This is a genomic window from Streptomyces sp. NPDC035033, from assembly GCF_040636735.1.
GTDB lineage: Bacteria > Actinomycetota > Actinomycetes > Streptomycetales > Streptomycetaceae > Streptomyces.
Map to the genome: position 1 here is coordinate 55,577 of NZ_JBEZUZ010000017.1, position 43,668 is coordinate 99,244.

Genomic DNA, 43,668 nt, shown 5'->3' on the forward strand with positions numbered 1-43,668 from the left:
GGCGTCGTGCTCGCGCAGCGCCCGCAGCATGCCGTCGGCGAAGGCGCGGACGGCGTCGTCGGCGAGGAGCGGCAGGACGGAACCGGCCGCCATGTCCTCGTGCTCGACGAGGGCGCGGCCCCGGCGGCGGGCCACCGAGAGGGCCTGCTCGGCCTGCTTGTACGCGGCCGCGGCGGTGGCCGGCCCGGCGGAGGCGGAGAGCCCGACGACGACGCCGGCGTCCTCGGCCTCGCGCTCGGCGTACCCGGCGCAGGCGGAGACGACCGCGCCACCGTCGCCGGCGAGGACGACGAGCCGGCCGTCGTCCTCGGGGACGGTGAGCACGGCCTCGCCGGCCCGGGCGGCGGCGGCCTCCAGGGCCTCGGCGAGCACGGGCAGCGGGGGTTCGGCGGGCGCCTTCTCGCCGCCGGCGGGCTCGGCGACGAGGAGGCGGAAGGGGGCGTCGAGGAGGCCGCCGTAGACGTCGCCGGCGACGGCGCGGGCGTGCTCGGACTGGCCGGCGAGCATCATGCGCAGCACGGCGGCGCCGAGCCGCTGCTCGGCGGCCTGGAGGGAGCGGGAGCGCTCGGTGGTGAGGGTGAGCAGGGCGATCGCGGAGTGGACGGCGTACCGCTCGGCGGTGCCGAGGGGCGCGCCGGTGCCGACGGCGAGGGCGCCGCGGACCCGGCGGCCGGTCCCGAGGGACTGGAGCTCGACCCGGTCGTCGGTGCCGCCGACCACGGCGCTGGCGGGGGCGGGCCGCTCGCGCAGCCGCTCGACGTCCGGGGTGAGGCGGGCCGCGCGGCGGGCCGCCCAGTCGGGCGAGACGGCGACGACGGCCCCCGAGGTGTCGTAGAGGGCGGCCCAGCCGTCGACGTGCGCGGCGAGCCGGGCGACGACGGCGTCCGGCCCTTCGGCGAGCGCGGCCCGGGTGAGTTCGCGCTGCACCTCGAAGCCGGCGGTCACGGCCCGGTACTGATCGGCCGCGATGGCCGCCGACACGGCCTTGCTGATGGCGAGGAACGGCGTGCGGCGCGGCACCTCCAGGAGCGGCAGGTGCTCGGCCCGGGCGGCGTCGAGCAGCGCGCCCGGGATCTCGTCGTAGTTCACCCCGACGGCGAACCCGAGCCCCACCACCCCGGCGCCGAGCAGCCGCCGCACGTACCGCCGCATCGCCTCGCCGTCCTCGGCGTCGAGGGTGAGGGCGGTGGTGAGCAGCAGCTCCCCGCCCTCCATGTACGGCACGGGGTCGGTCAGCTCGCTGACGTGCGCCCAGCGGACGGGCGTGTCGAGACGGTCCTCGCCGGCCCGGACGACGAGCCGGAGCGAGGAGTGCTGGACGAGCGAGGCGAGGGTGGGCGGCATCGGAAACCGGCGGACCTTTGAGCGGAGGCCGAGCACGGAGAGCCGCGCCGGCGGCGGAACGCCGCTGGGGAGGGCGGCGCACCCGATTGTGCCAGTCCCCCCGCGGGGACGCCTCAGCCGCGCAGGTCGACCAGGAGGGGCGGCGTGTGCTCGCCCCGCACGTGGGTGAGGGAGAGCACCGCGTGCCCGGGCGGCACGGCGTGCGCCAGGTCGGAGGCGGACCAGCGCTCCCGCTCGACCTCCCGGACGGTCACGGCGTCGGTGGTGACGGGCCGGCCGGTGACCAGCTTGCGCACCGCGTGCGCCAGCCGGGTGAGGGGCTCGTCGGAGCGGACGGTCCGGCTGGTGACGTCCCGGGCCTCCACCCATTCGGTGCCCCAGGTCTCCGCGAACCGCTTGCCGTCCCAGGTGGTGACCCCGGCGAGGGCGAACCGGCAGCCGACCGCGCCGAACAGCGGGGTGCGCAGGTGCTCGGGGACGTCGTCGACGGAGCGGAGCCCGAGGACGACCCCGGCGTGGGCGGAGCGCAGCCGCTGGAGGCCGCGCACGGTCGCGGCGGTCAGGGTGTGCGAGGCGTCGTCCAGGACCAGGCAGACGAAACGGGAGCGGTCGGGCCGGCCGGCGGCGCGGCCGAGGAACTGGGCGAGCACGAGGCGGGCGAGGAGCCGCGAGGCCTCGGCGTGGCCGGATTCCGGCAGGTCGATCCGGACGCGCACGGGGTGCTCCAGGGCGCGCATGGTGAACGGGGCGTTCGCCCCGGAGGTGTCGAAGAAGCCGGCGAAGGCGGGGCGGTCGAGGAGGGCGATCCGGTCGGCGAGGTGGGGGGCGGGGTCGCCCTCGGCGCGCTGCTGCCGGGCGCGGGCGTCGAGTTCCCGGACGAGGGACGCGTGGCCGGCCCGTTCGAGGGCCTCGCGCAGGGACTGCAGCGGAGCGGGGGCGCCGTCGAGGAGCTCGCGGAGTTCGGGGACCGAGGGGAAGCGGCCGTGGACGGCGTGGAAGGGGCCCAGGAGCTGGGCGAGGGCGGTGGTGGCGCGCCGGGTGTCGGTGACGTCGGTGGCCAGGACGTCGGCGAGCAGCGCGGCCGCCTGGTCCGGATCGGTGGTGCCGCCGTACAGGTCGAGGTCGTGCGGTGAGGCCGGGTCGCCGACGCGGATGACGACGTCGTACGCCTCCTCCGGCCCGAGGGGCGCGGTGTCGGAGCCGACCACGACGACGGCGGCCTGCCCGGCGAGCGCCTGGAGCGACAGGGACTCGACGAGGGGGCGGAGGAGGCGGGTCGTCTTGCCGCTGCCCGAGGGGCCGACGACGAGCATGCTGGTGCCGAGCACGTCGGGGTCGAGGGCGAGGCCGGTCGTCCTGCGCGGGTACGGGTTGCGCGCGGTGTCCGCGACGGTGCCGAGGCGCACCTGCCGGAGGGCGAGGTCGTGCGTGGCCGTCCGGCCGGGCAGGGAGCGGGCCCCGGAGGGGTGGAGGAAGGCCGCCGCGCCGCGCGCGTGGACCTCGCGCACGAAGGCCGCCTGCCGCTCGGGGGCGGCGCCGGTCGCTTCCCACGCGGCCCTGATCCGGGCGTAGTCGACGTCGTTCATGGCCCCGGAGGCCGCCTCGGCGGCGAGCCGGTCGGCCGCCTCGACGAGCCCGGCGGCCCTCAGCTCGGGCCAGGAGGCGGGGTCGGGAGCGGCGGGGTCCGTGACCGGTGCCGGTGTTCCGCCGGCGGGCGACGGGACACGGCGCAGGGCGAGCCACGCGAAGGGCAGGGCGGTGGCGAGGGCCAGGGACCAGTCGGCGGTGTTCTGCAGCCGGATGTTGGCCTGCACGGCGCCGGGGCCGGGTTCCAGGGGCAGCAGGGAGTAGACGATGTCGCCGACCGGCACCCAGCCGTTGTGGACGAGGGCGATGGCGAGGGCCCCGGTGAGGGCGGCCAGGCCCGCCCGGACCTTCTTGCCGTGGGCCAGGGTGAGCCTGTCCCAGGCGTACAGCCAGCGGCCGAAACGGCCGATCCCGTAGAAGACGGCGGTGAAGAGAACCGTGCGGTAGACCGCCAGGGCGACCTCCCCGCCGGTGTCCGGCCTCGGGACGACGCTCAGGGGCTCCCACCAGTCCCCGGGGGTGAAGAGCTTGAGCGGCACGCTCCAGTACGGGACGTAGTTGTTGCGCAGCAACGACCACAGCAGGACGGCGACCAAAAAGGAGATGACCGCGCCGGAGAGCACCGTCCGCAGCGGGGTCTCGTCGGGTTCGCGATCCGGGCGGGGCACGTGCCCGTACCGCCAGACCCCGGGGGCGGCCTCGGGGCGGGGGGCCCGCAGCCAGGCGACGAGCGCGGCGCCGCCCCGGGCGGCGCCGGGCGCGGCCGTCGGCTTCGGGGGCGTCGACGGCGGCGCGGCGGGCATCGAGGGCGCTCCGGCCGGCCGGGGGATGTCGGCGTGCGGCAGCCCGTCCCGGGTGCTCCGCGAGCCGTGCGTACCCTCGAATTCCATGTCCCCTGCCCCCTGGCCCTTCGACTCCGCGACGCTGCCGTCCGGGCCCAATCTAGAGCCTCGGTCCCGGATCATGCCCCGGATCAGGGCGATGCCGCGGAGTCGTCCCCGACAACGGCGCGTATGGCCGATACGGACAAGGACACGCCGGGACCACTCCCATCCGTAGCATGCGCCGAGGGCGAGGCCCCGCCTAGCCTGCGGAGGAAACCCGCAAGAGCGTCCAGAACACCCCAGGAGCCCCGCATGAACGCTGTCCCGCAGGAGCGGCGCGTCGTCACCGCCATCCCCGGCCCGAAGTCGCAGGAGCTTCAGGCCCGTCGGCTCGACACCGTCGCCGGTGGCGTGGGCTCCACGCTGCCGGTGTTCACCAAGCGCGCGGGCGGCGGCATCATCGAGGACGTCGACGGGAACCTGCTGATCGACTTCGGTTCCGGCATCGCCGTGACCTCCGTGGGCGCCTCCGCCGAGGCCGTCGTGCGCCGCGCCTCCGCGCAGCTCCAGGACTTCACCCACACCTGCTTCATGGTGACGCCGTACGAGGGCTACGTGGAGGTCTGCGAGGCGCTGGCCGAGCTGACCCCGGGCGACCACGCCAAGAAGTCCGCGCTCTTCAACTCGGGCGCCGAGGCCGTCGAGAACGCCGTCAAGATCGCGCGTTCGTACACCAAGCGCCAGGCCGTCGTCGTCTTCGACCACGGCTACCACGGCCGGACCAACCTCACCATGGCGCTCACCGCCAAGAACATGCCGTACAAGCAGGGCTTCGGTCCGTTCGCGCCCGAGGTGTACCGCGTGCCGGTCGCCTACGGCTACCGCTGGCCGACCGGTGCCGAGAACGCCGGTCCGGAGGCCGCCGCCCAGGCGATCGACCAGATCACCAAGCAGATCGGCGCCGACAACGTCGCCGCGATCATCATCGAGCCGGTCCTCGGCGAGGGCGGCTTCATCGAGCCGGCCAAGGGCTTCCTGCCGGCGATCGTGAAGTTCGCCAACGACAACGGCATCGTCTTCGTCGCCGACGAGATCCAGGCCGGCTTCTGCCGCACCGGCCAGTGGTTCGCCTGTGAGGACGAGGGCATCGTCCCGGACCTCATCACCACCGCCAAGGGCATCGCGGGCGGTCTGCCGCTCGCCGCCGTCACCGGCCGCGCCGAGATCATGGACTCCGTCCACGGCGGCGGTCTGGGCGGCACCTACGGCGGCAACCCGGTGGCCTGCGCCGGTGCGCTCGGCGCCATCGAGACGATGAAGGAGCTGGACCTCAACGGGAAGGCCAAGCGCATCGAGGAGGTCATGAAGGGCCGCCTCACCGCGATGCAGGAGAAGTTCCCGGTCATCGGCGACATCCGCGGCCGCGGCGCCATGATCGCCATCGAGCTCGTCAAGGACCCGGAGACGAAGGAGCCGGCCGCCGAGGCCGCCGCCGCGCTCGCCAAGTACTGCCACAACGAGGGCGTCCTCGTCCTCACCTGCGGCACCTACGGCAACGTGCTGCGCTTCCTCCCGCCGCTGGTCATCGGCGAGGACCTGCTCAACGAGGGCCTGGACGTCATCGAGGCGGCGCTCGCCGCCCTCTGAGCGCCGACCGGGATCCACACGGTGTGAAGACTCTGTGGGGGGCCGATGGCGGGACGCGTTTCCCGCTGTCGGTCCCCCTCTCCGTGCCGTACGGTCTTCTCCAGATGAGAGAAACACCCAGGGCGGAGCCTCCCCAGCCCCGCCCGCACCGTGCCGACGCGCACAGCACCGGGGCCTCGTGCTCCGGTACTCCTCACCGATCGGATGGCCGCCCGCCCCACACCCCCCGGGGCGCGCGGCAGCCCGATCCCCCCGGCCGCCCCGGAACCACCCCCCCTGTTCCAGGGCGGCCGGCTCTCTTCTCGGCGCTCGTCGCCCTCGCCGTCGTGACCTGGCAGGTGCTCGTCCACGGCCCCTTGGCCAGGCTCGACGAGCGGGTGTCCCGCTCCCTGGTGGACACCGTCCCCCGGTGGCTGAGCGAACTCGCCTCCGACCTCGGCAATCTGACGGTCGCCCTGCCCGTGCTCGCCGCCGCGATGGCGTACGCCTTCTTCCGCGGGCGCCGGTGGCAGGCCCTCTTCGCCGGTCTCGCCATGGCCGCCGTGCCGCTCCTGGTCGTACCGCTGAAGGAGTGGACGGCCCGGCCCGGTCCTCTGGAGCCCTGGGCCCAGGGCTACTACCCCTCCGGCCACACCGCCACCGCGATGGTCGCCTACTTCGGCGCCGCCTTCCTCGTCTCGAACCGCCTGATCCCCGTCGCCGCCGTGCTGACGGCGGTGACAGGGACGGGCCTGGTCCTGCGGGGCTTCCACTGGCCGCTGGACGTGCTGGCCTCCGTCGCCCTCTGTCTCCCGCTGCTGTGCTGGCCGGTCCTCGCGGCGCGGTACGGTCGGGGCCGGATCCGGGGAGGGGACGCATGGCGGACGGGAAGCGGCGGTACGCCGTCACGATCGACGGACGGGCCTACGAGCTGAACCCGTCGCCGGGGGAGGTCATCCTCCCGGCCCACGGGTTCAAGATCCATCACTCGCCGGGCTGCGGACACCTGACGGACCCCGACGGCCTCCCGCGCCGCCCCGACCCGGACGGGCTCCTCTGGCGGCGGCTGCTCGACGCCGAGGACCCGGCCGTGTTCGCCGCCTCCGCCGGGCTGGTCAACGGCCGCGGCCGGCCCGTCACCGGCGTCTGCTCCTGCGCGCTGCGCCCGGTCACCGACGGCCACGCCGAGACCCTGCCGTACTGGCCGGTCGACGAGGCCCTGCGGGTCTTCGACGCGGAGCGGTACCGCGCGGCCGTCGAGGCGGCGGACGAGGAGGCCGAGCGGATCCGCACGGAGTTCCCGTGGGAGCGGTGGCCGGACCGCCCGCCCGGACCTGCTGGTCTCCGGCTGCGGCCGGCGGCTCCCGGTGGACGTCAAGTACAAGGCGTACGGGGAGAAGAAGATCGCGCCGCAGGACCTGTACCAGGGGTCCTTCTACGCGCACGCGCTCGGGCTGCGGGCGGACGGGGGGCCGCCCGAGTGCGTCCTGGTCCATCCCGCGCCGGCGGGGGCGGACGGCGCCCGGGTGGCGGTGCGGACGCTGGAGCGGGCGGTCACGGCCCGGATCCGGGCCGTGCCCCTCGACCTGCGCACGGCGCTGGCGGAGCTGGGCGGGCCGGACCCCCGTGCCGTTCCGGCCCGCCTGTTCCGCGAGGTGACGGGGTGACCCGCCGCCTCGCGGCGGTTCGGGTCAGCTCCAGTCGTACGCGTCGAAGTTCCGGCTGAACTCCCAGTTGTTGAAGCGGTCCCAGTTGATCGACCAGGTCATCAGGCCGCGCAGGGACGACCAGGTGCCGTGGGTCTGGTAGGTGCCGCAGTTCTGCTTCTTCGTGAGGCAGTCCAGGGCCTTGTTCACCTCGGTGGGGGTGGTGTGGCCGTTGCCCGCCTGGGTGGAGGCCGGCAGGCCGATGGCGACCTGGTCGGGGCGGAGGCCGGGGAAGAAGCGCTCGGCGTTGCCGGCGACCGGGAAGCCGGTGAGCAGCATGTCGGTCATGGCGATGTGGAAGTCGGCGCCGCCCATGGAGTGGTACTGGTTGTCCAGGCCCATGATCGGGCCGGAGTTGTAGTCCTGGACGTGGAGCAGGGTGAGGTCGTCGCGCAGGGCGTGGATGACCGGGAGGTACGCGCCGGCGCGCGGGTCCTGGCCGCCCCAGGGGCCGGAGCCGTAGAACTGGTAGCCGAGCTGGACGAAGAAGGTCTCGGGGGCCATGGTCAGGACGAACTTCGCGCCGTACTTGGCCTTGAGGGTCTTGACCGCCTGGATCAGGTTGACGATCACCGGTGACGTCGGGCTGCGGAAGTCGGTGTCGCCGTTCTGGAGCGAGAGCGAGTGGCCCTCGAAGTCGATGTCGAGGCCGTCGAGGCCGTACTCGTCGATGATCTTCGAGACGGAGGAGACGAAGGCGTCGCGGGCGGCCGTGGTGGCGAGCTGGACCTGCCCGTTCTGGCCGCCGATGGAGATGAGGACCTTCTTGCCGGCGGCCTGCTTGGCCTTGATGGCGGCCTTGAAGTCGGCCTCGGACTCGACGTTCGGGCACTCGGTCTGCGGGCAGAGCCTGAAGCGGATGTCGCCGGAGGTCACCGAGGTCGGCTCGCCGAAGGCGAGGTTGATGACGTCCCAGGAGTCGGGGACGTCGGCCATCCGGGTGTAGCCGGAGCCGTTGGCGAAGCTGGCGTGGAGGTAGCCGACGAGGGCCCGGGCGGGCAGTTCGCCGCCTCCCCCGCCGCCCCCGGAGGTCGTGGTGGCGGTGACGGCCGCGGACTTCGCGGACTCGCCGGCGCTGTTCACGGCCGAGACCTGGAAGCTGTAGGCGGTGCTCGGGGTCAGGCCGGTGGCGGTGTAGGAGGTGCCCGTGGCCGTGCCGACGGCGGTGCCGCCGCGGTAGATCCGGTACGAGGTGGCTCCCGCGACCGCGGGCCAGCTGAGCGGCACCGAGGTGGAGGTGGGGCTGCCGGCGGTGAGGCCCGTCGGGACGGCGGGGATCTGGACCGGGTCGCCGCCGGGGCCGTACAGCGAGAGGTCGTCGGCCTGATAGGCGGGGGTGCCGTACCAGCCGTGGGTGTAGACCGTGACGGAGGTGGTGTTCGCGCCGGTGGTGAAGGTCTTGGTGAGCTTCTGCCAGTCGGGGGCCGACTGGGTCCAGGCGTACCCGTCGGTGGTGCCGGTGCCGGTGACGCCCAGGTAGACGTAGCTGCCCCGGACCCAGCCGCTCAGCGTGTACGCCGAGTTGGGGCGCACGGTGATGGTCTGGGAGCACTTGGCGTTGTCGCTTCCGGCCGGGGTGGCCTGGAGCGCCTTCGTCCCGCCGTGCACGGGCGAGGTGACGACGGCGCCGCTGCCCGCGGTGCAGCTCCAGCCGTCCAGGCCGGCCTCGAAGCCGCCGTTGCGGGCGAGTTCGGAGTCGGCGGCCCGGGCGACCGGGGAGAGCGCGGCGAGCCCGCCGACGGCGAGCGCGCCCGCGAGGAGCAGGGTGAGGGGTCTGGTGCGGTCCACGACTGCCTCCGGGGGTGGGGGATCGGAGTGGAGCGCGCCACAGCATGGTCCAGACCAATCGAGTGGTCAAGACCTCTGTACGGGACGGGGGTTGGGGCGGGGGCCTCAGGAAGGGCTCCCTCCGGACGGCCGCTCGCGGGCCAGCTCGCCCGCGGCCTCGTGCATGGCCAGTTCCAGCAGCGCGGGGTCGGTGAGGGTGCCCAGGCCGTCCGGCACCACCAGCCAGCGCACTCCCCCGGTGGCCCGCCCCGGGTGCGGGACGACGATCCAGGTGCCGGGGCCGGCGCCGCGCACCCCGGTGCCGAGCCAGCGGGCGGCGGTGCCGGGCGGGACGAAGAAGCCGACGCGGGAGTCGCCGAAGTCGGCGAGGACCGGGCCGGGCCGGTCGACCAGGCGGGTGAGGACGTCGAGGGCGGGGTGGCCGAGTCCGCCCGGCAGGATCAGGACGTCCCACCGCAGGCCGGCGGGGAGCAGGGTGACCCCGTGCGGGTTGCGCTCCCACTCCCAGCGGCAGGCGTCGGGATCCGGTGCGACGGCGGCCAGCCACTCCACCGCGGCCTTGACGCCGGGGGCCCCCGTAGGTGTCATCGTGCGTGCTCCTCTCCGTGCGGGCGCGCGGAGGTGCGCGTCCACACGGAGAGAGCGCGAGGGTTCCCCGCTCTTACGCGGGTTTCCCTACCCCCAGCCTGTGATCTGAATCACAGACCGGGGGGGCGGGGTCAGCTGTCGAAGCCGAGGCCGAGCTTGTCCATCGTCTTCAGCCAGAGGTTCCGCCGGCCGCCGTTGGCGTCGGCGCGGGCCAGCGACCACTTGGTGATCCCGATGCCGGCCCAGGCGATCGGCTCCGGCGGGAACGGCAGCGGCTTGGAGCGGACCATGGCCAGCTCGGTCCGCTCGGTGCGCTCCCCGGCGAGCAGGTCGAGCATCACCTCGGCGCCGAAGCGGGTGGCGCCGACGCCGAGGCCGGTGTAGCCCTGCGCGTACGCCACCTTGCCCTGGTGGGCGGTGCCGAAGAAGGCCGAGAAGCGCGAGCAGGTGTCGATCGCGCCGCCCCAGGCGTGGCTGAAGCGGACCCCCTCCAGCTGCGGGAAGCAGGTGAAGAAGTGCTCGGCCAGCTTGAGGTACGTCTCCGGGCGGTGGTCCATCTCCGCCTGCACCTTGCCGCCGAAGCGGTAGACGGCGTCGTAACCGCCCCACAGGATCCGGTGGTCGGCGGTGATCCGGAAGTAGTGGAACTGGTTGGCGGAGTCACCGAGGCCCTGCCGGTTCCTCCAGCCGATCGAGGCGAGCTGCTCGTCGGTCAGCGGCTCGGTGACCAGCGCGTAGTCGTAGACCGGGACGGTGTACGGGCGCAGCCGCCTGACCAGCGACGGGAAGACGTTGGTGCCGAGGGCGACCCGGCGGGCGGCGACCCGGCCGTACGGGGTGCGCACGGCCATGCCGGCGCCGGCCGACACCAGGTCGAGGCCCGGGGTGTTCTCGAAGATCCGCACGCCGAGGTCGAGGCAGGCCCGCTTGAGGCCCCAGGCGAGCTTCGCCGGGTGGAGCATGGCGACGCCGTCGCGGTCCCACAGGCCGCCGACGAAGGTCGGCGAGTTCACCTCGGCGCGGACGGCGTCCCGGTCGAGGAGGGTGAGGCCCCCGGCGAGGCCGAGCCGGTCGGCCTCCTCGTAGAGCTCGTGGAGCTCCTCCACCTGGTACGCCTCGGTGGCGACGTCGATCTCGCCGGTGCGCTCGAAGTCGCAGTCCAGGGAGTAGCGGGCGACGGCCTCCTCGATGGCGTCGAGGTTGGCCGCGCCGAGCCGTTCCAGCCGCGGCAGCTCCTCCGGCCAGCGGGCCAGACCGTTGCCGAGGCCGTGGGTGAGGGAGGCGGCGCAGAAGCCGCCGTTGCGGCCCGAGGCGGCCCAGCCCGCCTCGCGGCCTTCGATGAGCACGACGTCCCGGGAGGGGTCGCGCTCCTTGGCGAGGAGCGCGGTCCACAGTCCGCTGTAGCCGCCGCCGATCACCAGGAGGTCGCACTTCTCGGTGCCGGTGAGGGCGGGCAGGGCGCCGGGCTTGCCGGGGTCTTCCAGCCAGAAGGGGACGGGCTGGGCGTCGGAGAGAGATTTCGCAGCGAGACGCATGGCGACTGGGGCCATGGTTTCCAACTCCTTCGGTGCCTGAGACGGCCTTCGCTCAGGCTGTTGCTGTTTTCTTGCGCCGGTTCGTGATGATCTGTCCGGCCACGACGATCAGTACCGCGAGGACGAACATCGCGGTGCCGATGACGTTGATCTGAACGGGGGTTCCGCGCTGGGCCGAGCCCCAGACGAACATGGGGAAGGTCACGGTGGAGCCCGCGTTGAAGTTGGTGATGATGAAGTCGTCGAACGAGAGCGCGAAGGCGAGCAGCGCGCCGGCGGCGATGCCGGGCGCGGCGATCGGCAGGGTGACCCGCAGGAAGGTCTGCGCGGGCCCGGCGTAGAGGTCGCGCGCGGCCTCCTCCAGGCGCGGGTCCATGGACATGACCCGGGCCTTGACCGCCGTCACGACGAACGACAGGCAGAACATGATGTGGGCGATGAGGACCGTCCAGAAGCCCAGCTCGATCCCCATGTTGAGGAAGAGGGTGAGCAGCGAGGCGGCCATGACGACCTCGGGCATCGCCATCGGCAGGAAGATCAGCGAGTTGATCGCGCCGCGCGCCCGGAAGCGGTAGCGGACGAGCGCGAAGGCGATCATCGTGCCGAGGACGACGGCGCCGACCGTGGCCCAGGCGGCGAGCTGGAGCGAGAGCGTCAGCGACTCGCACAGGTCGGCGACGCCGCAGGGGTCCTTCCAGGCGTCCAGGGAGAACCGCTGCCAGGAGTAGTTGAAGCGCCCGTTCGGCTTGTTGAACGAGAACACCATGACCACGACGTTCGGCAGGATCATGTACGCGAGCGTCAGCAGGCCCGCGATGACGACGAGGTTCTTGCGCAGCCAGGTCATCAGACGAGGTCCTCCGTTCCGGCCTTGCGGATGTAGACGGTGACCATGAACAGCACGATCGCCATGAGGATGAAGGACAGGGCGGCGGCCGTCGGGTAGTCGAGGACGCGGAGGAACTGCGACTGGATGACGTTGCCGATCATCTTGGTGTCGGTCGAGCCGAGCAGTTCGGCGTTGACGTAGTCGCCGCTCGCCGGGATGAAGGTGAGCAGCGTGCCGGAGACGACGCCGGGCATCGACAGCGGGAAGGTCACCTTGCGGAAGGTGGTGGCCGGGGAGGCGTACAGGTCCTGCGCGGCCTCGTGCAGCCGGCCGTCGATCCGCTCCAGGGAGGTGTAGAGGGGCAGGATCATGAACGGCAGGAAGTTGTACGTGAGGCCGCAGACGACCGCCATCGGGGTGGCGAGCACCCGCTCGCCCTCGGTCCAGCCGAGCCAGCTCGTCACGTCGAGGACGTGCAGCGCGTTGAGCGCGTCCACCACGAGGCTGTCGTCGGCCAGGATCGTCTTCCACGCCAGGGTCCGGATGAGGAAGCTGGTGAAGAAGGGCGCGATCACGAGGACGAGCAGCAGGTTGCGCCAGCGGCCGGCCTTGAAGGCGATGAGGTACGCGAGCGGGTAGCCGAGCAGCAGGCAGAGGAAGGTCGCGGTGCCGGCGTACAGCAGGGAGCGCAGCAGCTGCGGCCAGTACTCGGCGAAGGCGTCGACGTACGTCCGGAAGTGCCAGGTGACCCGGAAGCCCTCTTCGAGGGAGCCGGTCTGCACCGAGGTGGACGCCTGGTAGACGAGCGGCAGGGCGAAGAAGACGAGCAGCCAGAGGATGCCGGGGAGCAGCAGCCAGTAGGGGACGAGCCGCTTGCGGGTCGGAGGCTTGCGCAGCACCGGTTCCTCGACCGGCCCCGGGGCCTCTTTCGTGAGGGTGGCGGTCACGAGGCGTCCTCCACCGTCTCCACGCCCGCGTCGATGTCCTGCGTGGCGTCGAGGCCGAAGGTGTGGGCCGGGTTCCAGTGCAGGACGACCTCGGCGCCGGGGACGAGCCGCGCGTCGCGCTCGATGTTCTGCTCGTAGACCTGGAGCTCCGCCCCGGCCGGCGAGTTCACCACGTACTGGGTGGAGACGCCGATGAAGGAGGAGTCGGCGATCCGGCCGGTGACCCGGTTGCGGCCGTCCGCGATCGTGCCCGCGTCGTCGGCGTGCGCGAGCGAGATCTTCTCGGGGCGGACGCCGACGAGGAGCTTGCCGCCCCGGCGGACGGCGTCCGTACAGCGGTCGCCGGGGACCCGGAGCTTGCCGCCGCCGGCAGTGACGACGACGTCCGCGCCCGTCTCGACGACCTCGGCCTCGATGAGGTTGGAGGTGCCGAGGAAGTTGGCCACGAAGGTGGTCCGCGGGTTCTCGTACAGGTCGGCGGGGGCGCCGAGCTGCTCGACCCGGCCGCCGTTCATGACCGCGACCTGGTCGGCCATGGTCATGGCCTCCTCCTGGTCGTGGGTGACGTGCACGAAGGTGATGCCGACCTCGGTCTGGATCCGCTTGAGCTCCAGCTGCATCTGGCGGCGCAGCTTGAGGTCGAGGGCGCCGAGCGGCTCGTCGAGGAGGAGCACCTGCGGGTGGTTGATGAGGGCGCGGGCCACGGCGACGCGCTGCTGCTGGCCGCCGGAGAGCTGGTGCGGCTTGTGGCGGGCCTTGTCGCCGAGCTGGACGAGCTCCAGCATCTCGTCGACCTGCTTCTTCACCGACTTGATGCCGCGGCGGCGCAGGCCGAAGGCGATGTTCTCGGAGATGTCCATGTGCGGGAAGAGCGCGTAGGACTGGAAGACGGTGTTGACCGGCCGCTTGTAGGGCGGGAGGTCGGTGACGTCGCGGTCGCCGAGGAAGACGGTGCCGGTGGAGGGGTCCTCCAGGCCGGCGATCATGCGCAGGGTGGTGGTCTTGCCGCAGCCGGAGGCGCCGAGCAGGGCGAAGAAGGAGCCCTGCGGCACGGTGAGGTCGAGCGGGTGGACGGCGGTGAAGGCGCCGTAGGTCTTGCTGATCCCGGTGAGTCGGACGTCGCCGCCGGTGGTCTGGTCAGTCATGGGTTGCGGTCCCGGATCTACGTGAAGGGTGGACGACGGCTCAGGCGCCGATGAGCTTGGCGAACTTCTCCTCGTACGCCGTCTCCTCCTCGCTGGTCAGCGAGCGGAAGGCGCGGGACTTCTTGGCCATGGCCTTGTCCGGGAGAATGAGGGTGTTGTCCGCCAGCTCGGGATCGATCTTGGCGAGCTCGTCCTTCACCCCGTCCACGGGGCAGACGTAGTTGATGTAGGCGGCCAGCTGGGCGGCGTTGGGAAGCTCGTAGTAGTAGTCGATGAGCTTCTCGGCGTTGGCCTTGTGGCGGGCCTTCGTCGGGACGAGCAGGTTGTCCGTGGAGGTGATGTACCCGGCGGCCGGGATCGCGTACCGGATGTCCGGGTTGTCCGCCTGGAGCTGGATGACGTCGCCGGCCCAGGCGAGGCAGGCGGCGATGTCGCCCCCGTCCAGGTCGGAGGTGTAGTCGTTGCCGGTGAAGCGGCGGATCTGCTTCTTGTCGACGGCCTTCTGGAGGCGGCCGATCGCCGCGTCGTAGTCGGCGTCGGTGAACGCCCCCGGGTCCTTGCCCATGTCGAGCAGGGTCATGCCGACGGTGTCGCGCATCTCGGTGAGCAGGCCGACCCGGCCCTTGAGGGCGGGGTCGTCGAGGAGCTGGGAGACCGAGTCGACCTTCTTCCCGCCGGTCGCCTTCACGTTGTAGGCGATGACGGTGGAGATGCCGGTCCACGGGTACGAGTAGGCGCGGCCCGGGTCCCAGTCGGGGCGGCGGAACTGGGCGGAGAGGTTCGCGTAGGCGTGGGGGAGGTTGGCCGGGTCGAGCTTCTGCGCCCAGCCGAGCCGGATGATGCGGGCGGCGAGCCAGTCGGTCACGCATATCAGGTCGCGGCCGGTGTCCTGGCCGGCCGCGAGCTGCGGCTTGATCTTGCCGAAGAACTCGACGTTGTCGTTGATGTCCTCGGTGTACTTGACCTTGATCCCGGTGCGTTTCGTGAACGCCTCCAGGGTGGGGCGGGACTTCTCGTCCTCGCTGACGTCCATGTACTCGGTCCAGTTGGAGAAACTGACCGTCTTCTCCTTGGCCGAGAAGTCGGTGGACGCCGGGCCCTGCCCCTCCCGCTTGGCCGGCGGGATGCCGCAGGCGGTCAGACCGGCCAGGCCGCCGACCGTGAGCGCGCCCACGCCGCCGGCCCGCAGCAGCGAGCGGCGGCTGAGGGCACCACGGCCGTTCGTCATGCTGCGCCGGATCGCCGCCAGCTGCGCGGCGGACAGGCGGTCGGGCTCGTACTGCTCCATGCGCTGTGCCCTTTCGGGATGGTTGCGCCGCTGGTCGGGCGGCTGGTGCCACGCGGCGGTAGCCGCATATCGAATGAGTTACCGGTCCCCGAAGATCGTGCGGTGCCAGTCCTTGGCCGCCACCGCCGTGTTGTCGAACATCACGTGCTTGACCTGGGTGTACTCCTCGAAGGAGTAGGCCGACATGTCCTTTCCGTAGCCGGACGCCTTGGCGCCGCCGTGCGGCATCTCGCTGATGATCGGGATGTGGTCGTTGACCCAGACGCAGCCGGCCTTGATCTCGCGGGTGGCCCTGTTCGCCCGGTAGACGTCGCGGCTCCAGGCGGAGGCCGCGAGGCCGTACGGGGTGTCGTTGGCGAGCCGGATGCCCTCGTCGTCGCCGTCGAAGGGCAGGGCCACCAGGACCGGTCCGAAGATCTCCGACTGCACGACCTCGCTGTCCTGCGCGGCGCCGGTGATCAGGGTGGGACGGTAGTATGCGCCGTTCTTGAGCTCTCCACCAGGGGCTTCGCCTCCGGTGACGACGGTCGCGTACCCGCGGGCCCGCTCGACGAAGCCGGCGACGCGGTCGCGCTGGGCGTGCGAGACCAGCGGGCCGAGGTCGGTGGCCGGGTCGAAGGGGTCGCCGAGCCGGACGGTCTCCATCAGTTCGGCCACCCGGGCGACGAAGGCGTCGAAGAGCGGCCGCTGCACGTAGGCGCGGGTGGCGGCGGTGCAGTCCTGGCCGGTGTTGATGAGGGAGGCGGCGACGGCGCCGTGCGCGGCGGCCTCCAGGTCGGCGTCGTCGAAGACGACGAACGGGGCCTTGCCGCCGAGCTCCAGGTGGAGCCGCTTCACGGTGGCGGTGGCGACCTCGGCGACCCGCTTGCCGACCGGGGTGGAGCCGGTGAAGGAGGTCATGGCGACGCCCGGGTGGCCGACCAGGTGCTCGCCGGCCACCCGGCCCGTGCCGGTGACGACGTTGACCACGCCGTCGGGGATGCCCGCCTCCGTCGCCGCCAGGGCGAACATCAGGGAGGTGAGCGGGGTGAGTTCGGCCGGCTTCAGGACGATCGTGTTGCCGGCGGCGATCGCCGGGAGGATCTTCCAGGCGGCCATCTGGAGGGGGTAGTTCCAGGGCGCGATGGAGCCGACCACGCCGATCGGCTCGCGCCGGACGTACGAGGTGTGGTCACCGGAGTACTCGGCGGCGGACTGGCCCTGGAGGTGGCGGGCCGCGCCGGCGAAGAAGGCGGTGTTGTCGATCGTGCCGGGCACGTCGAACTCGGTGGTGAGCCGGATCGGCTTGCCGCACTGGAGGGACTCGACCCGGGCGAAGTCCTCGGCCCGCTCGGCGAGGACCGCGGCGAAGCGGTGCAGGGCGTCGGAACGCTCGCCGGGGGTGGCGCCCGCCCAGCCGGGGAAGGCCGCCTCGGCGGCGGCCACGGCGGCGTCGACGTCCGCGGTGGAGGCGAGCGCGTAGGTGTACACGCTCTCGCCGGTGGCGGGGTCGACGACGCTGTGGGTCTCTCCCGAGGTTCCTGGACGGAGCCTTCCGCCGATGTACTGCGCGCCGTCCGCGAAGCGGTCCGTCACCTGGAAGCGGTTGCCCATGACGCTCTCCGTTGTCCCAGCTCGAATTGAGTGCCGATCCTGACAGAGGGACCCGACACGAACAAGGGATTCCGTTGTTGCCTTTTGGTTACCCGACGGAATCGGTCGACCAAGTGTCGAGGCCGCGGGAAAATCTTCCTACGGAGTGTCGGTCGCGCGTGCCAGACTCCCGTGCATGATGACGGTCGAGGCGCTGACGCAGCAGGTCAGCAGGGGTGAGAAGGTCAAGTGGCTGCACTTCTGGGGCCACCGGCCGGCCCCGGACGGACGGCTCTCGGCGAGCTGTCTGAGCCAGTGGTGGCCGTCGCCCTTCGTGGTCGACGGCGTGCGGTACGCGACGGCCGAGCACTGGATGATGGCCGGGAAGGCGCGCCTCTTCGGCGACGCGGAGGCGGAGGAGGCGGCGCTCGCCGCCCCCACCCCGGCGCAGGCGAAGAACGCGGGACGGCTGGTCCGCGGCTTCGACGAGACCGTGTGGGCGCGGGAGCGCTCCGGGATCGTGGTGGCCGGCAGCGTCCACAAGTTCGCCTCGGACGAGGGGCTGCGGAGCTATCTGCTGGGAACCGGCCGCCGCGTCCTGGTGGAGGCCAGCCCGGTGGACCGGGTCTGGGGCATCGGGCTCGCCGCCGGGGACCCCGGTGCCCACGACCCCGCCCGCTGGCGGGGGCTCAACCTGCTGGGCTTCGCGCTGATGGAGGCCCGGGAGCGGCTGCGTACGGAGGACGGCTCAGCGGTCGCCGACGACGAGGACCGCTGAGGTCGACTCGCCCGGGTCGCTCTTCTCGTGGTCGTCGAGGACCATGACGGCCCAGACGACGAAGGCGATGAGCGCCGTCCCGAGGACCATGGAGACGATGCCGAGGACGACGCCCGCGGTGGCGGTCCCGCCGTTGCTCGCCTCACCGCGGTGGGCGCGCTTGCGGCCGAGGATGCCGAAGATCAGGGCGAGGACGCCGAGGACGATCGACGGGACGCCGTAGAACCAGAAGAGGCAGGTGCCGATGATGCCGAGCACCATGCCGGCCGTGCCCATGCCGTTGTTCTGGCCGGGCAGCGGCCCGTACGGCAGGGAGTGGACCGGCGGATAGCCGTAGGAGGTGGGACCGGCCGCCGGATAGCCGTACGCGGAGGGGCCGGCGGGCGGGTGGCCGTACGGGGGCGCCGGCGCGCCGAACGCGGCCGGCCCGCCGGGCGCGACCGGGGGCGGCGGCAGCTCTCCGGCGGACGGCTCCCCGGCGGGGGCGGGCCCCTGGGCGGGGAGGGGGTCCCCGGTGGGTATCGAGGTGACCGTCGGCTGGTCGTGCACCGGCCGCTTGCCGAGGTCCACCGGTTCCTCCCGGCGCTCCGGCGGGGCCCACGGGTCGCTCGCCCCCCGGTCCTGCGGGCGCGGGTCTGCGGTGTCGGACAATCTGGGCTCCCCTCGTGGTCCCGTCATGCTACGGCGTCGCGGACGCCCGTCCCCGACCGGCCTACGATGACCCGATGACCGATCTCCACCCCTTCATCGCGGGCCTGCCCAAGGCCGAGCTGCACGTCCACCACGTGGGTTCCGCCTCGCCCCGGATCGTCTCCGAGCTGGCCGCCCGGCATCCGGACTCCAAGGTCCCCACGGACCCGGAGGCGCTGGCCGACTACTTCACCTTCACCGACTTCGCGCACTTCATCGACGTGTACCTGTCCGTCGTGGACCTGGTGCGCACCCCCGAGGACGTCCGGCTGCTGACCTTCGAGGTCGCCCGGGACATGGCCCGGCAGAACATCCGCTACGCCGAGCTGACGATCACTCCGTACTCCTCCACCCGCCGCGGCATCGACGAGCGGGCCTTCATGGCGGCGATCGAGGACGCCCGCAAGGCGGCGGAGGCCGAGTTCGGCACCGTGCTGCGCTGGTGCTTCGACATCCCCGGCGAGGCCGGCCTGGAGGCCGCCGAGGAGACCGCGCGGCTCGCCACCGCGGACGGCGTCCGCCCCGAGGGGCTGGTCTCCTTCGGTCTGGGCGGCCCGGAGATCGGGGTGCCGCGCCCGCAGTTCAAGCCGTACTTCGACCGGGCCCGGGCGGCCGGGCTGCGCTCGGTGCCGCACGCCGGCGAGACCACCGGCCCGCAGACGGTCTGGGACGCGATCCGCGAGCTGGGCGCCGAGCGCGTCGGCCACGGCACCAGCTCCGTCCGGGACCCCGAGCTGCTCGCGTACCTGGCCGAGCACCGGATCGCCCTGGAGGTCTGCCCGACCTCCAACATCGCGACCCGCGCGGTGGCCACCCTCGACGAGCACCCGATCCGGGCCATGGCCGACGCCGGCGTCCTGGTGACGGTCAACAGCGACGACCCGCCGATGTTCGGCACCGACCTGAACAACGAGTACGCGGTCGCCGCCCGGCTCCTCGGCCTCGACGAGCGCGGCCTCGCCGCCCTCGCGAAGAACGCGGTGGAGGCGTCCTTCCTCGACCCGGCCGGCAAGGCGCGGCTGGCCGCCGAGATCGACACGTACACCGAGGAGTGGCTGGCCCGCTGAGGCCGCCGAAAGAATGGGCCCATGCGAACCGTCACTGTCGTAGGCCACCGCGGCGACCCGTACCGCGCCCGTGAGAACACCCTCCCCTCGATCGGCTCCGCCTTCGAGCGGGGCGCGGACGCGGTCGAGGTCGACGTCCGGCTGACGAAGGACGGGGTGCCCGTCCTGCTCCACGACGACACCCTGAAGCGGCTGTGGGGCCACGACCGTCCGCTCGCCTCGCTCACCCACGAGGAGCTGCGCGCGCTGACGTACGGCGGGGTGCCGACGCTCCGCGACGCGCTGCTCGCGGCCGGGGACCGCCGGCTGATGCTCGACCTGCCCGGCGGGAACGAGGCGTCGGTCCGCAGGATCGTCGGCGCGGTCCGCGAGGCCGGCGCCGGGGAGCGGGTCTTCTACTGCGCGGGCTCGGTGGCGATGCTCCAGGTGCGGGCCGCCGACCCGCACGCGGAGATCGCGCTCACCTGGACCTCGCTGGCCCCGCCGCGGCCGGTGCTCCTCGACGCGGTCCGCCCGAAATGGCTCAACTACCGTTTCGGGCTGGTCGGCGAGGCGCTGGTGGAGCGGGTGCACCGGGACGGGCTGCTCGTCTCGGCCTGGACGCCGGACACCCGCAGGACCATGCGCCGGCTGGTCGCGCACGGGGTCGACTCGATCACCACCAACCGGGTCGACGTCCTCGCCGCCGTCCTGCGGACCCCGGCCCGGGACCGGAACGGCTGATGGGCATACGGGGGCTCGGGCAGGCCCGGGAGTGGGGCGCCGCGCATCCGGGGGCGGTGGACGCCGGGATCGCGCTGCTCGTGCAGGCGGCGGTGACGATGCCCTTCGTGGTGCCGCGTCCGCCGGAGCTGCCGCCGGCGACCTGGACCGCCTACGGGCTGACGACGCTGACGGTGCTGCCGCTGGTGTGGCGGCGGCGGGCGCCGATGGCGGTGCTGCTCGCGGTGGTCGCCGCGAGCGCGCTGTACCGGCTGGCGGTGGAGGGGCCGGGGCAGCCGCTGCCGTACCAGGGGCTGGTGTGCGTCTACACGATCGCGGTGCTCTCGCCGCCGTGGAAGCGGCTGACGGCGGCGGCGCTGCTGCTCGTCGCGGTGCCGGTGTCGGTGTGGCTCAACACCCGGTCGGCCCGCGAACTCACCTTCTCCCTCTTCGTGTTCGGGGCGGCCTACGTCCTCGGCCGGCTCACCGACGCCCGGCAGCGGGCGCACCTGGTGGAGGCGGAGCGGGCGGCCGCGCGCGAACGGGCCCGGATCGCCCGGGAGATGCACGACATCCTGTCGCACGCGGTGAGCCTGATGATCGTGCAGGCGGAGGCCGGTCCGGTGGCGGTGCGGAAGGCGCCGGAGCGGGCGGAGGCCGCCTTCGAGGCGATCTCCGCGACCGGGCGGGACGCGATGGGCCAGCTGCGGCGGATGCTGGGCGTGCTGCGGGAGGAGGACGCCGGCGACGGGCGCTCGCCCCAGCCGGACCTGGACGGGCTGCCCGCGCTGCTCGACCGGGTGCGGGCCGGCGGGCTCGACGTGCGGTACGAGGTCTCGGGGCCGGTGGCGGGGGTGCCCGCCCCGCTCGCGGCGACCGCGTACCGGATCGTGCAGGAGGCGCTGACCAACACGGTCCGGCACGCCCGGGCCCGTACCGCCACGGTCCGCGTCGGCCGGTCCGGCGGGCTGCTGACCGTGCTGGTCCGCGACGACGGGCGCGGCCCGGCCTCCCCGGGCGCGGGGCCGGCCGGTCACGGCCTGACGGGGATCCGGGAGCGGGCGGCCGCGCACGGCGGCACGGCGGCCGTGGGGCCCGGCCCGGACGGCACCGGTTTCGAGGTGCGGGCGGAGCTGCCCGTACCCTCCGGCACGGAGGTGGGAACGTGACGATCCGTGTGGTGGTGGCCGACGACCAGGAGCTGGTCCGCAGCGGTTTCGCGCTGATCCTCGACGTCCAGGAGGACATCGAGGTGGTCGCCGAGGCCGCGGACGGGGCGCGGGCGGTGGAGGCGGTGCGGCGGCACCGGCCGGACGTGGCGCTCCTCGACATCCGGATGCCCCGGATGGACGGCATCGAGGCGTGCCGGACGATCAGCGCGGAGAGCGCCTGCCGGACGGTGATCCTGACGACCTTCGACTCGGACGCGTACGTGTACGAGGCGCTGCACGCGGGCGCGAGCGGCTTCCTCCTGAAGGACGTGCGCCGGGACGACCTGGTGCACGCGGTCCGGGTGGTGGCGGCGGGCGACTCGCTGCTCGCGCCCTCGGTGGCGCGGCGCCTGGTGGAGCAGTACACGGCGGGCGGACCGCGCCGGGCGGCGCCGGACCCCCGGCTCGACGTGCTGACGGGCCGGGAGCGGGAGACGCTGCTGCTGCTCGCGCGGGGCCTGTCGAACGCGGAGATCGCGGCGGAGCTGGTGGTCAGCGAGCACACGGTGAAGACCCATGTGGGCAACGTCCTGGCGAAGCTGGGGCTGCGGGACCGGATCCAGGCGGTGATCTGCGCCTACGAGACGGGTCTGGTGGCGCCGGCGTCTCCCCCGCCGGGGGGATTCCCGGACGCCGGCCCCTCCCCCGCCCCGGCGAGGCGCTGACCCGCGGGGACCGCCGGTGCGGGCGATCCGCCCGCGGGGGCCGCTCCGGAAGGCTGGGGGCATCGGGAACGACAGCCCACAGCCGAGGAGTCCGTCCATGAAGCGCACCACCCGCACCCTGCTCGCCGCCGCCCTGGCCCTGGGCGTCGCGGCGGGCCCGGCCGTCCTCTCCCCCGCCTTCGCGCAGCCGGTCCCGGCGGTCGCGGCGGCGGCCCCCGACCTGTCCTCGGTGCTCGCGGGGCTGCCGCGCGCCGACGCGACGGCGGCCCTGGTCCGGATCGGCGGCACCGAGGGCGCCTGGGCGGGGAGCGCGGGCGTGCGCGACCTGGAGTCGGGGGCGCCGGCCGATCCGGCGGGCCGCTTCCGGGCCGGTTCGGTGACGAAGGTGTTCACGGCGGCGACGGTGCTCCAGCTGGCCGCCGAGGGCCGGGTCGACCTGGACCGCACGGCCCGTTCGTACCTGCCGGAGCTGATCCCGGGGCGGTACGCGACGGTGACGGTCCGCCAGCTCTTGAACCACACCCACGGCATCCCGGCCGCGGACCTGCCGGGGACGACCGTGGAGGAGTGGTACGCGCACCGCTTCGACGTCCACGAGCCGGAGGAGCTGGTCCGCTCGGCGACGGCGAAGCCCCGCGAGTTCCGCCCCGGCACCCGGCAGCACTACCTGAACATCGGCTACACGATCGCGGGCCTGCTCGTGGAGCGGGTCACCGGCGACACGTACGAGCACCAGGTGGAGCGGCGGATCCTGCGCCCGCTCGGCCTGCGGGACACCTACCTGCCGGGGCACGAGACGGAGATCCGGGGCTCGTACAACCACGGCTACCAGCTGATGCGGCGGGAGGACGGGACGACCGGGCTGCGGGACGTGTCGGTGTGGCGGGTGACGGACGGCTGGGCGGCCGGCGACCTGGTCTCGACCACGGCGGACCTGGAGCGGTTCACCCGGGCCCTGTTCGCGGGCCGGGTGGTGCGCGGCCCGCTCCTGGAGGAGATGTTCACGCTCCCCCCGGTGGCCGACTTCTCGACCGGCGCTCCGGCGGCGTACTCCGCCGGTCTGTCGATGAAGCGGCTGGGCGGGCGGGAGGTGTGGGGCAAGACCGGCGGCCGCTGGGGCTACAACGCGGCCATCGCCTCGACCCGCCACGGCGAGCGGACCCTGGTCTACGGCGTCAACGCGACGGACGCGAAGGGCCAGGGCATGAACCGCACGGCCCAGGAGATCATGCTGGCGACGTACGGGCTGCCGTCGGAGTGACCCCCTGGGCGGCCTCCAGCCGCTTGATGAGCCGCCGGACGTGGAGCAGCGGCAGGATCCCGAAGACCCCGAAGGACATGTCGATCACCGACCACCAGAAGGGGATGTCCCGGATCGGCCCGCAGATCAGGGCGAGCGGGATGATGCCGACGCAGGCGATCATGCCGAACTCGACGACCCAGATGTTGCGGACCGGGTCGCGGTAGGGGCCGTAGAAGGCGACGGCGATGACGAGGTGGGCGAAGGCCAGCCAGTCGGTGCCGTAGAGGAGGTACGGGGCGTCGGCACCGGCCGCCTCGACCCCGCCGGCCACCGTGTGGATCCACTCGGCGAGCCCGGGCAGCGCCTCGGCGACGGGTGCGGCCCACCCCGTCAAGGAGGAGTCGAGCCAGCGGAGTTCGGTGACGAGCGGAAAGGCGGTGGCCCCGCTCAGGACGAGACAGACGACGAAGAGGATCAGCCAGGCGCGGATGCGCGCGAGAAGGGCTCTCGGCCCGTTCGAGTCGCTCATGGGGGTAGCGTACGCCCCTCTTGAACATGTTCAGAAACCGGGTGCGGGGAGCCTCGGACACGTGCGGAAGCGAGCGGCGGGGCGGGACCGCGGTGGCCTGCGCCGGGTCCCGGCCGGCTCACAGTCCGACGAGGGAGTTCCACCTCCGGGCCATCTCCTTGCGCTCGGCCGAGGTGATGTCGCGCGCGGTGGCGAGCCTGTCGCGCATCCGCGCGTCGGGGAAGATCAGCGGGTCCTCGGCGAGGGCGGCCAGCTCCTCGTCGCCGGAGTCGGCGAGGACGGCCTGGGCGGCGGGGACCGGGCAGACGTAGTTGACCCAGGCGGCGAGTTCGGCGGCGACCTCGGGCTCGTAGTAGTAGTCGACGAGCTTCTCGGCGTTGGCCTTGTGGCGGGCGAGGTTGGGGATCATCAGCGACTCGGCCCACAGTTCGCCGCCCTCCTCGGGGACGACGAACGCGATGTCGGGGTTGTCGGCCTGGAGCTGGATGACGTCGCCGGAGTACGCCTGGCAGGCGAGCACGTCGCCGCTCGACAGGTCCTTGATGTAGTCGTTGCCGGTGAAGCGGCGGATGTGCTTCTCGCGGACCAGTGCCTCGACCCGGTCGCAGACGGCGTGGAAGTCGTCGGCGGTCCAGCGGGTGATGTCGGCGCCGTCGCCCTGCATGAGCAGCGGGACGGCCTCGTCGAGGCCGGAGAGGAGGGTGACCTTGCCGCGCAGGTCGGCGTCCCACAGCTGGCGCGTGGAGCGCAGTTCCCGGCCGAGCGCGCGCCGGTTGTAGGCGATGCCGGTGATGCCGGACTGCCAGGGCACGGCGTGGAGGCGGCCGGGGTCGAAGGCGGGCCGGCGCAGCTGGGGGTCGAGGTGCGCGGCGACGTTCGCCTGGGCGGCCCGGTCCATCTTCTGGACCCAGCCGAGGCGGACGAAGCGGGCGGCCATCCAGTCGCTGACGACGACGAGGTCGCGGTCGGTGGCCTGGCCGTTCATCAGGGCCGGGCCGACCTTGCCGAAGAACTCGTCGTTGTCGTTGATCTCCTCGGTGTAGCGGACGGAGATGCCGGTGCGCTTCCGGAAGGCGTCGAGGGTGGGCCGCTTCGCGGTGTCCTCGTCGTCGGTGTCGATGTAGAGCGGCCAGTTGGCGAAGGTGAGGCTGCGCTCGCGGCCGGACAGGTCCCGGCCGGCCCGCTCGCCCTCGGGGACGTAGGCGGGCCGCACGCCGCAGGCGGCGAGGAGGCCGGCGGCGCCGGCGGCGCCGAGCCCCCGCAGGACGGACCGGCGCGACGGGGTGTTCCTGGGGATCGCTCTCACCCGGGAAGCTTCGCGTCCGGCGCCGGACCGTCGCAATGGACGGTCCGTCGAGCGGCGCGGCCCGGCCCCGACACCTTGTCGATCAAGGATCGACGGGTGCCGGGGCCGGGCCGGGAGGGCTACCGGGCGGTTCAGCCCAGCGAGGTCATCACGTGCTTGATGCGCGTGTAGTCCTCGAAGCCGTACGCGGAGAGGTCCTTGCCGTAGCCGGACTTCTTGAAGCCGCCGTGCGGCATCTCGGCGACCAGCGGGATGTGGGTGTTGATCCACACGCAGCCGAAGTCGAGCGACCGGGACATGCGCATCGCGCGCTGGTGGTCCTTGGTCCAGACGGAGGAGGCCAGGGCGTACTCGACGCCGTTGGCGAACTCCAGGGCCTCGGCCTCGTCGGCGAAGGACTGGACGGTGATGACGGGGCCGAAGACCTCGTTCTGGATGATCTCGTCGTCCTGCTTCAGGCCGGAGACGACGGTCGGGGCGTAGAAGTAGCCCTTGTCGCCGACGCGGTGGCCGCCGGCCTCGACCTTGGCGTGGGCCGGGAGGCGGTCGATGAAGCCGGAGACCTGCTTCAGCTGGTTGGCGTTGTTGAGCGGGCCGTAGAGCACGTCCTCGTCGTCCGGCTGCCCGGTCTTCGTCTCGCTCGCGGCCTTGGCGAGGGCGGCGACGAACTCGTCGTGGATGGACTCGTGGACGAGCACGCGGGTGGCGGCGGTGCAGTCCTGGCCGGCGTTGAAGAAGCCGGCGACGGAGATGTCCTCGACGGCCTTGGCGATGTCGGTGTCCTCGAAGACGACGACCGGGGCCTTGCCGCCCAGCTCCAGGTGGACGCGCTTGACGTCCTTGGCCGCCGACTCGGCGACCTGCATGCCGGCCCGGACGGAACCGGTGATGGAGGCCATCGCCGGGGTCGGGTGCTCGACCATCGCGCGGCCGGTCTCGCGGTCGCCGCAGATGACGTTGAAGACGCCCTTGGGCACGATGGAGCCGATGATCTCGGCCATCAGGACCGTGGAGGCCGGGGTGGTGTCCGAGGGCTTGAGGACGACCGTGTTGCCCGCGGCGAGGGCCGGGGCGAACTTCCACACGGCCATCATCATCGGGTAGTTCCACGGCGCGACCTGGGCGCAGACGCCCACGGGCTCGCGGCGGACGATGGAGGTCATGCCCTCCATGTACTCGCCGGCGGAGCGGCCCTCGAGGAGACGGGCGGCACCCGCGAAGAAGCGGATCTGGTCCACCATCGGCGGGATCTCCTCGCTCGCGGTGATCCCGACCGGCTTGCCGGTGTTCTCGACCTCGGCGGCGATGAGCTCCTCGGCGCGCTCCTCGAAGGCGTCGGCGATCTTGAGGAGCACCTTCTGGCGCTCGGACGGCGTGGTGTCGCGCCAGGCGGGGAAGGCGGCCGCGGCGGCCTCCATGGCGGCGTCGACGTCCGCCTGCCCGGAGAGCGGGGAGGTCGCGTACACCTCACCGGTGGCCGGGTTGATCACGTCGATGGTGCGGCCGTCGGCCGCGTCGCGGAACTCCCCGTCGATGTAGTTGCGCAGCCGGCGCAGCTCGGTGGTCACTTGCCACCCCTCCTGTCACGTTCTGTCTTCGCACGACCTTGTGCGGCGTCCCGATGGCTGAGACACCTCAGCCTACTTGTTCGGACGACGCTTTCGACAGCCCCAACGCCCCTCGACTTCGGATTCAGTGTGATCAAGGGCCTCCGACAACGAATTACATCGCTTCGGGGTTGCACGACGGCGCATCTCGGTGCACAGTGAGGACGTGGCCAGTCGAAGCACAGACTCCAGAACCGGAACCGGTTCGTCCCCGACGATCGATGCCGTCTCCCTGGCGATCATCGAGCAGCTCCAGGAGGACGGCCGCCGCCCCTACGCCGCCATCGGCAAGGCCGTCGGCCTCTCCGAAGCGGCCGTGCGGCAGCGCGTCCAGAAGCTCCTCGACCAGGGCGTCATGCAGATCGTCGCCGTCACCGACCCGCTCACCGTGGGCCTGCGACGGCAGGCGATGGTCGGCATCCACGTCGAGGGTGACCTGGATCCGGTCGCGGAAGCGCTGACGGCCATGCCCGAATGCGAGTACGTGGTGATGACCGCGGGCTCCTTCGACCTGATGGTGGAGATCGTCTGCGAGGACGACGACCACCTTCTGGAAGTGATCAACAAGCGGATCCGCACGCTCCCCGGCGTGCGCTCCACCGAGAGCTTCGTTTACCTGAAGCTCAAGAAGCAGACCTATATGTGGGGAACCCGATAGCCGTGAGCCAGGACCTCTCCAAGACCGCCTACGACCACCTGTGGATGCACTTCACCCGCATGTCGTCGTACGAGAACAACCCCGTCCCCACCATCGTCCGCGGTGAGGGCACCTACATCTACGACGACAAGGGCAAGCGCTACCTCGACGGCCTCGCGGGCCTCTTCGTGGTCAACGCCGGACACGGCCGCCAGGAGCTGGCCGAGGTCGCGTACAAGCAGGCCCAGGAACTCGCGTTCTTCCCGGTGTGGTCGTACGCCCACCCCAAGGCCGTCGAGCTCGCCGAGCGCCTCGCCCACTACGCCCCGGGCGACCTCAACAAGGTCTTCTTCACCACCGGCGGCGGCGAGGCCGTCGAGACCGCGTGGAAGCTCGCCAAGCAGTACTTCAAGCTCAAGGGCAAGCCCACCAAGTACAAGGTCATCTCGCGCGCGGTCGCCTACCACGGCACCCCGCAGGGCGCCCTCTCCATCACCGGCCTGCCGGCCCTGAAGGCCCCCTTCGAGCCGCTGGTCCCCGGCGCGCACAAGGTGCCGAACACCAACATCTACCGCGCCCCGATCCACGGCGACGACCCCGAGGCCTTCGGCCGCTGGGCCGCCGACCAGATCGAGCAGCAGATCCTCTTCGAGGGCCCCGACACCGTCGCGGCCGTCTTCCTGGAGCCGGTGCAGAACGCCGGCGGCTGCTTCCCGCCGCCGCCCGGCTACTTCCAGCGCGTCCGCGAGATCTGCGACCAGTACGACGTGCTCCTCGTCTCCGACGAGACGATCTGCGCCTTCGGCCGCCTCGGCACGATGTTCGCCTGCGACAAGTTCGGCTACGTGCCGGACATGATCACCTGCGCCAAGGGCATGACCTCGGGCTACTCCCCGATCGGCGCCTGCATCGTCTCGGACCGCATCGCGGAGCCGTTCTACAAGGGCGACAACACCTTCCTGCACGGCTACACCTTCGGTGGCCACCCGGTGTCCTCGGCGGTCGCCATCGCCAACCTGGACATCTTCGACAAGGAAGGCCTGAACCAGCACGTCCTCGACCAGGAGGGCAACTTCTTCGACACCCTGAAGAAGCTGCACGACCTCCCGATCGTCGGCGACGTCCGCGGCAACGGCTTCTTCTACGGCATCGAGCTCGTCAAGGACAAGGCCACCAAGGAGTCCTTCAACGACGAGGAGGTGGAGCGCGTCCTGTACGGCTTCCTCTCCAAGGCGCTGTTCGACAACGGCCTGTACTGCCGCGCCGACGACCGTGGCGACCCGGTCATCCAGCTGGCCCCGCCGCTCATCGCCGACCAGGGCACCTTCGACGAGATCGAGGGCATCCTGCGCACGGTGCTGACCGAGGCGTGGACCAAGCTGTAAGGGTCCCCCAGCGCCACGCCGCCCTCACGGCGTGACCCCGGCCCGGGCATGCCGCCATCCGAGTGGATGGCGGCGGCCCGGGCCGCGTGCTGTCCGTACAACCGGATCCGACTCCTTACGGTGCCCAGTGACCGACAGGCCCGCCCCTCGTTCCCCCGGACGGGGGAACGCAAGAATCGGATCCGACATCGAGGTGTACGCGATGGCCCCACCGGACAACGACGTGCTCTGGGCGCGTTCCCTGCACTGCACCCTGGGCGGCACCCAGGCCCTCAGCGGCGTCTCCGTGGGCGTCCGCGAGGGCGAGATCCTCGCGGTGACCGGCCCCCGCGGCAGCGGCAAGACCACCCTCCTGCGCTGCCTCTCCGGCGAACTCCTCGCCCAGCAGGGCGAGGTCTGGTTCAACAGCTCCCCCGTCCACACCCTCCCCGCCGCCCGCCGCGAACGGCTCCGCCGCGAACGCTTCGGCTGGATCGGCCCCGACGCCGACCTCGTCCCCGAACTCACCGCCTGGGAGAACGCCGCCCTCCCGCTGATGCTCCGGGGCGTCCCCCACCGGGCCGCGCGGACCGCCGCCGGCGAGTGGCTGGACCGCCTCGACATCGGCGCCTGCGCCCGCACCCGCCCGCACGGCCTCACCCGGTCGCAGCGCCAGCGCACCGCCATCGCCCGCGCGCTCGCCGCCGGCCCGTCGGTCCTCTTCGCCGACGAACCCACCGCCGCCCTGCACCGGGCCGACGGCACGCAGGTGCTCCGCACCCTCGCCGCCGCCGCCCGCTCGCACGGCATCACCGTGCTCCTCGCCACCCACGACGGCGAGGTGGCGGCGCTCGCCGACCGCACGGTCACCCTGCTCGACGGTCGCCGGGCCGGCAGCGTGCCGCCCGCCTCGGGGGCGGAGGGCGTCGCCGCGTGCTCGCTCTCCGTCTAGTCCGCGGCTCCCACCCGCTCGTGCAGCTGCGGCGGCTCCTCGTCGCCGCGGCCGCCGCCGGCGTGGGCTTCCTGCTGCTGTGCACCCTCGGCTACGCCGTCGGCCACCCCGAGCACTCCTCCGCCTCCGCGCTCCGGCTCCTCTGGTGCGCGCTGCCGATCGCCGCCACCGTCCAGTTCGCCGTCGCCGTCGCCCGCACCGACCCGGCCACCCGGCCCCGCCCCGGGCTCTCCTCGATCGGCCTCGGCCCGGCCCGGCTCACCGCCATCGCCGCCACCTCGACCGCCGTCGCCTGCACCCTCGGCTCCCTGGTCGCCCTCCTCCTCTACCTGCACCTGCGCGGCGACATCACCGGCCTCCCCTTCGACGGGGCCGCGGCCGGGCTGCTCGCCGCCGACCAGCCGCTGCCGCTGGCCGCCGCCCTCACCCTGCTCGCGATCGTGCCGGTCGCCGGCGCCTGCGCCGCCGGCCTCGCCCTGCGCCCCCGCACCGGCACCCCCGCCCCCGAGGGCGCCGCCCGCCCCGTCCCCACCGGCCTCCCGTGGGGCGTGGCGCTCGTCGCCGCCGGCCTCGCGGTGGAGACGTACGCGGGCCGCGGCGGCGGGGAGGGCGTCGCCCTGCCCGGCCGCTTCGACGGCTCCCCCGCCGGCGTCCTGGCCGGCTGGGTGCTCACCGCGATCGGCCTCGCCCTCGCCGGCCCCGGCCTCACCCACCTGAGCGGACGGCTCCTCCAGGCCGTCCGCCCCGGAGCCGTCCGCCTCCTCGCCGGCCGCGTCCTCATGGACGAGGCCGACCGGATCGGCCGCCCCCTCGGCGTGGTCTGCGCGGTGCTCTCCGGCACCCTCGCCGCCGCCACCCTGTACGGGGCGGGGGACGGCCCCGCCGCCTTCGGGCCGCTCACCGCCCTCGGCGCCGGCGTCGTCCTGGCCTGCACCACGGCGACCCTGCTGACCGCCGCCCTGGAGTCCCGCCAGGGCCGGGCCCACACCGCCGCGGCGCTGGCCCGGCTCGGCGCCCCGCCGACCGTGCTGCGCACCGCCGCCCTCCTCCGGGCCGGGGCACTGCTCGCCGTCTTCACCCCGCTCACCTGGCTGATCGGCGAGCTGGCCGCCCTGCCGCTGACCGCCTGACCGCCCGGCGGGAAAAGCGGGAGGCCCCGTCGCCACGGGCCACCTATCGTGGGCCCATGGCGACGCCCCCACCCCGGCCCCGCCCACGAGGCCACGGACGCGAGATCCACACCCTGGACGAGTTCGACGCGTCGCTCGCCCGGCCCGGCGGCCTCGCCGGGCTGCGGATCCAGTCCGTCGACCTCACCGGCCGCACCTTCGCCCTCCTCTCCGCCTCCACCGCCACCACCGTCTTCCTCGGCTGCCCGATGGAACCCGAGGCGGCGGCGAAGGTGCGGGCCGACGGGGCGCTGGTCTTCCCGCCCGTCCCCGACCTGCCCTTCGACCCGTACCGCAACCGGCTCTACACCCCGGACGAGCTGTACGCCGGGGTCACCGGGGACGGCGGCTACGAGGCCACCCCCGACGCCCTCTCCTACGCCTGGTTCGGCACCACCCGCGCCGACGGCGACGTCTTCTCCTCCATGCTCCGCTCGCTCCACGACGACGCCGTCTCCGACGCCCTCGACGAACACCTCGACGGCCGGCGGACCGTCGGCGTCATGGGCGGCCACGCGATGGTCCGTGGCGGCGAGGCGTACGCGGGCGCGGCCCGCCTCGGCCGCACCCTCGCCCGCGCCGGGTACACGGTGGCCACCGGCGGCGGCCCCGGCGCGATGGAGGCCGCCAACCTCGGCGCGTACCTGGCCCCCTTCGACGACCCGGCCCTCGCCGACGCCCTCGCCCTCCTCGCGAAGGCCCCCTCCTTCGTGCCCTCGGTGACGGAATGGGCCCGCGCCGCCCTCGCCGTCCGGGCGCTGCTGCCCGGCGGCGGCGACTCGGTCGGCATCCCCACCTGGTTCTACGGCCACGAACCGCCCAACGCCTTCGCCGGCCACATCGCCAAGTACTTCACCAACGCGCTCCGCGAGGACGGCCTCCTGGCCCGTTCCACCAGCGGTGTCGTCTTCCTGCCCGGCGCCGCCGGCACCGTCCAGGAGATCTTCGACAACGCCACCCCGAACTACTACGCCTCCCTCGGCGCCCCCGCCCCCATGGTCCTCGTCGACCGTGCCCACTGGACCGCCCGCCTCCCCGCCTGGCCCCTCCTGGAGACCCTCGCGGCCGGCCGCCCGATGGCGGCGAGGATCGCCCTGGTCGACTCGGTCGACGAGGCCCCGGCGGCCCTGGACCGGCTGGGGGCCCGATAGGTGGACCTCTTCGTGTGCGCGGGCTGCGGGACGGAACTGTCGGTGCCGGTGGAGCGGGTGGCGCTGCCCGTGGAGGCCCACTACGGCGGCGGCCACCGCTGGATGCCGCCGCTCATGGAACCGGGCACCTACGCCGTCGACCCGGACCCCTGGGCACGGGCGTGGCTGACCTGGGAGGAGATCGGTGAGGCCGGGGCGGCCGCCCTCGGCGTCCACGCACCGGTGCACACCGTCCCCACCGGCCCCCGGGACGGGATCGTGCTCGCCCCCGGCGACACGCGCGGCACCCGCCTCCTGCCCGAGCGCTCCGGCCCCTCCTGCCTCGGCGTCGTCGCCGGCGACGCGCCCAACCTGGTGTGCGCCGGCTGCGGCCTGGGCGTCGGCTTCCGCGAGGACGACTGCGGCGTCTGGCAGACCGTCCGGTACGGCCCCGAGGCCGTCGTCCGGCGCTCCCTGGGCGTCCCCCCGCCCGCTGTCCCGGTCCGGCCGCTGCCCCCGATCGACCCGGAGGGCGGCTGGGACATGCGCTGGTCGGCCGCGGCCGGAGCCGCCCTCGCCCGGCTGCTCGCCGCCTCCGGCGGCCGGGCCCTGAAGCTCCCCGGCGGCCTCCCCACCGAGCTGTTCGGCCGGTCCGTCGCCCGGCTGCTCCCGGCGGGACCGCCCTTCCTGACCGTGGGCCTGGCCGGCCCCGGACTGCCCGGCGGGGACGCCGACATCGTCCTCGTCCCCGCCGACCGGCGGACGGGGGCGCCGTGGCGGCCCGCCGGCGACGCGGTCCCCGTCCCGCTGCCCGGACCCGTGTGGGCCCACCTCGTGGGGCCCGGGGAGACCTCGCCGACGCCCGTGTCGGGGACGCTGCCGGCGCAGGTGCTCCGCGACGACTACCCGCTGCCCGAGCACCCCGGGTACGGCTTCCTCCCCGACCGCGCCACCCTCCGCAGGACCCTGTCCCGCATGCCCGAGGTCCGCCGGCCGTGGCTGCGCGCCCTCTACGACCGGATCTGATCCTCCCCGTCGAGCACGACGACCTCCTCCGCCCGGAAGGCCACCGTCACCTCCGCGCCCTCCTCGGGCACCTCCCGCAGCGGGAACTCCGCCTCCAGCGGCGGCCCGTCCGCCGGGCGCAGGACGACCGACACGTGGTGGCCCCGGAAGGTGCGGGACCCGACCCGGCAGGCCAGTCCCCCGCCGGCGGGCGCCGGACGGACGCCGGCCGGGCGGACGAGGAGCTTCCGCTCGCCCTGCGGGGAGCCGTCCGGCACCGGGATCCGGCCCCACGCGGTCCGGGCCGCCGCCCCCGTCACCGTCGCCGCGACCACGTTCTCGAAGCCGAGGAAACGGGCCGTGAACTCCGAGCCCGGCCGCTGCCACACCTCCACCGGCGTGCCGGACCGCACGATCCGCCCGTCCCGCATGACCACCACCCGGTCCGCCAGCGCGAAGGCCTCGCCCTGGTCGTGGGTGACCGCCAGGACCGTCGTGCCGAGCCGCCCGAAGAGCGCCCGCAGCTCCACCACGAGCCGTTCGCGCAGCCCCCGGTCCAGCTGCCCCAGCGGCTCGTCCAGCATCAGCAGCCGCGGCCGGGGCGCCAGCGCCCGGGCCAGCGCCACCCGCTGCTGCTCGCCGCCCGACAGCGCGGCGACCGACCGCCGCCCCGCGCCCGGCAGTCCGACCAGGCCGAGGAGCTCCTCGACCCGCGCGGCCCGCTCCTCCTTCGGCACGCCGCGCATCCGCGGCCCGAAGGCCACGTTCCCGGCGACGTCCCGCTGCGGGAACAGCTGGTGGTCCTGGAACATCAGCCCCACCCCGCGCCGGTGCACCGGCACCCCCGCCTGGTCGGCGCCGGCGAGCAGCACCCGCCCCGCGGCCAGCTCCTGGAGCCCGGCGACCGCCCGCAGCAGCGTCGACTTGCCGGACCCGCTCGGCCCGAGCACGCACACGATCTCGTGCTCGGCGACCTCCAGGTCCACCGCGTCGAGGACCGCCCGCGCCCCGAACCGTACCGTCGCTCCCTCAAGGGTCAGCATCAGAACTCCCCGGTGGTCCGGTCGGTCCGCAGCCGCTCCAGGAGCAGCAGGGAGACCGCGCACACCACCATCAGAATCGTCGACAGGGCCATCGCCTGCCCGTGGTTGAGCTCCCCCGGCCGGCCCAGCAGCCGTGCCACGGCGACCGGCAGCGTCGGATTGTCGGGCCGGGCGATGAAGACGGTCGCGCCGAACTCGCCGAGCGAGACCGCGAAGGCGAACCCGGCCGCGATGAGCAGCGCCCGCCGCACCAGCGGCAGGTCCACCTCCCGCCACACCCGCCACGGCGAGGCCCCGAGGACCGCCGCCGCCTCCCGCAGCCGCCGGTCCACCGCCCGCAGCACCGGCAGCATCGTCCGCACGACGAACGGCACGCCGACCAGCGCCTGCGCGAGCGGCACCAGGATCCAGCTGGCCCGCAGGTCGAGCGGCGGCTCGTCGAGGGTGATGAGGAAGCCGAAGCCGACGGTCACCGCCGACACCCCGAGCGGCAGCATCAGCAGCGCGTCGAAGCCCCGCACCAGCCGTCCCGCGCGCCTGGTGAGCGCCGCCGCCGCGAGCCCGCCGATCACCACGGCGATGGCCGTGGCGGCGACCGCGTACCGCAGCGAGTTCCCGACCGCCTCCAGCGGCGGCACCAGGAACGTGCCGGCCTCGTCGAGCGTGCCGAGCGCCCGGTAGTAGCGGAGCCCGTACCCCTCCGGCGTCGCGAAGGAACGCTCCACCAGCACGCCCAGCGGCAGCAGGATCAGCACCGCCACCGACGCCAGCACCCCGCCGAGCAGCGCCCACTGCCCGGCCCCGCGCGGCCTGCGCGCGGTCTGCTCCGGGGAGACGAGCCGCAGCGCGGTCTCCCGCCGCCGGGCCGTCCGGGCCTGCACGGCGAGGATCGCGCCGACCGCCGCGAACTGCGTCAGCGTCAGCACGGCGGCCGTCCGCAGGTCGAGCAGCCGGGCCGTCTGCCGGTAGACCTCCGCCTCCAGCGTCGTGTACGCGTCCCCGCCGAGGATCTGCACGACGCCGAAGGAGGTGAAGGTGAAGAGGAAGACCATCAGCGCGGCCGCCGACACCGCCGGCACCAGCGCCGGCAGCGTCACCGTCCGCCACGCCGTCCACCGCGAGGCGCCGAGCACCCGGGCGGCCTCCTCCTGGCGCGGGTCGAGCTGCGCCCACAGCCCGCCGACGGTCCGCACGACGACCGCGTAGTTGAAGAACACGTGCGCGAGGAGGATCGCCCACACGGTCTCGTCGAGCCGCAGCCCCCACAGCTCGTCGGTGAACCCGCCCCGGCCCACCAGCGCCAGGAACGCGGTGCCGACGAGGACGGTCGGCAGCACGAACGGCACGGTGACGACGGCCCGCAGCGCCCGCTTCCCGGGGAAGGCGAAGCGGGCGAAGACGTACGCCCCCGGCAGCGCCACGAGGAGCGTGAGCCCGGTGGAGGCGGCCGCCTGCCACACCGTGAACCAGAGGACGTCGAGGATGTCCGGCCGGCCCAGGACCGTCCCGACCGCGCCGAGGTCCCAGGCGCCGCCGGGCCGCAGCCCGCGGTCGACGATCGACACGACGGGCCAGGCGAAGAAGACGGCGAAGAACGCGACGGGCAGGACCATCAGGCCCAGCCGCGCCGCGCTCCCCCGCCGGTCGCGCGTCACCTGAGGAGCGACGACCACTGCTGGATCCACGCCTCGCGCTTCTCGGCGATCTTCTCCGGCGCCATCGTCTCCGGCTTCTCGATCACCACGCCGTGCCGCGTGAACAGCTCCGGCAGGGCCGCGTCCTCCGCCACCGGGTTCACGAACATCTGGAGCGGCATGTCGTCCTGGAACTTCTTCGAGATCAGGAAGTCGATCAGTGCCTTGCCGCCCTCGGGGTTCTTCGTCCCGTTCAGCAGCCCCGCGAACTCGATCTGCCGGAAGCAGGTGCCGGCGGACACCCCGGTGGGCGCCTCCTTCGGCCGCGGGTCCGCGTACAGCACCTCGACCGGCGGGCTGGAGGCGTAGGAGACGACCAGCGGGCGGTCGCCCTTGGCCTCCTTGCCGCCGGCCGAGCCGGAGAACTCCTGGTTGTAGGCGAGCTCCCAGCTGTCGACGGTCTTCACGCCGTTGGCCTTCAGCTTCGACCAGTAGTCCTGCCAGCCCTCGTCGCCGTACTCCGCGATCGTGCCGAGGAGGAAGCCGAGGCCCGGGGAGGACCGCTCGGGGTTCTCCACCACGAGGAGGTCCTTGTACTCCGGCTTCGCCAGGTCGTCGAAGGTCTGCGGCGGCGCCAGCTTCTTGTCGGCGAAGTACTTCTTGTCGTAGTTGACGCAGATGTCGCCGGTGTCGATCGGGGTGACCCGCTCGTCGAGCTTGAAGGCGTCCGGGATCCGGTCGGCGCCCTTCGCCTCGTACTCCACGAAGATGCCGTTGTCGACGGCGCGGGAGAGCAGGGTGTTGTCGACGCCGAAGAAGACGTCGCCCTGCGGGGAGCCCTTGGTGAGGATCTCCTTGTTGACGGCCTCGCCCGCGTCGCCGGCCTTCAGCACCTTCACGGTGAAGCCGGTCCGCTCCGTGAACTCGGCCAGCACCTCCTTGGAGGCGTTGAAGGAGTCGTGGCTGACGAGGGTCACGGTCTTCGGCGCGGGCCCGCCGGACTTGCCCGCGGCCTCGCGGGCGTCCTCCGTGGAGCAGGCGGTCAGGGCCGTGACGCCGAGCGCCGCGGCCAGCGCGGCGGCGGCGGCCTTCTGGGTGTGCATGTGTGGTCCTCCTGGGTGGGACCAGGAAGAGACGCGGCCCCGCCCGCGACCGGGGACCGGACGCGGGCAGGGCGCAACAGCTCGAGGTACGACCGAACTTCCTACCCAGAATGACCTGGGCGAGGTTCAGAGGGTCTGCGGTCTACGGTCACCGCACTCTCAGCGCTGTGGCGCTCCCCTGTCGGAATATGCAGATGTGTTCGAGCACAGGGTACAAGGTCAGCGTTCGGCGGCGGCGAGCTGTCCACAGGCGCCGTCGATCTCCTGGCCCCGGGTGTCCCGGACGGTCACCGGCACGCCGTGCCGGGCGATGGCCTCGACGAACGCCTTCTCGTCCTCCGGCCGGGAGGCGGTCCACTTCGAGCCCGGCGTCGGGTTCAGCGGGATCAGGTTGACGTGCACCCGCTTGCCCTTGAGCAGCTTGCCCAGCAGGTCGCCGCGCCACGCCTGGTCGTTGATGTCCCGGATGAGGGCGTACTCGATGGAGATCCGGCGCCCGGACTTCTCGGCGTACTCCCAGGCCGCGTCCAGCACCTCCCGGACCTTCCAGCGGGTGTTCACCGGCACCAGCGTGTCCCGCAGCTCGTCGTCGGGGGCGTGCAGGGAGACCGCGAGCCGGCACTTGAAGCCCTCGTCGGCGAAGCGCAGCATGGCCGGCACGAGGCCCACGGTGGAGACGGTGATGCCGCGCTGCGACAGGCCGAGGCCGTCGGGCTCGGGGTCGGTCAGCCGGCGGATGGCGCCGACGACCCGCTTGTAGTTGGCGAGCGGCTCGCCCATGCCCATGAAGACGATGTTCGACAGGCGCGCCGGTCCGCCGGGCACCTCGCCGTCGCGCAGGGCGCGCATGCCGTCGACGATCTGGTGCACGATCTCGGCGGTCGACAGGTTCCGGTCGAGGCCGGCCTGGCCGGTGGCGCAGAACGGGCAGTTCATGCCGCAGCCGGCCTGCGAGGAGATGCACATGGTCACCCGGTCCGGGTAGCGCATGAGCACCGACTCGACGAGCGTGCCGTCGTGCAGCCGCCACAGCGTCTTGCGGGTGGTGTCGTCGTCGCACGAGATGTGCCGCACCACCGACATCAGGTCGGGCAGCAGCTCCCCGGCCAGCTTCTCCCGCGAGGCGGCCGGGATGTCCGTCCACGCGGCGGGGTCGTGCGCGTACCGCGAGAAGTAGTGCGTCGACAGCTGCTTGGCGCGGAACGGCTTCTCGCCGATCGCGGCGACGGCCTCCTTCCGCTCGGCGGGCGACAGGTCGGCGAGGTGCCGCGGCGGCTTCTTGGCTCCGCGCGGGGCGACGAAAGTGAGTTCTCCGGGCAGCGGACGAGCCACGACGGCGTCTCTCCTCAAACAGGCACGAGGTCGGACGTCCCGCGACGGCGGGGAGCACGGCAGGGCGGTGCCGGAGCGACCTCACTGGACCGTCCCCGCGGCGGCGAGGACGACGAAAGGGCCCGGGACGCACGTCCCGAGCCCTTCCAGAGTACCCGCTGCGCGTCAACCCGTTCCGACGAAGAGCGCCAGCGGCGAACCGCTCGGCCCGTGCCCACGAACAGCGCCGGCAGCAGCCACACCACCGGCGCCGTCGGCAACAGCGAGTCCAGCCGGTCCATGCTGTACCGACGTGCGACTCCGCCGCGTGGCACCGCGGCCGGGAAGCAGGCCCCGCCGAACAGGACCCACCACCCGGCCGGTCAGCCCGTGCCCACGAACAGCGCCAGCAACAGCCACACCACCGGCGCCGTCGGCAGCAGCGAGTCCAGCCGGTCCATGATGCCGCCGTGGCCGGGGAGCAGGGTGCCCATGTCCTTGATGCCGAGGTCCCGCTTGATCATCGACTCGCCGAGGTCGCCGAGCGTCGCGCTCGCCGCCACCGCCAGGCCGAGGAGCAGGCCCTGCCACCAGGTGCCGCCGTCGATGAGGAACTGCATGCACAGCGCGCCGGCCGCCATCGCGAAGGCCACCGCGCCGAACAGGCCCTCGCGGGTCTTGCCGGGGCTGATCCGCGGCGCCAGCTTGTGCTTGCCGAACCGCCAGCCGACCGCGTACGCCCCGGTGTCGCTGACCACCGTGAGCAGCAGGAAGGTCAGCACCCGCCACGGCCCGTCGTCCGCGGTGAGCAGCAGCACCACGAAGGTCGCCAGGAAGGGCACGTAGAAGGCGGCGAAGACGCCCGCCGTGACGTCCTTCAGGTACCCCTCGGGGGGTTCCGTCATCCGCCAGACGAGCACCGCGAGCGCCGTCAGGGCCATCGCGACCCAGGCGCCCTCGGGGCCGCGCACGTACCCGGCGACGACCATCGCCGCGCCGCCGACCGCGAGCGGCACCAGCGGCGCCTTGATCGCCTTGCGCTCCTGGAGCCGGGAGGTCAGCTCCCACAGGCCGACGACCACGGCGACCGCCACCACGCCGACGAACGCCGGCTTCCAGATGAACAGCGACGCGATGATCACGGCTCCGAGACCGACGCCGACCCCTATGGCCGCGCCCAGGTCCCGGCCCGCGCTCTTCTTCTGCCGCGGCGCGGGGGCCGGGGACGGCGGAGGAGGCGGGACGGGGCCGGGCATGGGCTCCTGCGGGTGCTCGTGCGGGGTCTCGTCACGGAACAGGGGACCGCCCGGCTGGGCGGCCCCCCGTCCGTGTCCGTCCTGGAATCCGCCGGCGGGTACGTCGGGCACGATGGGCATGGGGCGAGTCTGCGCCGCCTGGTGCCGATCGTGGGCGGGACCCGCCGGGGCAGGCCCCTGGTCGGGTCCGCCGAGACCTGAACCGGCCGCCGGCGCCCCCCAGGATGAGTCGTTCATCAGACCTCGAGGAGCTCGGCTTCCTTGTGCTTCAGCAGCTCGTCGACCTGCGCGACGTACTTCGCGGTGGTGTCGTCGAGCTCCTTCTCCGCGCGGCGGCCCTCGTCCTCGCCGACCTCGCCGTCCTTGACGAGCTTGTCGATGGACTCCTTGGCCTTGCGGCGCACCGAGCGGATCGAGATCTTGGAGTCCTCGGCCTTGCCCTTGGCGACCTTGATGTAGTCGCGGCGGCGCTCCTCGGTCAGCTCCGGGAAGACCACACGGATGATGTTGCCGTCGTTGCTCGGGTTGACGCCGAGGTCCGAGTCGCGGATGGCCTGCTCGATGTTGCGCAGCGCGCTCTTGTCGAACGGGGTCACCACGGCCATGCGCGGCTCCGGCACCGAGAACGAGGCCAGCTGGTTGATGGGGGTGAGGGCACCGTAGTAGTCGGCCACGATCTTGTTGAACATCGCCGGGTGCGCACGGCCGGTGCGGATCGCGGCGAAGTCCTCCTTGGCGACCACGACGGCCTTCTCCATCTTCTCCTCGGCCTCGAGGAGGGTCTCTTCGATCACCACTTGCTCCTGCGTGTCGTCGCGTTGTGTCCTGCACGGTGTACGACCGGCAGGGCTGTCGTCCAGCCCCGTACGGGGCGGTTCCCGGTTGGGGTCGGGCTCAGGCCCGGGTGCCCTGGTCGCTCACGAGCGTGCCGATCTTCTCACCCGTCACGGCGCGCGCGATATTGCCCTCGGCGAGCAGTTCGAAGACGAGGATCGGGAGCTTGTTGTCGCGGCACAGGGTGATGGCGGTGGCGTCGGCGACCTTGAGGTCGCGGGCGATGACCTCGCTGTACTCCAGCGCGTCGAACTTGACCGCCGCCGGGTTGGTCTTCGGGTCGGAGTCGTAGACGCCGTCCACGCCGTTCTTGCCCATGAGCAGGGCCTCGGCGTCGATCTCCAGGGCGCGCTGGGCGGCGGTGGTGTCCGTCGAGAAGTACGGCATGCCCATGCCGGCGCCGAAGATGACCACGCGGCCCTTCTCCAGGTGGCGCACGGCGCGCAGCGGGATGTACGGCTCGGCGACCTGGCCCATGGTGATGGCGGTCTGGACGCGCGAGTCGATGCCCTCCTTCTCCAGGAAGTCCTGGAGGGCGAGGCAGTTCATCACGGTGCCGAGCATGCCCATGTAGTCGGAGCGGGCCCGGTCCATGCCGCGCTGCTGGAGCTCGGCGCCGCGGAAGAAGTTGCCGCCGCCGATGACGATGGCGATCTCGGCGCCGTCGCGGACGACGGCCGCGATCTCACGCGCGATGGCGTGCACGACGTCGGGGTCGACACCGAGACCGGTACCGCCGGAGAACGCCTCCCCGGACAGCTTCAGCATGTAGCGGCCGAGCTTCTTGCCGCTCTTGTCGTCGCCCTGTACGGCGCCCTGGTTCATGGAGATCTCCTCGTGCACATACGAAGAAGGCCATTGCCTTGGGTCCCTCGTGGGTTTCCCGTACGGCAATGGCCTCCTCGTCACATCTGCGGTCGTCCCGCGCGGGGCGGGACGACTGTCTCAGACCCTACCCGGGTCCGGTGTCCGTCGCGTGTGGGCGAACGGACTCAGATGCCGACCTTGATGCGGGTGAAGCGCTTCAGGGTGACACCGGCCTCGTTGAGGACCTGCTGGACGGACTTCTTGTTGTCCAGGGCGTACGGCTGGCCGAGCAGCGTGGCGTCCTTGAAGAAGCCGTTGACGCGACCCTCGACGATCTTGGCGATCGCGGCCTCGGGCTTGCCCTCGGCGCGGGTGGTCTCCTCGGCGATGCGGCGCTCGGACTCGACGACCTCGGCCGGGACGTCCTCACGGGTGAGGTACTTCGGCGCGAAGGCGGCGATGTGCTGGGCGACACCCTTGGCGACCTCGGCGTTCTCCTTGTCGAACTCGACGAGGACACCGATCTGCGGCGGGAGGTCCGGCATGGTGCGGTGCATGTACGCGGAGACGTAGCCGTCGGCGTACGCGGCGAAGCGGTCGAGGACGATCTTCTCGCCGAGGTTGGCGTTGGCCTCGTCCACGAAGGCCTGCACGGTCTTGCCGGGCTCGATCTCGGAGGCGAGCAGGGCCTCGATGTCGGCCGGCTTGGTGGCGGCGACGTGGGCGGCGAGGGCGTCGGCGACGGCGAGGAACTTGTCACCCTTGGCGACGAAGTCCGTCTCGCACTTCAGCTCGACGAGGACGCCGGAGGTGTTGTCGTCGGCGATGAGGGAGACCACGGCGCCGTTCTCGGCGGAGCGGCCCTCACGCTTGGCGACACCCTTCTGGCCCTTGATGCGCAGGGCCTCGACGGCCTTGTCGACGTCGCCGTCGGCCTCTTCGAGGGCCTTCTTGCAGTCCATCATGCCGGCGCCGGTGAGCTCACGGAGCTTCTTGACGTCAGCGGCGGTGTAGTTCGCCATGAGTCTGTTTCTCTCTCGAAGTCAGAAAGATCTACGAAGATCTGCGGCGGGACGGCGGGGGCTTCGTGAGCCCCCGCCGTCACCTCCGAGGTGTTCCGGAGTGCGGAAGGGTCAGGCCTGCTCGGCGGCCGGGGCCTCGGCCTCGGCGGCCTTCTCGGCCTCGGCGGCCGGGGCCTCGGCGGCCTCGTCCTTCTTCTCGCCCTCGAGCAGGTCGCGCTCCCACTCGGCGAGCGGCTCGCCGGCGGCCTTCTCGCCCGGCTTCGAGTCACCGGTCGCGGCACCGGAACGGGCGATGAGGCCCTCGGCGACGGCGTCGGCGATCACGCGGGTGAGCAGGGTGACGGAGCGGATCGCGTCGTCGTTGCCCGGGATCTTGTAGTCGACCTCGTCGGGGTCGCAGTTGGTGTCGAGGATCGCGACGACCGGGATGTTGAGCTTGCGAGCCTCGCCGACGGCGATGTGCTCCTTCTTGGTGTCGACGATCCAGACGGCGCTCGGCACCTTCTGCATCTCGCGGATACCACCGAGGGTCTTCTCCAGCTTGGCCTTCTCGCGCGAGAGGACCAGGAGCTCCTTCTTGGTGAGACCCGAGGCCGCGACGTCCTCGAAGTCGATCTGCTCGAGCTCCTTGAGGCGCTGCAGACGCTTGTAGACGGTCGAGAAGTTGGTGAGCATGCCGCCCAGCCAGCGCTGGTTCACGTAGGGCATGCCGACGCGCGTCGCCTGCTCGGCGATGGCCTCCTGGGCCTGCTTCTTCGTACCGACGAACATGACGGAGCCGCCGTGGGCCACCGTCTCCTTGACGAACTCGTAGGCGCGGTCGATGTACGACAGCGACTGGAGCAGGTCGATGATGTAGATGCCGTTGCGCTCGGTGAAGATGAAGCGCTTCATCTTCGGGTTCCAGCGACGGGTCTGGTGACCGAAGTGGACGCCGCTCTCCAGCAGCTCCCGCATCGTGACGACGGCCATGGCCGTATCTCCTTGGGTTTCTCGGTTGTGTTCCTGACGCCCCGGCGCGCCGTGCCACGAAGGACCGAAAGGCGCTGCCACCACGCTCTGGGAGACGAGTGGCGGGGCGTGCGAAGTCGACCCGGTGACCCGGGTCGCCATAGGAAGTGTACGGGACCCCGGGAGCGCCGGGTGACGGCACGGTCCACAGGCAGCCACTTGTCCACAGAAAACCGCCGCCCCCGTCACCCTCGCCCCGCACCGGGCACGCTCGCCCCATGCACACGACGACACTCCTGCTCGCCCTGGCCCTCTGCTGGCCCCTCGGCCCGCCCGCCCCCGACGTGGTACGCCCCTGGCGACCCCCCGCCGGCCCCTATGCCCCCGGCCACCGCGGCATCGACCTCGCCGCCCCCGAAGGCGCCACCGTCCACGCCCCCGCCGCCGGCACCGTCACCTTCGCCGGCCCCGTGGGAGGCCGCGGCGCCCTCACCCTCACTCTCCCCGGCACCGGCACGCCCCCGCTCCGCACCACCTTCACCCCCGTCACCCCCCTCGTCCCCGCCGGCACCCGCGTCACCGCGGGCACCCCCCTCGCCCGCGTGGCACCGGGAACCCACTGCCCCCGCTCCTGCCTCCACTGGGGCCTCCTCCGCGGCGAGCTGTACCTCGACCCGCTGACACTCCTGCGCGGAGGACCGTCACGCCTGCTGCCGCTGACGGAGTGAGCGGGAGAGACGGGAGAGAGGGGTCCGGGGAGGGGGAGGGGTGGGTGGGGTGTTTCACTTCCCCTCGTTCCCTCCACATGCCCTATGTGTTCAGGCATGGGTGACAGCCCATGACGACTGCCGGGTTTCCCCATTCGGAAACCCC

The 43,668-nt window shown here is 72.8% G+C and carries 39 protein-coding genes and 1 riboswitch (1 of these 40 running past the window's edge); of the genes, 16 read left to right on the forward strand and 23 right to left on the reverse strand.

All coding sequences use genetic code 11. The features are described 5' to 3' along the window. Positions 1 to 1,344: the 5' portion of a PucR family transcriptional regulator gene (locus AB0E83_RS10305; protein ID WP_362108615.1), read on the reverse strand. The gene continues 213 nt to the left of window position 1, outside the view; 1,344 of the gene's 1,557 nt are visible here — the first part of the coding sequence; the start codon lies at positions 1,342 to 1,344; its stop codon lies beyond the left edge, outside the window. Positions 1,345 to 1,457: 113 nt separating this feature from the next. Continuing rightward, positions 1,458 to 3,821: an ATP/GTP-binding protein gene (locus tag AB0E83_RS10310; RefSeq protein WP_362108617.1), complete on the reverse strand. Its 2,364-nt coding sequence runs from the start codon at positions 3,819 to 3,821 to the stop codon at positions 1,458 to 1,460. 246 nt (positions 3,822 to 4,067) lie between these two features. Here AB0E83_RS10310 and gabT point away from each other — a divergent pair, with 246 nt between their 5' ends. The 3 genes from gabT to AB0E83_RS10325 all read left to right on the forward strand — a co-directional run bounded on the left by gabT (position 4,068) and on the right by AB0E83_RS10325 (position 7,048). Further along, positions 4,068 to 5,402: a 4-aminobutyrate--2-oxoglutarate transaminase gene (gabT, locus tag AB0E83_RS10315; RefSeq protein WP_362108619.1), complete on the forward strand. Its 1,335-nt coding sequence runs from the start codon at positions 4,068 to 4,070 to the stop codon at positions 5,400 to 5,402. A 104-nt stretch (positions 5,403 to 5,506) separates the two neighbouring features. Beyond that, the gene (locus AB0E83_RS10320; protein WP_362108621.1) at positions 5,507 to 6,316 is read left to right on the forward strand and encodes a phosphatase PAP2 family protein; all 810 of its coding nucleotides are present in this window, start codon (positions 5,507 to 5,509) and stop codon (positions 6,314 to 6,316) included. Positions 6,317 to 6,748: 432 nt separating this feature from the next. Beyond that, positions 6,749 to 7,048, forward strand: a complete 300-nt coding sequence (locus AB0E83_RS10325) for a hypothetical protein (RefSeq protein WP_362108623.1) — start codon at positions 6,749 to 6,751, stop codon at positions 7,046 to 7,048. A 24-nt stretch (positions 7,049 to 7,072) separates the two neighbouring features. On the opposite strand, the gene AB0E83_RS10330 is transcribed toward AB0E83_RS10325, so the two are convergent. The 8 genes from AB0E83_RS10330 to AB0E83_RS10365 form a co-directional block, all read right to left on the reverse strand. Beyond that, positions 7,073 to 8,875, reverse strand: a complete 1,803-nt coding sequence (locus AB0E83_RS10330; protein ID WP_362108625.1) for a glycoside hydrolase family 18 protein — start codon at positions 8,873 to 8,875, stop codon at positions 7,073 to 7,075. A gap of 105 nt (positions 8,876 to 8,980) precedes the next feature. After that, positions 8,981 to 9,463 carry a hypothetical protein gene (locus AB0E83_RS10335; protein ID WP_362108627.1) on the reverse strand — a complete coding sequence of 161 codons (483 nt, stop codon included), beginning with the start codon at positions 9,461 to 9,463 and terminating at the stop codon, positions 8,981 to 8,983. Positions 9,464 to 9,594: 131 nt separating this feature from the next. Continuing rightward, positions 9,595 to 11,013 carry an FAD-dependent oxidoreductase gene (locus AB0E83_RS10340; RefSeq protein ID WP_362108629.1) on the reverse strand — a complete coding sequence of 473 codons (1,419 nt, stop codon included), beginning with the start codon at positions 11,011 to 11,013 and terminating at the stop codon, positions 9,595 to 9,597. Between the two features lie 37 nt (positions 11,014 to 11,050). Further along, a complete protein-coding gene (locus AB0E83_RS10345) occupies positions 11,051 to 11,845 on the reverse strand; it encodes an ABC transporter permease (protein WP_362108631.1) in 795 nt (264 codons plus the stop codon). Continuing rightward, positions 11,845 to 12,774: an ABC transporter permease gene (locus AB0E83_RS10350; protein ID WP_362108633.1), complete on the reverse strand. Its 930-nt coding sequence runs from the start codon at positions 12,772 to 12,774 to the stop codon at positions 11,845 to 11,847. Before AB0E83_RS10350 ends, AB0E83_RS10345 begins: the two co-directional genes overlap by 1 nt. Then, positions 12,771 to 13,919, reverse strand: a complete 1,149-nt coding sequence (locus AB0E83_RS10355) for an ABC transporter ATP-binding protein (RefSeq protein WP_362108635.1) — start codon at positions 13,917 to 13,919, stop codon at positions 12,771 to 12,773. Before AB0E83_RS10355 ends, AB0E83_RS10350 begins: the two co-directional genes overlap by 4 nt. A gap of 40 nt (positions 13,920 to 13,959) precedes the next feature. After that, positions 13,960 to 15,207, reverse strand: coding sequence for a spermidine/putrescine ABC transporter substrate-binding protein (locus AB0E83_RS10360; RefSeq protein WP_362108637.1), 1,248 nt, complete (start codon positions 15,205 to 15,207; stop codon positions 13,960 to 13,962). 78 nt (positions 15,208 to 15,285) lie between these two features. Beyond that, on the reverse strand, positions 15,286 to 16,800 hold the full coding sequence (locus tag AB0E83_RS10365) for a gamma-aminobutyraldehyde dehydrogenase (RefSeq protein WP_362108639.1): 1,515 nt from the start codon (positions 16,798 to 16,800) through the stop codon (positions 15,286 to 15,288). Positions 16,801 to 16,975: 175 nt separating this feature from the next. On the opposite strand from AB0E83_RS10365, the gene AB0E83_RS10370 reads away from it, so the two are divergent. Beyond that, on the forward strand, positions 16,976 to 17,557 hold the full coding sequence (locus AB0E83_RS10370) for an NADAR family protein (protein ID WP_362108641.1): 582 nt from the start codon (positions 16,976 to 16,978) through the stop codon (positions 17,555 to 17,557). Here AB0E83_RS10370 and AB0E83_RS10375 read toward each other — a convergent pair. Next, on the reverse strand, positions 17,528 to 18,208 hold the full coding sequence (locus AB0E83_RS10375; protein ID WP_362108643.1) for a DUF4190 domain-containing protein: 681 nt from the start codon (positions 18,206 to 18,208) through the stop codon (positions 17,528 to 17,530). The two genes, AB0E83_RS10370 and AB0E83_RS10375, sit on opposite strands and share 30 nt — an antisense overlap. Positions 18,209 to 18,282: 74 nt before the next feature. Here AB0E83_RS10375 and AB0E83_RS10380 point away from each other — a divergent pair, with 74 nt between their 5' ends. The 5 genes from AB0E83_RS10380 to AB0E83_RS10400 all read left to right on the forward strand — a co-directional run bounded on the left by AB0E83_RS10380 (position 18,283) and on the right by AB0E83_RS10400 (position 23,153). Beyond that, positions 18,283 to 19,314 carry an adenosine deaminase gene (locus tag AB0E83_RS10380; protein ID WP_362108645.1) on the forward strand — a complete coding sequence of 344 codons (1,032 nt, stop codon included), beginning with the start codon at positions 18,283 to 18,285 and terminating at the stop codon, positions 19,312 to 19,314. 21 nt (positions 19,315 to 19,335) lie between these two features. Beyond that, positions 19,336 to 20,037 (forward strand): glycerophosphodiester phosphodiesterase, encoded by a 702-nt coding sequence (locus AB0E83_RS10385; protein ID WP_362108647.1) that lies wholly within the window; start codon positions 19,336 to 19,338, stop codon positions 20,035 to 20,037. Next, entirely contained in the window at positions 20,037 to 21,185 is a 1,149-nt protein-coding gene (locus AB0E83_RS10390) for a histidine kinase (RefSeq protein ID WP_362108649.1), read from the forward strand. The genes AB0E83_RS10385 and AB0E83_RS10390 overlap by 1 nt, the downstream gene beginning before the upstream one ends. Continuing rightward, positions 21,182 to 21,892 carry a response regulator transcription factor gene (locus tag AB0E83_RS10395; RefSeq protein ID WP_362108651.1) on the forward strand — a complete coding sequence of 237 codons (711 nt, stop codon included), beginning with the start codon at positions 21,182 to 21,184 and terminating at the stop codon, positions 21,890 to 21,892. The genes AB0E83_RS10390 and AB0E83_RS10395 overlap by 4 nt, the downstream gene beginning before the upstream one ends. A gap of 97 nt (positions 21,893 to 21,989) precedes the next feature. After that, positions 21,990 to 23,153 carry a serine hydrolase domain-containing protein gene (locus AB0E83_RS10400; protein WP_362108653.1) on the forward strand — a complete coding sequence of 388 codons (1,164 nt, stop codon included), beginning with the start codon at positions 21,990 to 21,992 and terminating at the stop codon, positions 23,151 to 23,153. Here the strand turns inward: AB0E83_RS10400 and AB0E83_RS10405 are convergent. The 3 genes from AB0E83_RS10405 to AB0E83_RS10415 form a co-directional block, all read right to left on the reverse strand. After that, positions 23,119 to 23,664: a hypothetical protein gene (locus AB0E83_RS10405; RefSeq protein ID WP_362108655.1), complete on the reverse strand. Its 546-nt coding sequence runs from the start codon at positions 23,662 to 23,664 to the stop codon at positions 23,119 to 23,121. The genes AB0E83_RS10400 and AB0E83_RS10405 overlap by 35 nt on opposite strands. Before the next feature lie 118 nt (positions 23,665 to 23,782). Next, positions 23,783 to 24,970, reverse strand: coding sequence for a spermidine/putrescine ABC transporter substrate-binding protein (locus tag AB0E83_RS10410; RefSeq protein WP_362108657.1), 1,188 nt, complete (start codon positions 24,968 to 24,970; stop codon positions 23,783 to 23,785). Positions 24,971 to 25,101: 131 nt separating this feature from the next. After that, positions 25,102 to 26,538: a gamma-aminobutyraldehyde dehydrogenase gene (locus tag AB0E83_RS10415; protein ID WP_362108659.1), complete on the reverse strand. Its 1,437-nt coding sequence runs from the start codon at positions 26,536 to 26,538 to the stop codon at positions 25,102 to 25,104. A gap of 205 nt (positions 26,539 to 26,743) precedes the next feature. On the opposite strand from AB0E83_RS10415, the gene AB0E83_RS10420 reads away from it, so the two are divergent. From AB0E83_RS10420 to AB0E83_RS10445, 6 genes are all read left to right on the forward strand, one after another. Next, the gene (locus tag AB0E83_RS10420) at positions 26,744 to 27,235 is read left to right on the forward strand and encodes an Lrp/AsnC family transcriptional regulator (RefSeq protein WP_362108661.1); all 492 of its coding nucleotides are present in this window, start codon (positions 26,744 to 26,746) and stop codon (positions 27,233 to 27,235) included. Continuing rightward, positions 27,220 to 28,599 (forward strand): aspartate aminotransferase family protein, encoded by a 1,380-nt coding sequence (locus AB0E83_RS10425; RefSeq protein ID WP_362108663.1) that lies wholly within the window; start codon positions 27,220 to 27,222, stop codon positions 28,597 to 28,599. The genes AB0E83_RS10420 and AB0E83_RS10425 overlap by 16 nt, the downstream gene beginning before the upstream one ends. A gap of 202 nt (positions 28,600 to 28,801) precedes the next feature. Further along, entirely contained in the window at positions 28,802 to 29,530 is a 729-nt protein-coding gene (locus tag AB0E83_RS10430; protein WP_362108665.1) for an ATP-binding cassette domain-containing protein, read from the forward strand. Beyond that, positions 29,512 to 30,660 (forward strand): hypothetical protein, encoded by a 1,149-nt coding sequence (locus AB0E83_RS10435; RefSeq protein ID WP_362108667.1) that lies wholly within the window; start codon positions 29,512 to 29,514, stop codon positions 30,658 to 30,660. The genes AB0E83_RS10430 and AB0E83_RS10435 overlap by 19 nt, the downstream gene beginning before the upstream one ends. 56 nt (positions 30,661 to 30,716) lie before the next feature. Further along, positions 30,717 to 31,850 carry a Rossmann fold nucleotide-binding protein gene (locus tag AB0E83_RS10440; protein ID WP_362108669.1) on the forward strand — a complete coding sequence of 378 codons (1,134 nt, stop codon included), beginning with the start codon at positions 30,717 to 30,719 and terminating at the stop codon, positions 31,848 to 31,850. Further along, positions 31,851 to 32,855, forward strand: a complete 1,005-nt coding sequence (locus tag AB0E83_RS10445; RefSeq protein WP_362108671.1) for a hypothetical protein — start codon at positions 31,851 to 31,853, stop codon at positions 32,853 to 32,855. Here AB0E83_RS10445 and AB0E83_RS10450 read toward each other — a convergent pair. The 9 genes from AB0E83_RS10450 to rpsB form a co-directional block, all read right to left on the reverse strand. Then, on the reverse strand, positions 32,840 to 33,877 hold the full coding sequence (locus tag AB0E83_RS10450; protein ID WP_362108673.1) for an ABC transporter ATP-binding protein: 1,038 nt from the start codon (positions 33,875 to 33,877) through the stop codon (positions 32,840 to 32,842). The genes AB0E83_RS10445 and AB0E83_RS10450 overlap by 16 nt on opposite strands. Next, positions 33,877 to 35,490 (reverse strand): iron ABC transporter permease, encoded by a 1,614-nt coding sequence (locus AB0E83_RS10455; protein ID WP_362108703.1) that lies wholly within the window; start codon positions 35,488 to 35,490, stop codon positions 33,877 to 33,879. Before AB0E83_RS10455 ends, AB0E83_RS10450 begins: the two co-directional genes overlap by 1 nt. A 38-nt stretch (positions 35,491 to 35,528) precedes the next feature. Beyond that, positions 35,529 to 36,614: a thiamine ABC transporter substrate-binding protein gene (locus AB0E83_RS10460; RefSeq protein ID WP_362108675.1), complete on the reverse strand. Its 1,086-nt coding sequence runs from the start codon at positions 36,612 to 36,614 to the stop codon at positions 35,529 to 35,531. A gap of 80 nt (positions 36,615 to 36,694) precedes the next feature. After that, positions 36,695 to 36,804: riboswitch (TPP riboswitch) on the reverse strand. A 29-nt stretch (positions 36,805 to 36,833) separates the two neighbouring features. Further along, positions 36,834 to 37,946, reverse strand: a complete 1,113-nt coding sequence (gene rlmN, locus AB0E83_RS10465) for a 23S rRNA (adenine(2503)-C(2))-methyltransferase RlmN (protein WP_362108677.1) — start codon at positions 37,944 to 37,946, stop codon at positions 36,834 to 36,836. A 362-nt stretch (positions 37,947 to 38,308) separates the two neighbouring features. Continuing rightward, positions 38,309 to 39,418 (reverse strand): phosphatidate cytidylyltransferase, encoded by a 1,110-nt coding sequence (locus AB0E83_RS10470; protein WP_362108679.1) that lies wholly within the window; start codon positions 39,416 to 39,418, stop codon positions 38,309 to 38,311. Next, complete coding sequence (gene frr, locus AB0E83_RS10475) at positions 39,418 to 39,975, reverse strand: ribosome recycling factor (RefSeq protein WP_362108681.1); 558 nt, start codon at positions 39,973 to 39,975, stop codon at positions 39,418 to 39,420. The genes AB0E83_RS10470 and frr overlap by 1 nt, the downstream gene beginning before the upstream one ends. Before the next feature lie 100 nt (positions 39,976 to 40,075). Then, positions 40,076 to 40,840 carry a UMP kinase gene (pyrH, locus tag AB0E83_RS10480; RefSeq protein ID WP_362108683.1) on the reverse strand — a complete coding sequence of 255 codons (765 nt, stop codon included), beginning with the start codon at positions 40,838 to 40,840 and terminating at the stop codon, positions 40,076 to 40,078. A gap of 167 nt (positions 40,841 to 41,007) precedes the next feature. Next, complete coding sequence (gene tsf, locus AB0E83_RS10485) at positions 41,008 to 41,844, reverse strand: translation elongation factor Ts (RefSeq protein WP_362108685.1); 837 nt, start codon at positions 41,842 to 41,844, stop codon at positions 41,008 to 41,010. 111 nt (positions 41,845 to 41,955) lie between these two features. After that, positions 41,956 to 42,816 (reverse strand): 30S ribosomal protein S2, encoded by an 861-nt coding sequence (rpsB, locus tag AB0E83_RS10490; protein ID WP_362108687.1) that lies wholly within the window; start codon positions 42,814 to 42,816, stop codon positions 41,956 to 41,958. 257 nt (positions 42,817 to 43,073) lie between these two features. On the opposite strand from rpsB, the gene AB0E83_RS10495 reads away from it, so the two are divergent. Next, positions 43,074 to 43,523: a M23 family metallopeptidase gene (locus tag AB0E83_RS10495; RefSeq protein ID WP_362108689.1), complete on the forward strand. Its 450-nt coding sequence runs from the start codon at positions 43,074 to 43,076 to the stop codon at positions 43,521 to 43,523. Positions 43,524 to 43,668: the final 145 nt, after the last annotated feature.

Bases quoted from the DNA above. Each gene is read 5' to 3' on its own strand.
- AB0E83_RS10310 (WP_362108617.1), bottom strand. From the start codon at position 3,821: ATGGAATTCGAGGGTACGCACGGCTCGCGGAGCACCCGGGACGGGCTG.
- gabT (WP_362108619.1), top strand. From the start codon at position 4,068: ATGAACGCTGTCCCGCAGGAGCGGCGCGTCGTCACCGCCATCCCCGGC.
- AB0E83_RS10320 (WP_362108621.1), top strand. From the start codon at position 5,507: ATGAGAGAAACACCCAGGGCGGAGCCTCCCCAGCCCCGCCCGCACCGT.
- AB0E83_RS10335 (WP_362108627.1), bottom strand. From the start codon at position 9,463: ATGACACCTACGGGGGCCCCCGGCGTCAAGGCCGCGGTGGAGTGGCTG.
- AB0E83_RS10340 (WP_362108629.1), bottom strand. From the start codon at position 11,013: ATGGCCCCAGTCGCCATGCGTCTCGCTGCGAAATCTCTCTCCGACGCC.
- AB0E83_RS10345 (WP_362108631.1), bottom strand. From the start codon at position 11,845: ATGACCTGGCTGCGCAAGAACCTCGTCGTCATCGCGGGCCTGCTGACG.
- AB0E83_RS10355 (WP_362108635.1), bottom strand. From the start codon at position 13,919: ATGACTGACCAGACCACCGGCGGCGACGTCCGACTCACCGGGATCAGC.
- AB0E83_RS10360 (WP_362108637.1), bottom strand. From the start codon at position 15,207: ATGGAGCAGTACGAGCCCGACCGCCTGTCCGCCGCGCAGCTGGCGGCG.
- AB0E83_RS10365 (WP_362108639.1), bottom strand. From the start codon at position 16,800: ATGGGCAACCGCTTCCAGGTGACGGACCGCTTCGCGGACGGCGCGCAG.
- AB0E83_RS10370 (WP_362108641.1), top strand. From the start codon at position 16,976: ATGATGACGGTCGAGGCGCTGACGCAGCAGGTCAGCAGGGGTGAGAAG.
- AB0E83_RS10380 (WP_362108645.1), top strand. From the start codon at position 18,283: ATGACCGATCTCCACCCCTTCATCGCGGGCCTGCCCAAGGCCGAGCTG.
- AB0E83_RS10385 (WP_362108647.1), top strand. From the start codon at position 19,336: ATGCGAACCGTCACTGTCGTAGGCCACCGCGGCGACCCGTACCGCGCC.
- AB0E83_RS10390 (WP_362108649.1), top strand. From the start codon at position 20,037: ATGGGCATACGGGGGCTCGGGCAGGCCCGGGAGTGGGGCGCCGCGCAT.
- AB0E83_RS10400 (WP_362108653.1), top strand. From the start codon at position 21,990: ATGAAGCGCACCACCCGCACCCTGCTCGCCGCCGCCCTGGCCCTGGGC.
- AB0E83_RS10405 (WP_362108655.1), bottom strand. From the start codon at position 23,664: ATGAGCGACTCGAACGGGCCGAGAGCCCTTCTCGCGCGCATCCGCGCC.
- AB0E83_RS10430 (WP_362108665.1), top strand. From the start codon at position 28,802: ATGGCCCCACCGGACAACGACGTGCTCTGGGCGCGTTCCCTGCACTGC.
- AB0E83_RS10440 (WP_362108669.1), top strand. From the start codon at position 30,717: ATGGCGACGCCCCCACCCCGGCCCCGCCCACGAGGCCACGGACGCGAG.
- AB0E83_RS10450 (WP_362108673.1), bottom strand. From the start codon at position 33,877: ATGCTGACCCTTGAGGGAGCGACGGTACGGTTCGGGGCGCGGGCGGTC.
- AB0E83_RS10455 (WP_362108703.1), bottom strand. From the start codon at position 35,490: ATGGTCCTGCCCGTCGCGTTCTTCGCCGTCTTCTTCGCCTGGCCCGTC.
- AB0E83_RS10460 (WP_362108675.1), bottom strand. From the start codon at position 36,614: ATGCACACCCAGAAGGCCGCCGCCGCCGCGCTGGCCGCGGCGCTCGGC.
- AB0E83_RS10470 (WP_362108679.1), bottom strand. From the start codon at position 39,418: ATGAACGACTCATCCTGGGGGGCGCCGGCGGCCGGTTCAGGTCTCGGC.
- pyrH (WP_362108683.1), bottom strand. From the start codon at position 40,840: ATGAACCAGGGCGCCGTACAGGGCGACGACAAGAGCGGCAAGAAGCTC.
- tsf (WP_362108685.1), bottom strand. From the start codon at position 41,844: ATGGCGAACTACACCGCCGCTGACGTCAAGAAGCTCCGTGAGCTCACC.
- rpsB (WP_362108687.1), bottom strand. From the start codon at position 42,816: ATGGCCGTCGTCACGATGCGGGAGCTGCTGGAGAGCGGCGTCCACTTC.
- AB0E83_RS10495 (WP_362108689.1), top strand. From the start codon at position 43,074: ATGCACACGACGACACTCCTGCTCGCCCTGGCCCTCTGCTGGCCCCTC.